We start from the raw sequence: 52,595 nt of genomic DNA, 5'->3' as shown, positions 1-52,595 counted from the left end.
AGCGCGAAGCCCAGCCGCGTCGGACCGCGCTTCCCCTCCACGGGCCACCATCGGGAAGTGGATCGACGAGGACGTCCTGCGCTTCGCACGGGCCGTGCGCCGGGCGGCCGAGTCCGCTCAGTCTCCCGGCCCGGATGCGTGGACTCCGACGGCGGAGCGCCCCGGCCGGCTCTGCCCGCGCACGGTGAATGCCGCCAGGAGCGCGGCGGACTCCGGCTCGGTGACGGCGGACGCGATCACCCGCGTCTCCTCCCGCCCGGCCTCCTCGCGCGAGGTCTCCGCGGACCGGCGCACCAGCCGCTTGGTCTGGCCCAGCGCGAAGACCGGTCCGGCAGCGAGGACTTCGGCCAGGTGGCGGGCCCTGTCCTCGAGACGGGCGTCGTCCGCCACCTCGCTGATCATCCCCCACGCCAGGGCCTCCGCAGCGGAGAGGGTCCGTCCGGTCAGGGCCAGTTCCAGCGCGCGGGGCTGCCCGACGGCCCGCGGCAGCAGGTGGGACAGGCCGCAGTCGGGCGTCAGGCCGACGCTGGCGTAGGCCGTCAGAAACTTCGCCGAGGTGGCCACGACGGCCACGTCGCAACTGAGCACCAGCGCCAGCCCGGCGCCCGCGGCGGCGCCCTGGACCGCGACGACGACCGGTTTGGGCATGTCCGCCAGGCGTCGCAGGGCACCGTCCAGAGTGCCGGCCAGCTCCCTCAGGTAGGCCGCCCGGTCCGGTGCGGCGGCCATCGCCTCCACGTCGCCGCCCGCGCAGAACCGCCTGCCCTCGCCGCGGACGAGTACCGCCCGCACCTCGGGGTCGGCCGTCGCCCGGTCGACCGCCGCGCCCAACGCCCGTGCGGTTGGGAGGTCCACGGCGTTCGCCCGGTCCGGCCGGGCCAGGACGAGGTGGGCGACCCCCGCACGACGGTGGTAGCGAACGAGACCGTCCACGGTTTCCCGGCCCTCGGTCACGGCAACCTCACTCTTCGGAGTCAGGGGTGGCATCGAGCTCACACCCGCCGGAACAGCGCGGCCAGGGCCTGGCCGCCGCCGATGCACATGGTCACGACGCCCAGTTCGAGATCGCGCCGGACCAAGTCCTTGGCCACCCGCAGCGTCAGCATCGCGCCGGTGGCCCCGACCGGATGCCCCAAGGCGATGGCACCGCCGTACGGGTTGGTCCGCTCCGGGTCCAGTCCGGCGTCCCGGATCACCGCGACCGCCTGGGCAGCGAACGCCTCATTCAGCTCGACGACATCGATGTCCGCCGGGCCGGTGCCGGTCTTGGCGAACAGCTTGCGCAGCGCCTCGACCGGGGCGTAGCCCATCAGCTCCGGCTCCATGGCCGCGGTCGCCACCGCCTCCAGCGACACGAGGGCGGTCAACCCGCGGGCGGCCGCGGTCGTCTCCCGGGCGAGCACCAGTGCCGCGGCGCCGTCGTTGATCCCGGAGGAGTTGCCGGCGGTCACGGTGCCGCCCTGCCGGAACGCGGGGCGCAGGTCGGCCAGTGTCTGCACGGTGGTGTCGGGCCGGGGGTGCTCGTCGGTGTCGACCGTGCGCGGGCTACGGCCGCCGGTCTCGGCGGGGGTGATCTCCTCGGCGAAGGCCGTCCGGGCCGGGGGCAGTGCCGCGCGACGCTGTGACTCGGCGGCGAACTCGTCCTGCTCCTGTCGGGAGACCGCGTACTTCGTAGCCACGTTCTCCGCCGTGACGCCCATGTGGATGCCTTGAAAGGGGTCGGTGAGCATCATGACGGTGCCGTCCGTGAGGGTGCGGTCCCCCAGCCGGTAGCCCGAGCGGGCCGCAAAGTCGTAGAACGGCATCCGGGTCATGTTCTCGTCGCCGCCGGCCAGCGCGATGTCCACCCCGCCCCACCGCATCTGCATGGCCGCCGACCAGACGGCCTGCAAGCCGCTGCCGCACAGCCGGTTGACGGTGTAGGCGGGCACGTTCCGGGGCAGCCCCGCCGCCAGGGCGACCCGGCGCCCGTTGTACGCGTCCGCGCCGACCTGTCCGATGCAGCCCATGACGACCTCGTCGACGTCCTCGGGCGCCACCCCAGCGCGCTGGAGCGCCGCGCAGGCGGCGGTGCCACCGAGTTCATGCGCCGGCACGTCCTTGAACGCACCGCCGAAGGCGCCGATCGCGGTGCGGGCCCCGTCGACGACGAGGATCTTTTCCTGTGACCCCATGGTGGTCCCTTCCGAGTGGTGGTGGGGTGCCGCTCCCGGGCGGCCCGGCGGCCGCCTGCTCCGCCCGGGCTGCCGGACGACGGGCGCTGGGCGCCGGGCGCTCGGCGCACCGTGCCGCGCCGGACGGGCCGCCGCCGCGGCGTCGCGGGGCCGTCCGTGCCGCGCGGTGTCCGGCGTGGTCAGGGCACCATGACGCTGACGGTCTCGGCGACGCACACCGGCTTGTCGCCCCCTTCGCGTTCCACGGTGACCCGGGCGACGGCCTGGACCCCCTTCGGGCCAGGGACGACGGAGAGCAGTTCGACGCCGGCCCTGACCCGGGAGCCGGCCGGCACCGGCGAGGGGAAGCGCACTTTGTTGCAGCCGTAGTTGACGCTCATGGCCAGGCCGTCCACCCGGTAGACCTCGCCCGCCAGTTCCGGCACCAGGGACAGGGTCAGATAGCCGTGGGCGATCGTCGTGCCGAACGGCCCGGCCGCTGCCCTCCCTGCGTCGACGTGGATCCACTGGTGGTCGCCGGTGGCGTCCGCGAACCGGTCGATCCGCTCCTGCATGACGGTGTGCCAGGCACTGTGCCCCAGGTGCCTGCCGACCGCCTGTTCCAGTTCCGCGATGCCGTTGAAGACCTGCATGGTGCTCCTGTTCTCGTCGGGTCCGTGCGGGGTCCGTGCCGTGGTCAGTCGCAGGGGCCGCCCGCGACGTAGAGGACCTGGCCGGAGACGAATCCGGCCCCCTCGCTCGTGAAGTACGAGACCGCGTGGGCGATGTCCTCCGGCCAGCCGATGCGCGCCGCGGGCACACCGGCGGCCACGGAGGCCTTGAATTCCTCGAACGGCACACCCATCCGTTCGGCGGTCGCGGCCGTCATGTCGGTCTCCACGAAGCCGGGGGCAACGGCGTTGGCGGTGATCCCGAACTTGCCCAGTTCGACGGCGAGGGTCTTGGTGAAGCCCTGGACGCCCGCCTTGGCCGCCGCGTAGTTCGCCTGCCCTCGGTTGCCGAGCGCCGAGGTGCTGGACAGGTTGACGATGCGTCCCCAGCGCTGCTCCGTCATGAACCGCTGCACGGCACGGCTCATCAGGAAGGCCCCGCGCAGGTGCACGTTCATGACCGTGTCCCAGTCGTCGCCGGTCATCCGGAACAGCAGGTTGTCCCGGATGACGCCGGCGTTGTTGACCAGCACGGTGGGCGGGCCGAGAGCGTCGGCGACCCGCGCGACCGCCGTCTCGACGGCTGCTTCGTCGGCCACGTCCGCACCGACCGCGAGTGCCTGAGCGCCCTCGGACCGAATGTCGTCGACGACCGTCCGGCAGGCGGCCTCGTCCAGGTCGAGGACGGCCACGGCAAACCCGTCCAGAGCCAGCCGCCGCGCGACCGCGGCGCCGATGCCGCGCGCGGCACCGGTCACCACGGCGGTACGCCGTTCGTGGGTGTTCATCTCTCCAACGTCCTTTCGTGACCTTCCAGGGATGCGGCCCGGGGGCCGCCTCAACCGGCGCTCGGCCGGGCGACACGGGCGCTACGCGGGGGCCGCGCCGGAGTGCCGCAGCCGCGGCAGCAGGTGGGCCAGTGCCGTACGGGTGGCGGCCGGATCGGTGTGCAGCAGGGCCCGCAGGCCCACGGCCCGGGCGCCGGCCACGTTCACCTCGGCGTCGTCGACGAACACCACCTGTTCAGGCGTCAGGCCCATTTCGCGCACGGTCAGTTCGAAGATCTCCCGCGACGGTTTGCGCAGACCGACCTCGCCGGAGAGCACCACCGGGGCGAAGAGCGCCTCCAACCGCTCCCGCGGATAGTCGTTGCCCCAACTGTTCGACAGCAGCGCCACCGCCACCCCGCAGTCGCGCAGCTCCTCGGCGAGCGCGTACATCCGCAGCTCCGGGCGCAGTCCGGCGAACAACCGGTCCAGGAGGCCCACGGGGTCGATGGCGGCTCCGTCCCACCGCACGAGCCACGCGGCGAAGAGCCGCTCGAACTCGGCCACCTCCAGCTCTCCGGTCTCCAGCCGGTGGAGCGGCGTGCCCTGCGGTGCTTGCCGGCCGAGCCACGCCTTCAGTGTGCGGGAGAACGAATCCGGCTCGATGCCGTCCTGCTCCAGCCAAGCGGCGATCGAGTGCCGCACCGGGGTGGTCAGCACACCGCCGTAGTCGAACACCACCGCCCGGGGCGGGCCCTGATCCGTCGTCGTGGTCACCACGCCACACCTCGGACCGCTCCCCCGCGACGCTCCGCGGGCGGGCGCCCTCCCACCGTACGACGCCGCGACCCCGCCACGGGTGCGGGCCGTGGTCCGTCGAGGTGGTCCCCGTCCGCGCCGCATCCTGTGCCTGACATGCCGCATCTCCTCGTCGTCGACAGCGGACCCCATGTCGCGGGCGGGAGGGGTGCCCTCCGGTGTGCCGGCACCGCCGACCCCACCGGAGGGCGCCGCCCGCTTCCGTGCCCACGCGGCTCCCGCGGGACGCGGGGAGCCCGCCCTCGGCGGGGAAGCCGTCGACGCCCCCACCGCCGTCGCGACCGTAACTCAACATAGACGTCAACTTCAACTCATACTTGAAGTCGTCGTCAGGTTCGCGTACTCCTACCGTGAGCCCCACTTCCGAACGGCGAAGAGGAGAGCACGATGGCGGGAGCCGCCAACAAGAGTGTGGAGCGGGTCGACCGGGTGGTGATCCGCATCGCAGGGGACTCGGGCGACGGCATGCAGCTGACCGGCGACCGGTTCACCCAGGAGACGGCGGCCTTCGGCAACGATCTGTCCACGCTGCCCGACTTCCCCGCGGAGATCCGTGCCCCGGCGGGGACCCTCGCCGGTGTCTCCTCGTTCCAGTTGCACTTCGCCGACCAGGACATCCTCACGCCGGGGGACCGCCCGGACGTCCTGGTCGCCATGAATCCAGCCGCCCTGAAGGCCCACCTGCACGAGGTGCCCAAAGGGGCGACGATCATCGTCGACACCCACGCCTTCACCACCCGGGCGCTGGGGCGGGTGGGCTGGGCGTCCAACCCGCTCGAGGACGGCACACTGTCGGACCGCACGGTCCACGCGGTGGACCTCACACGGCTGACGCTGGACGCCCTCAAGGATTCGTCGCTCTCCCGCAAGGACGCCGGCCGGTCGAAGAACATGTTCGCGCTGGGGCTGCTGTCGTGGATGTACTCCCGTACGACCGAGGGCACGGTGCGCTTCATCCGGCAGAAGTTCGCCGCTCGGCCCGAGATCGCCGAGGCGAACGTCGCCACCTTCCGGGCCGGCTGGAACTACGGCGAGACCACCGAGGCGTTCGCCGTCTCTTGCGAGGTCGAACCCGCTCCGTTGCCGTCCGGGACCTACCGCAACATCTCCGGAAACCTCGCCCTGGCCCACGGGCTGGTCACCGCGGCCCACCGGGCGGGGCTGCCCCTGTTCCTCGGCTCCTATCCGATCACCCCGGCCTGCGACATCCTGCACGAGCTGTCCCGGCACAAGCACCTGGGCGTGCGGGCCTTCCAGGCCGAGGACGAGATCGCCGCCGTCGGCGCGGCGCTCGGCGCGGCCTTCGGCGGCGCCCTGGCGGTGACCACCACCTCGGGACCGGGCGTGGCCCTCAAGAGCGAGACCATCGGTCTCGCGGTCTCCCTGGAACTACCGCTGCTGATCGTGGACGTGCAGCGCGGCGGGCCGTCCACCGGGCTTCCCACCAAGACCGAGCAGGCCGACCTCTTGCAGGCCATGTACGGACGCAATGGTGAGGCTCCCGTCCCCGTCGTCGCCGCCCAGTCCCCGGCCGACTGCTTCGACGCCACCTTGGAGGCAGCCCGCATCGCGCTGACCTACCGCACCCCGGTGTTCCTGCTGTCGGACGGCTACCTCGCCAACGGCGCCGAACCCTGGCGCATCCCGCGGCTGGACGACCTGCCCGACCTGCGGGTGCCGTTCGCCACCGGCCCCAACCACACCACCGAGGACGGCACCGAGGTGTTCCGGCCCTACCAGCGCGACCCGGAGACGCTGGCACGGCCGTGGGCACCTCCGGGCACCCCGGGGCTGGAGCACCGCATCGGCGGGATCGAGAAGCAGGACGGCACCGGCGACATCTCCTACGACCCGGACAACCACGACCTGATGGTCCGCACCCGACAGGCCAAGGTCGACGGCATCGCCCGGTCCCTGTCGCCCCTGTGGGTCGACGACCCCGACGGCGCGGCGGACGTCCTGGTGCTGGGGTGGGGCTCGACCTACGGCCCCATCGGCGCCGCCTGCCGGCAGGTACGCGCCGGCCACGGCCGGGTGGCCCAGGCCCACCTGCGCCACCTCCACCCCTTTCCCTCCGATCTCGGCGAGGTCCTCGGCCGCTACCGGCTTGTGGTCGTCCCCGAGATGAACCTCGGTCAGCTGGCCGGCCTGCTCCGGTCCGCGTACCGCGTCGACGTGACCAGCGTGACCCAGGTACGCGGCCTGCCGTTCCAGGCCGGGCAGCTCGCCGAGGAACTGCAAGGAGTGATCAACGGTGACTGACACCGCCGCCCCGCCCGTCCGCCGACAGCTCGGCCTGACGGCGAAGGACTTCAAGACGGACCAGGAGGTCCGCTGGTGCCCCGGCTGCGGCGACTACGCCGTACTCGCCGCCGTGCAGGGCTTCCTCCCGGAACTCGGCATCCCCCGGCACGACACCGTCTTCATCTCCGGCATCGGCTGCTCCAGCCGCTTCCCGTACTACATGAACACCTACGGGATGCACTCCATCCACGGCCGCGCCCCGGCCATCGCGACCGGACTGGCGCTCTCCCGCCCCGACCTGTCGGTGTGGGTGGTCACCGGCGACGGCGACGCCCTGTCGATCGGCGGCAACCACCTCATCCACGCCCTGCGCCGCAACGTGGACCTGAAGATCCTGCTCTTCAACAACCAGATCTACGGACTGACCAAGGGCCAGTACTCCCCCACGAGCGAGACGGGCAAGGTCACCAAGTCCACCCCGATGGGCTCGCTCGACCACCCCTTCAATCCCGTCTCCCTGGCGCTCGGCGCCGAAGCCACGTTCGTGGCCCGCACCCTCGACTCCGACCGTACCCATCTGCAGTCCGTGCTGCGTGCCGCCGCCGCCCACCCCGGTACCGCCCTGGTGGAGATCTACCAGAACTGCAACATCTTCAACGACGGCGCCTTCGACCAGCTGAAGGACGCGGCCACGCGCGAGGACCACATCATCCCCCTCGCCCACGGACGGCCCCTGCGCTTCGGCAAGGACGCGACGAAGGCGGTGGTGCGCGGTCCCCATGGAGCCCTGACGGTCGAGGAGGAGGTCGCCGAGGACGATACCCGCGTGGTGGTCCACGACGCCCACACCGAGGACCCGTCCTACGCCTTCGCCCTGTCCCGTCTGTCCTCACCCGGCTCGGGCCACACCCCTCTGGGAGTGTTCCGGTCCGTCCGGCGACCCACCTACGACGCGCTCATGGCCGAGCAGCTCACCACTGCGGCGGCAGCTCCGGGAGGTGAAGCGGGCCTCGCCAACCTCCTCCACGGCACGGCCACCTGGACCATCCCCTGACCGTGGCGACGACCCGCCCGGCTCACCGTCCGGACACCACGCCGGTCTCCCCACCACGACCGGGCCGTCCCGCCGGGCCCGCGGACGCCCCTCACGCGCGTCCGCTCCCCCGGCGGGACCAGGCTGGCACCGGCCCCGACGCCCGCACCCGTCCCGTCGATGCCCTCCCGGGCGGGTGCGGTCCTCGGCACCCCTCGGTGCCGCACACCGCGGCGGCGTCACGGGCGTTCCCCGGTGCCGGTGACGAGGCCGCGCGCGAAGACCGCCGGAAGCGGGTGTCACCGCACGACGCGGATGATCCCGCACCCCCCTGCTCCGCCCCTGAGCGGGACCGGACGCCCTGCGGCCCGCCCCTCACCCTGGGAAACGGGCCCACCCGGACGGGCGGAACAGCGTCCGGGCTCGCCCCGCCCCCGGGCCGCGTGCGTCTCAGCGCAGCGACTCGCCACCGTCGACGACGAGGTTGGCGCCCGTGATGAACTCCGCCCCCGGGCCGCACAGGAATGCGGCGGCCCGCGCGGTGTCCACCGGCTGCCCGGCACGGCCGAACGGGATGTTCTCCGCGGCGATCCGCTCCACGTCCGGCGTTCCGGCCAGCATCAACGGCGTCACCGTCATGCCCGGCGACACTCCGTTGACCCGGATGCGGTGCGGAGCAAGTTCCAGGGCGACTCCGCGGACGAATTGGTTGAGGCCGGCCTTCGTGCAGGAGTAGGGCAGCGTGCCGGGCCGGTACTGCTGTGCCCGGATGGACGAAACGACCAGGAGGGACTGGTTCGGACGGGGCCGGTCGATCATCAGCCGGGCCGCGGCACGTGTCACCAGGAAGGTGCCCCGCAGGTTGACCCGCATGATCCGGTCCCACTCGTCCACGTCGAGGTCGAGGAAGCCCGCGAGGCCTCCCGTCCCCGCGTTCGCCACGACCGCGGTGAGTTCTGGAACGCGCTCCCGCAGCTCGGTGAACAGCCGGTCGACATCGCCCTCGTCGCTGATGTCCGCGGTGAGCGCCTCGACCCGCTGTCCCTCCGAGGCCGTGGCGCTCAGCTGCTCGCGGGCTGTGTCGAGGGCTCCCCGGTCGCGTGCCACGACGACCACGTTCGCGCCCTGGGCGAGTACCTCGCTCGCGATCCCGAAGCCGATGCCCTTGCTCCCACCGGTGACCACGATCCACTGACCGTCCAGTGGCGCCGGATTCCGACTGGTCATACCCACCCCGCCTCTCAATATTGACGTCGGCTTCATATTAGGGGCAAGGGTGCGGGCAGGACCAGACAGAGGAAGGGTTCGACGGGACGACGGCCAGACATGAAGGAGCAAGAGGGGGCGGACCCCGGAGAACCACCGCAGACCGCCAGGCGGCCGCCGGTCCCACCGCGCTCGGCGACGACCTCGCCGCACGGGCGGAACCGCACTGGAGGCCGATCCGGTCAACGCGGTTGCGTCACGGCAGCACCGCAGGGGACGCCCCCGAGGAGGCCGCCGCCCCGCTCCGACCTATCCGGCGGCTGACGATGGGAGCACGCTGACGCGCGCGTTCTCGCCTCTCATGGTCTGCGGCCAGCGACCGTCGATGTCACTCGCCGCGGTTCGGCAGCCGCCGCAGGCGTTCTCCCGCTCTGACAGCCACCAGTAGTCGGAGGGCGCCCTGCCGACATACAGCCCCCCCGGGGTCAAGGGCCGGACGGGGCGACAGGACCCAACTCGTCCACCAGGCCCCATCGCAGAGCACGTTCGGCGGTGAGCCGGCAGCCGGTGAGTACGAGGTAGAGGGTGCGCCAACGGCCCACGCGGCGCGGAATGCTGACCGTCCCCCCGGCTCCGGGAATCAGGCCCATGCCCAGTTCGGGCAGGCGGAACAGCGCCGACGGGTCGGCGACGATCCGGGAAGCGAAGGCGGGCAGTTCGATCCCGGCACCGATGCAGTTGCCGTGCACCCTGACGGTGACCCGGTCGCGCAACCTGTGCAGCGGCAGGGCGGCGCCGCCCTGCGTGCGGATCAGGTGGGCGGTGTCCAGTGCCGTGGCGACGCCAAACTCCCCGAGGTCGCCGCCGGAGCAGAAGGAAGGCCCGTTGCCGCTCAGGACGACATGGCCGACGCTGTCGTCCAGCAGGGCGACATCGAGCGCCGCGACGAGCGCGTCGCGTAGTTCCCTGCCGTAGGCGTTGTGCCGTTCCGGCCGGTTGAGGGTCACGCGCAGCACCTCCCCGTCCCTGGCCAGAAGCACGGGTGCGGCCGGGGCCGGTGGCGGCGGTGGGCGGTGGCCGCGCGCTGCCAGCCAGCGGGCGAAGCCCCGACCGGCCAGCAGCGTGGAATAGGCGAGCGACTCGGCGTCCAGTGCCTGCCCGACCGTCAGCCGGGGGCCGGTGCGCAACAGACGGCCGAGGATGATGGCCGCCTCCGGGTTGTCCGCGGCGGCGTGCCCCAACACCTGGGCGACCTTCTCGGGATCGCCCACCGGGACCGTGCGGCGGTCGGCGGTGCCAGTGGGCGTGAGGGTCAGGTCCAGCGCGCCAAGCAGGGGGGAGGCCGCGTGTGCGGGGTGACCGGCCGGCGGGACCACCCTGCGGGTGAGGCCGACCAGCAGGCGATCGCACTGTGCGGCCTGTTGCTCGGCGCGACGCAGCACGGTGTCTCCCCCGGCCGGCTGGTCCAGGTCGACGACGAGCAGCGGGACGCGGACCGAGCCGTCCGCGTTCAGTAGATCCCCCTGGGCCGCCCCGGCGGCGAGGTCCTCGATACAGATCACGGTTGGAACCAGCACCGTGCCGTTCTACCATCCGGGGATGATCACGTGGCCGTCAGTGACTCCGTCCGAGCGGGCAGCCGCCTGGGCGCGCAGCGGGGCGATGTGGCTGACCGGCCATCGCACCGGACCACCCCTGGTCCCCGTGGGCGAGGCCGCGTCCCAGGCCGCGCGGTTGACCGCGCACGTCGAGCGGGCCGGCGCCGAGGGCGGCCTCTGCCTGCGGGTCGACGGCGGCCGAATCCTGGCCGAGCGGGCGGCGCTGACCGGTGGCACGCGCCAGGGACGGGTCTCGGTGGGCGGCAGTTGCCGGCTGCTGCCCACGGCGGACGGCTGGGCAGCGGTGTCCTGTGCGCGCCCCGATGATCCGGAGCTGTGGAGCGCGCTGATCGGGCACGCACTGGACGAACGGTTCCCGCAACGGCTGGCCGCCTGGCTGGCCGAACACACGATGGCCGAGATGGAGGAGCGGGCGACGCTGCTGGGGCTGGCCGCCGGCGCGGTGCGCGAGGGCGACGGCGCGGTGCCGTCGGTGCCGCGTCCGGGGCGGCCCCGTTCGGTGCGCGGCATGCTGGTCGTGGACTTCAGCGCGCTGTGGGCCGGGCCGCTGTGCGCGCACCTGCTGGGTCTGGCGGGCGCCGACGTGGTGAAGGTCGAGGTGCCCTCGCGTCCGGACGGAGCGCGGTTCGGCAATCGAACGTTCTATGACCTGCTGCACGCCGGTCACCGCGCGGTGGCGCTGGACCCGGCCGAACGTGCCGGGCGCGAGGCGCTGCACGCGCTGGTGCGCGCCGCGGACGTGGTCGTCGAGGCGTCCCGCCCGCGGGCGCTGGCCCGCTTCGGCCTGGACGCCCGTGCCGAGGTGGAGCGCGGGTGCACCTGGGTGTCGATCACCGCGCACGGCCGGTCCGCCGACCGGGTGGGTTTCGGTGACGACGTGGCCGCGTCCGCCGGTCTGCTGGCGCGGGACGAGCAGGGGGAGCCGGTCTTCTGCGGGGACGCCGTCGCCGATCCGCTGACCGGTCTGACAGCCGCCGCGCTGGCGATGTCCGAACCGGAGGGCGGCGGCGGGGTCCTGTGGGAGGTGGCGATGGCGGACGTGGTCGCGGCCACGGTGCACGGGCACCCGTCCTCGACGGCACACGCGGTGCGGTCCGGCGACGGCTGGACGGTGGACACCGGCGGCGAGTCGGTGCCAGTGAAGCGGCCGGCGCCTCGGATGCCCACCGACGCGGCGGCCGCCCCGGGTGAGGACACCGGTGCGGTGCTGCGACGGCTCGGGATCATTGTGCCGTGACCGGTCTGCTGATCCGCGGCGCCGAGGTCGGCGGAACGCTCCTGGATGTCCGGATCGGACGCGGCCAGGTACTGCAGACCGGCCGCGGCCTGCCCCGCGCGAGCCGTGATGAACGGCTGGTCGACGCGCGGGGCGGGGCGCTCGTCCCGGGGTTGACGGACCATCACCTGCACCTGTTCGCCACCGCGGCCGACCTCGCCTCCTCCTCGTGCGCGCCCTCCACCGTGCGCGACGAGGAGGGTCTGGCCCGGGCGCTGCGCGGTGCCCGCCCCGACCGGCACGGCTGGGTACGGGGCGTCCGCTATCACGAGTCCGTCGCGGGAGACCTGGACGCGGCGCGGCTGGACTCGCTGCGCGGCGAGGTGCCGGTCCGGGTACAGCACCGCAGCGGCGCGCTGTGGATGCTCAACTCCCGTGCCGTCGAAGCCGTCGGGCTGGCCACGGCGGACCACCCCGGGGTGGAGCGGGACACATCCGGTCGCCCGACCGGACGGCTGTGGCGGGCCGACGCCTGGCTGCGCGACCGGCTGCCGCCCGGTGAGCCGCCTTCCCTGGCCGGGCTCGGCCGGCGACTGGCCCGGTACGGCATCACCTCGGTCACCGATGCCACCCCCGATCTGGACGAGGCCACCGTGTCGGTCGTCACCGAGGCGATGGCCCGCGGCGAACTGCCGCAACGCGTCCACTTGCTCGGCGCCCCCCTCACCGGCGGCACCCCCGCACCCTCGCCCGGACGGCCGAGGCCACAACCCGGGCCGTGGAAGATCGTCCTCGCCGACTCGGCGCTGCCCGGCTACGAGGAGCTCGCCGAGGCCATCGTCGCCGCTCACCGGGCCGGCCGACGGGTCGCCGTGCACTGCGTGACCCGTGAGGCGCTGCTGCTGCTTCTGGTGGTGCTGGAGGAGGTCGGCACCCTGCCGGGCGACCGGCTGGAACACGCATCCCTCGTTCCGCCCGAAGTGCTCCCCACCATCCGGCGCCTGGGCCTGCGGACGGTGACCCAGCCGGGGTTCCTCGCCGATCGCGGGGACGACTACCGGCGTGACACACCCGCCGACGAGCACGACGACCTATACCGCTGCGCCTCCCTGCGCGAGGCCGGAGTACCCCTGGCCCTGTCCAGCGACGCGCCCTACGGTCCCCTCGACCCCTGGGCGGTCATGCGCGCCGCCGTGGAGCGGCGCACCGGCTCGGGCGCGGTCCTCGGACCGGGCGAACGCCTCACCCCCGCCCAGGCACTGGACGGCTACCTCTCCCCCGCACAACGACCCGGGGGCCCGGCGGCGCCGATCCGCCCGGGAGTACCGGCCGACCTCGTCCTGCTGCACGCTCACCTGGCCCAGGTGCTGCCCCGCCTCGACGCCTCCTGGGTGCGGCTGGTCCTGATCGGCGGAAGCCCGGCGGCGAGCGCCCCGCCGGCCTGAGGGAGGCGGAATCGGCGCCTCGGGACCGGCCGCCCGCGCAATGCCGTCGGACGATCGCCGGTCGACCGTGCTCCCTGCCCCCGGTGCGCGCGGCCGGCCCGCCCGGCAGTCTCCTTCCACCTGTCGCAAGTCCCCCAACACTCCCGGGCATGCCGGTCGCTGGAAAGACCCGTGGCGACGCCGCCAACCCAAAGGGGTAATCATGTCGGCTTTTCAGCTGAGTTATGAGCTTTCATTCACCCGCCTGACGGATCTTGATGATCATGCAGGATCCGTTCGATTACGCGTTGATGTTCCCGCCCCCGTTCGCCGTGCCCGCGCCGGGCACGGGCACCGGTGCGGCGCCCCCCGCACGGAAGGGGCCGGGACCGCACCGGCCCCGCGTGAAGCCCGGGTGGGTCAGGTCAGGTGGGCGGCCTGGGCAAGGATGGCCGCGGCTCCGGGATAGTGACGGTGGGGCCGGAGATGGCGGCGCATGAGGGTCAGGCGGAGGCTCACATGACTGGAACGCAGAGTCGGGCAGGCCGTGAGGAAGCTCTGCCAGACGGAGGGCCTGGTCGAGGTGGCCCTGCCGGAGAAAGGTTTCAGCGAGGCGCGCACGGCTGAGGCCGGCCTCCTGCGCACTGACGGGCCGTCCGAGCCGCCGGGAGAGCGCCTCCAGCAGGTATGCCCCGGCGGGGTGCCGGGACCGGGTGCAGGCCAGCCATCGGGACATCGACGTGTGATCGCACCGCAGCGGCTGCCCGTGCTCGGCGGCCACCTGTCGTACCGCCCGGGCGAGTTGGGCCTTGTTCCAGTCGGCGGCGCCCACCAGGTCGCGGAGTCGGTCGTTCGGCGTGCGGGTCACGGGTGATCGGCCTGAGGCCGCACATCGTGCGCCTGTTCGTCGGCGGCGACCACCGTCGCGTCCTGCCGACAGCCGCGCTCAGCGGGGCGGTCTTCCTGATCTGGGCGGACATCGCCGCGCGGACGATCTCCGCACCCACGGAGATACCGGTCGGCGTGCTCACGGCGCTGTGCGGCGGTCCCTTCTTCCTGTGGCTGATGCGACGCGGCGCCCGGCGCGGCACCGAAGGAGGCATGGCGTGAGCGCGGCTGAACTCGTCGTCGACGGTGTCACGCTCACCTCCGGAGCACGCCGTCTGGTGGAGGACGTCTCCTTGACCGCCCGGCCGGGCGAGCTGATCGGCCTGGTCGGCCCCAACGGCAGCGGCAAGTCCAGTCTGCTGCGCGCCGTCTACCGCGTGCTGCGCCCCAACGCGGGCCAGGTCCGCGTCGACGGCGCCGACGCCTGGTCCCTGCCCGCACGGCGGCTGGCACGCACCGTGGCGGCGGTGGTGCAGGAGGCGGGGGCGGACTTCGACCTCACGGTACGCGAGGTCGTCGCGATGGGACGCACCCCACACAAACGACTGCTCGCCGGGGACACCCCGAGAACGCCGAGCTGATCGAGGCGGCCCTCGACGCAGTGGACGGTGCCGAGCTGGCCGACCGCCCCTTCGACCGGCTCGCCGGCGGCGAACGCCAGCGCGTACTCGTCGCCCGCGCCCTCGCCCAGCAGCCCGCTCTGCTCGTCCTCGACGAACCCACCAACCACCTCGACATCCGTCACCAGTTGGACGTTCTCGACGCACTGCGGCGGCTGCCCGCCACGGTCCTGGTCGCCCTGCACGACCTCAACCTCACCGCCTACTACTGCGACCGCCTCTACGTCCTCCACCACGGGAAGGTCACCGCCTCCGGCACACCCGCCGAAGTCCTCACCCCGCGGCTGCTGGCCGAGGTGTACGGGGTCGCGGCGGAGGTCGCCGTCCATCCGGGCACGGGTGCCCCGCAGGTGACGTTCCTCCCCGAGAGGACGCAGCTCGTTCCGGGCACGGCGGGTCACACCACGTGAGAACAGCACGAGGAGGCCCTGTCCGGCCCGTTCAACCCGAGGTGGCCAGGGCCAGGACCTCGGCGCGGTCGGCCTCGCGGCCGACGAGCCCGCGGTAGCGGGCGATGAGCCGCGCCGCGCCGAAGCCGACGACGCCGACCAGGCGCGTGCCCCCGAAGTAGGCCGCCACCGTGCCCTTGACCGGGCCGCCGTCGAGACCGTCCCCGTTCAGGGGCATGACGGTGTCGGCGAGTTCGGGCCGCCCGACCAGTTGGATCTTCAGCCCGAACTGATCCGACCAGAAGTACGGCGTCGAGGGAGTTGGCGCCTCGGCGCCGACGATGTCGCGGGCCACTGCGGCGGCCTGATCGGCGGCGTTGGTCCAGTGCTCGCTGCGGTGCAGGCCGCCCCGGGCCGGATCCCGCCAGGCCGCGACGTCACCGACCGCCCACACGCCGGGCAGGCCTTCGACCCGCCCCCGGGCGTCGCAGGGCACCCCGGCGGAGGTGTCGACACCGGAGGTCTCGAGCCAGCCGAGCTCGGGAACGCCGCCGACTCCGACGAGCAGGACATCGGCGTCCAGACACGTGCCGTCGGTCAGTTCGACGCCGGAGCCCTCGGTGAAGCGTTCCAGACGGGCGCCCGTACGCAGATCGACCCCGGCGTCGGTGAGCAGCCGGGCGCAGACAGCGCCGATCTCGGGGCCGAGTGCCCTGGTGAACGGCACGGGCATGGCCTCGACCACGGTCACCTCGATGCCATGGGCCCGTGCGGCGCCGGCGACCTCGGCACCGACGAATCCGGCGCCGACCACCAGCAGGGAACGCGCGGTCGCCAGCGCCTCCCGCAGCGCCAGCGTGTCGTCCAGGGTGCGCAGTGTGTGCGCGGTGTCCGGCTGCCCCGGCAGCCGTCGGGCGGCCACACCGGTCGCGATGACGATCGCGTCGCCCGACACCTCGGTGCCGTCGGCGAGTCCGACGCGGCCCTCGTGCAGCGACACCGCCGCCGCACCGAACCGGGCGCTGATGCCCAGTTCGTCCAGCCGGGATGTGCCGCACAGCACGATCCGCTCGGGATCCCACTCCCCGGTGAGCACCTGCTTGGACAGCGGGGGGCGGTCGTAGGGCAGGTGCCGCTCGGCCCCGACCAGAGTGATCCCGCCCCGGAAGCCTGCCGCGCGCAGCTGTTCGGCGGTCCGGATCCCGGCCAGCCCGGCGCCGACCACCACCACGTGCTGTGGCTGGCCTGTCATGCGAACTCCTTGTCCGGTCCCGGGGCCCTCCCGAGACTCAACCCGCGCGTCGGGGAAGGGGGCAGGTGAGGGTGCCCCCTTCCCCTGGCATGCGTCAGCCGTAGTCGCACCACTCCACGAGGCGGCCACCCTCGAACGTCATCAGCGACAGGACGTCGAGCTTGCAGTGCTCGCCGGCCTCACCGAAACCGGGCACGTCCACCGCGGCGGTCCCCTGCCACACGGTCTCCCGGAACACGGTGTTCCCTCTGACCGCCCAACGGGTGGTGTCACCAATCGAACGGTCGGGGAATGCCTTGCTCATCGCTTCGATGGTCTCGAACATGAGGTCGCGGCCCCGGGCGGCGACCCCCCGGTTCTGGTGCACCACGGCGACGTCCTCGTGGACGAGTTCGCGCAGTGCGTCGAAGTCGAGGCGGTTCCAGGCGTCGACCACGGCGAGCGCGCGGTCGAGGAGTTCCTGCTGGGTTCCTTCGGACATTGCGGTGTTCCCGTCTGTCAGCCCTGAGCGGGGACGTCGATGGTGACTTCGTGCATGCCGCGCGTCGGCATGGAGAAGTGGGAGATCTTCTGGTCGGGCGCGAGGGTGAAGCGGGGTACGCGCTCGAGCAGGCGGGCGAGCACCGACCGGATCACGAGGCGGGCGTGGTTGGACCCGAGGCACCGGTGGGGCCCCACGCCGAACGCCACGTGCCGCACCTCGTCGCGGTGCAGGTTCCAGGTGTGCGGGTCGGGGAACTGCTGCGCGTCGCGGTTGGCGCCGTTGTAGCTCGTCCAGACCTTCGCGCCGGTCCCGAGGGCGACCCCGGCGAGCTCGGTGTCACGTGTCACCGTGCGCTGAAGCGCCGTCACGTTGGCGAACATCCGCAGTCCCTCTTCCACCGCGGCGGGGACGAGGCTCGGGTCGGCGACCAGTTCGGCGAGGTCGTCGGGGTGGGTGGCCAGCTGGTGGACGATGCCGCTGAGGATCGTCCCCACCGACTCGGTGCCGGCGATCGCGAGCGGTACGACCACGGCGGTGCGCTCGGCGAGGGTCGGCTCGCGGCCATCGATCTCCTCGACCGTGCACACGGCGCTGACGAGGTCGTCCGGGATGGGGTCGGCCATCCGTCGCCGGACCAGGTCCTCGGCCGCCTTGTTGATGCTCACGAACGCCTGCGCCGCGATCTCCGGGGTTTCACCGACGAACAGGTCGTGGCTCCAGTGCATCCAGTCACCCATCTCCTCCCCCGGCAGGTGCAGGAGTTCGACGAAGATGATCTTCAGCTGGAGTGGTCGCAGAAAGTCGGCGAGCAGGTCGACCCGTCCCTTGGGCAGCGCGGCGTCGAGCAGTTCGTCGATGGTGGCCTGGATCGTGTCCGTGTAGCCCTCGACCCGTTTCGCGGTGAGGAACGGGTCGATCACCCTCCGCCACTCGGTGTGCACCGGCGCGTCGAGATCCTCGGGCAGGAACCGGCCCTCGTTCTTGGGCGGTTCGGCGCGGTTGTCGCCGCCGAGGATGGCGACGCCACCCTCGGACGAGTAAGTGGTGCCGTCTCGCAGCACGTTGAAGACGTCCTGGTACCGAGTGGCGTAGTAACAGGGGGTGCTACCCTGTTGGTGCACTCCCAGCGAGGCATTCTGCTGCAGCGAGCCGATGGTCTCCCAGAAGTTCTCGTTGAACTCCTCGGACCAGAGGTTGACGGGGCACAGACCAGTTTTACCAACATCATTGACGGTCATCTAATCTCCTTGACGAGGATCGCGAACTCCGGACAGGTCGCGGCGATGGCACGAGCCCGCTCGGCATCGATGGGCTCGTCGCTCTTGAGCACGGCGATGCCGTCCTCATCGGCGTCCAGAACATCCGGCGCGACCTCGTAGCAGCGTCCATGGCCCTGGCACATGGGCACGTCGATTTCCACCCTGGCGAGCATGGGTACTCCCTTTTGTCTTCGCTGCTGTTGTGTCAGAACTTGGCCAGCAGGCCGCAGTCCACAGGGATCGCCGCACCGGAGACGAACCGCGCCTCGTCGGACGCGAGCCACAGCACGGCGTTGGCGACGTCCTCCGGCTCCACCCACGGCTCGGGCAGCAGTGTGAGCGGCTTGAACGCCTCGGCGGCGTCGTCCAGAGTGGGGTTCTCGATGTGCGGGAGGTAATTCTTCAGCAGGCGCTCGTTCAGCGCCATCGGCGTGTTCACGGTACCGGGGTTGACCGAGTTGACCCGGATCCCGTACTCGCCGAGTTCGTTGGCGAGGCCGCCCATCAGCCCCTGCACCCCGTGCTTGGACGCACCGTAGTGAACCTGGCCCGGCACCCCGCGCAGCCCGGTGGTGGAGCTGACGAAAATGATCGATCCCGACTGGCGCTCCCTCATGGACGGGATCACCGCCTTGGCGGCGTGCCAGGCGCCGACCAGGTTGGTCTCCAGGATGTCCGCCCACTGCTTGTCGGTGAGCTCGTGCGCCAGGCCCTGATTGGAGATGCCCGCGTTGGACACCAGAATGTCGATCTTGCCGAACCGTTCCAGCGCCTCGGCCACGACCGCGTCCAGCGCGCCCTGGTCACGCACATCACCGGCGCGGGCGATGATGCTGCGTCCTTCCTTCTCCACCAACGCCACGGTCTCGGCCAGGTCGTCGGGGGTGCCCTGACCGTAGAGCAGTTCCGGCTGGTCGCGACAGAGGTCGATGGCGACGATGTCGGCACCCTCCTGCGCCAGCCGCACGGCGTGAGCACGCCCCTGACCACGGGCCGCACCGGTGATCAGAGCAACTCGGCCTTCTACTCGCCCCATGCGTCCTCAACTCCACTCTTGTGTACGGCGCTTCAGCAAGTGTGTGATCTATCTCGCTCGAGTGGCCAGGACGCTACAGCCGCCATACACGGCAGGTCAATATTCATCATAAGGTTAATTAATATTCCTCATGAGGATCTTACGCCTACCGGACTCCTCGCCATCGAAACTCTTGCGCCATTTCCTCATGATGTTTTATGTTGCGTCCGTCACACCGTGGAGCCTGAGGGCCGCGGGGGTCGCGGCACCCGCAGAGGCGGCCCGCTCACCGACTCGCCCGCGGCATCCGGCCTCGATGGAGAAAGAACCCGCTGGTCATGGGCGGGAGGCGAGCACATGGACAGAGGAGTGACGTGGCGGAAGCAGAAATGAACGGCAGCGCGGCGACCGGGCTGCTCCGTGGCCAGTGGGCCGTGGTGACCGGCGGCAGCAAGGGCATCGGTTCGGCGATCGCGGAGCGCTTCGTCACCGAGGGAGCCAACGTCGTCATCGTCGCTCGCGACAAAAAAGCCCTCGATGAGACGGCCGAACGCCTGCGCGCGCAGGCCGGAGACGACCAGCGGATCGTGCCCCTGGCGGCCGACCTCAGCGAACGGGCCGGCGTGGACGAACTGTTCGACCGCCTCACCGGAGAGCTGCCGGCGCTGAACATCTTCGTGGCGAACGTCGGATACGGGATCTTCCATCCGTTCCTGGAGGTGACCGACGAGGAGTGGGACGGGATCATCTCCACGAACCTCACCGGGACCTTCCGCTGCACGCAGGCCGCCGCACGTCTCATGCGCGACCGTCCCGTCGACAACCACGCGATCGTGGTGGTGTCCTCGATCCGGGCCCAGGGCACACGACCGGGCACCCTGCCCTACGCGACGACGAAGGCCGGTCTGAACCAGCTGGTCCGGGTGGCGGCCTATGAGCTCGCCCCTCTCGGCATCCGGGTGAACGCGCTGTCTCCCGGGCTCGTGGTGACACCGATGTCCCTGTCGAACAACCCCGAGGCCGCCGAGCTCGGAGCCGAGCTCGCTCCGCTGAACCGGGCCGGCATGCCCTCCGACATCGCCGAGGGCGCGCTGTATCTGTGCAATCCCGCGGCCTCGTTCGTGACCGGGACCAATCTCGTGGTGGACGGAGGCGAATCCCTGTGGTGACGACGGAGCGACCCGGTGGGCCCCCACCACGGGCCGGCGCGCCCGGACCTCAGCCGGCACGGGACGGGGAGCCGCGGCCGGCGGGGTGACCTTCGGCAGCATCCGGTTCGGGGCCGCTCGCCCACGGCCTTCCGTGGGCCGCGGCCCCGAACCGCACGGAACCCCCCTCGCCGCCGGACGCGCCCCGGTACGGCCCCTCGGTGCGGGGGCTCCGGCTCCCGGCGGCCCCATCCCGCCTCGACATAGTCGACATCGGGCAGGCGCACGGCAGGCAAGCGTGGGGCGGAACGGCCGATTCCCGCGCCGCTTCTCCCGGCGGCGGCCCGGCAGGGAGCGGGCCCGTGGCACGGAGACTGCGAGGTCCTTCGGGCGGCCGCACCTCCGGCGCTCCGCCCGACAGGGACGAGAGGGCCGTGTCGCGGAGACCGCGAGCCCACCCCCTGCCGCCATCACCGCTCCCGAGTGCGGTGCCCTGCAGGGAATACCTCACGACGAACACCTGAAGGAGTGTCGGTGTCGACAGTCATGAACCGCCGTCCCAGGACGCGACAAGGACCGCTCGCCGGTCTCGTGGTCGCCGATTTCTGCTGGATGGGCGTGGGCGCGGTCGCGACCCGCCTGCTCGCCGACTTCGGCGCCGACGTCATAAAGATCGAGGACCGGACGCGCCTGGACATGCCCCGCCGTCTTCCCTTCTACAAGGGCAAGGTCCGCACCTACGGAGAGGAGGACACCAATCCGGACCCGGACAAGGGCGGACTGTTCAACAACTACAACCGCAACAAGCTCGGCGTGACGATCAACATGCGGACCGGGCGCGGCAGACAGATCGCCGAACAGCTGATCTCGAAGGCCTCGGTGGTGACCGAGAACTTCGCGCCCGGCGTGATGGAACGGTGGGGACTCGCCTACAAGCGGCTGCGCGAGCTGCGGCAGGACGTGATCTACGCCCGGATGAGCGGATACGGCCACGACGGGCCGCACAGCGAGTACCGCAGTTACGGGCCGGTCGTCCAGGCCGTCAGCGGGCTCACCCACATAAGCGGTCTGCCCGGGCGCGAGCCATCGGGGTGGGGCTTCTCCCACATGGACAACCAGGCCGCGTACTACAACTCCGCGGCCGTCCTGATGGCCGTGCTCCAGCGCGAGATCTCCGGGGAGGGCACCGAGGTCGACGTCTCCGCGGTCGAGGTCGGGATCAATCTGCTCGGCCCGGTCCTGCTGGACGTCGCCCACAACGGCCGGTCCACCCGGGACCCGGACTTCCCCCTGGGCAACCGGCTGGAGCACCCCCGGGCCGCGCCGCACGGCGTGTACCCGGCGGCCGGCGAGGACCGCTGGGTGGCGATCGCGGTCTTCGACGACGCCGACTGGAAGGCGCTGGCCGCCGAGATGGGCGCACCCGAATGGACCGCCGATCCGCGGTTCACCACACAGCCGGATCGTTTCGCCCACCAGGACGCGCTCGACGCGCGCCTGTCAGACTGGACGCGCGGGCGGGACCCGCACGAAATCATGCACCGTCTGCAGGCGGCGGGGGTCGCGGCCGCCGCGGTCCAGCACGCCGGCGACCTCAACGAGCAGGACCCCCAGCTCGCCCACCGCGGGACCTTCTTCACGCTCGACCACCCGGTCATCGGCGAAGCGCGGTTCGAGGGCAGCCCGGTGCTCTTCAGCGGGATGGAACCGGACAACTGGCGCTCGGCTCCCCTCCTCGGCGAGGACAACGCGCACGTGTTCACGACCCTGCTCGGCATGTCGCACGAGGAGATCACCGAGCTCACCCAGGAGGGGATCCTGTGACCACCACCCCCTACAGCGGCCTGCGGGTCGTGGAGATCGCGGAGGATCCCGGCGGGGAGTTCACCGGCAAGCTGCTGGCCGGCTCCGGCGCGGACGTCGTCAAGGTGGAGCCCCCTCACGGGTCGGCCGGGCGGCGGGTCGGGCCGTTCGCCGACGACCGCAGGGACCCCGAGGCGAGCCTCTCCTTCCACTGGTACAACGCGGGCAAGCGCAGCGTCATACTCGACGACACCTCCGACGACGGACGGTCCGCGCTCGAGGAGTTGCTCACCGGTGCCGACGTACTCATCGTCTCGTTGTCGCCCGCCCAAGCCGCGGCGCGCGACCTCGTCCCGTCCGAGCTGGTCACCCGGTATCCACGGCTGATCGTGGTGGCGTTGACCCCGTTCGGGCTGGACGGACCGTGGTCCTCCTACCGCGGCAGCGATCTGGTGGGGCTGGCGGCCGGCGGGATGCTCCACTCCTGCGGCTACGACGACCACTCCCTGCCACCGGTCCGTCCCGGCGGCGACCACGCCTACACGACGGCGGCGAGCTTCGCCCACACCGGTCTGCTGCTCGCCCTGCTGGAGCGCAGGCGGACCGGGCGGGGCCAGGTCGTGGACGTCTCCGTGCACGCAGCCTGCGCGGTGAGCGGCGAACTGAGCAACCCCTTCTGGTTCTACCCGAAGGCGATCGTCAAGCGGCAGACCAGCCGGCACGCCCAGCCCTCCCCTACACAGCCCGCTCTGTTCCGGTGCGGCGACGACCACTACGTGTACTTTGCCCTCATCCTCGCCGACCAGAAGCCGTGGCAGGCGCTGGTGAAGTGGATGGACGACATGGAACTGGCCGCCGACCTCACCGACCCCGCCTACGACGATCTGGCGTACCGCCAGCGGAACTTCGCGCACGTGCAGGAGCTGGTCGAGGTCTTCTTCCTGCTGCTCGACTCCGAGACCGCCTATCACGAGGGCCAGCGGCGGGGACTGCCGATCGGGGTCGCCAGGGCTCCGGAGGAACTCTTCGACGACGAACACCTGCGGGCCCGCGGCTTCTTCGTCGAGGTGGAGCAGGACGAGCAGACCGTCAGTCATCCCGGCACGCCCTACCGCTTCAGCGCGTACGACCTGCCCGGGCCACGCCGCGCTCCCCGGCTCGGGGAGCACACCAGGGAGGTGCTGGAACGTGTCTGATGCCGTTTCCCACCGTGACCGTTGCGCCATCGCGGGCATCGGCGCCACCGAGTTCTCCAAGGACAGCGGTCGCAGCGAGCTGACCCTGGCCGCACAGGCCTGCCGGTCCGCACTGGACGACGCCGGGCTCGGCGTCGCCGATGTGGACGGCGTCGTCTCCTGCGACTACGACCTCGTCTCCTACAGCGCGATCGCCGACGCGCTGGGCATCGACGACCTGACCTACTGGGGCCAGACCGGGCCGGGCGGGTCGGGGCCCTGTGCCATGGTCGGGCAGGCGGTCGCCGCGATCATGTCCGGACAGGCGACCACCGTCCTGGTCTACCGCGCCCTCAACGGGCGTTCCGGACGCCGGTACGGGCAGGGCACCGTGGATTTCGACGCCCGCGTCGGCGGCCGGGGCAACTACGAGGAGTTCTTCGGTCCCTATGGACTGGTGACGCCCGGCCAGTTCTTCGCGCTCCTCACCCAGCGCCACATGAGCTCCTACGGCACCCGCCCGGAGGCGCTCGCGGAGATCGCGCTGGCCTGCCGGGCGGCCGCGAACCGCAACCCCGCGGCGCAGATGCACGAGCGCGAGCTGACCCTGGAGGACTGCCTGACGGCTCGGCCGATCTCCCTGCCGCTGCGGCTGTTCGACTTCTGTCTGGAGACGGACGGCGCCTGTGCCGTCGTCGTCACCACCGCCGAGCGCGCGGCGGATTGCGCACAGCCGCCGGCGCTGATCCGCGCGGTCGCGCAGTCGACCGGCCCTCGGGTGCAGCCCGGGGTGATGTACCCGATGCTGATGCGTCCCGACATCACGACGACGCCCTCCCGGACCGCGGCGCAGACCTTGTTCTCCCGTGCCGGCCTGGGCCCCTCCGATGTGGACGTGGCACAGATCTACGACTGCTTCACCATCACCCTTCTGCTCCAGTTGGAGGACTACGGCTTCTGCGCCAAGGGCGAGGGCGGTGCCTTCGCCGAGAGCGGGGCGCTGCGCCCGGGCGGCGCCCTACCGGTCAACACCGCCGGAGGGAACCTGTCGGAGGGCTATGTGCACGGGATGAACCATGTGCTGGAGGGCGTCCGCCAGATCCGCGGCACGTCCACCTCGCAGATCGATGCGGCCGAGGTCAGTCTGGTCACCTCCGCCCCACCGCCCGGAACGAGCGCACTGCTGCTGGTGAAGGGGTGAGCGACATGTCCGACGAGATCTTCCACGACATCGTCACGCTTCCGCTCCTGCCGGTGGAGGACGACCACGACACGGGCGGGTTCTTCGACGCCGCCCGCCGGGGCGAGCTGGCGCTGCGCTTCTGCACCGCCTGCGGGCAGTTGCTGCACCTGCCCCGGCAGGTCTGCTTCTCCTGCGGCGGTGCGCGAAGCGAGTGGCGCGCCGTGCCTGGCCGTGGGCGCGTCCACGCCTGGACCGTCGTCACCCACCAGGTGCACCCGGCCTTCCCGACGCCGTACACGGTCGTGCTGGTCGACCTCGACGAGGTCGACGCCAGGCTCGTCGGGAGTGTTCCGGGCGCGGCCGAACTGGAGGTCGGGCAGCCGCTGCGGGTGCGCTTCGACCGGGCGCCCTGCGGCACCACCGTCCCCAACTGGGAGGTGGAGGCGTGAGATGTGCTCCGGGATCCCGGCTCGGGTGAGCCGGGATCCCGGAGCATGGCTCCGACCCGCGCCGGCGGGTCCCCCTGCGAACGGGTTCGGGGAACACGGCCCGTCCTCGCGCCGCCGCCGGAACTAACGAGGTCGGGGAACACGGCCCGTCCTTGCGCCGCGCGCGCCGACCCCGGGGAACGCGGGGCGGGGCACACTCCAGGCGCGGTGGTTCCGCGACGCGGGCTCGCCCGTGGGCCACGGCGAAGCGGCGGTCGGGCGGGCCTGAAGCGGGGAGGCGGCTCCCCCGCTCTGGGGCCATCGCGTTCAGCGCCACTCGATCGCTTGCTGCAGCCGCTCCGGCCACCGCTCGCGGTAGCTCGCCGTCACCACCCCGATGTGCTCCCGCATCAGCGTAGCCGCGCGCTTCTCACGGCCGGCGATGATCGCCTCGGCGATATCGGTGTGCGCGTGCAGCATGTGGGCGCTCTCGGCGATCGGGTCGATCCGCTCGAGCACGTGGTCGGTGACGATGTGGGTCACCGCCTGGGTCAGGAGGGTGAGAACCCGGTTCCCGCTCAGTGCCGCGATCACCGCGTGGAAGTTGTTGAGGTCCTCGAAGACCTCGTCGCGTTCGTGCTCCTCGGGCTGGTAGTCGAGGAACGGTGCGAACGCCCGTATCTTGAGCTTGCGGTCCGGCAGTTGCGCCACGCGCCCGGCGAGAGGCGGCTCGAGGATCTCCCAGGTGTCGAACAGCTCGCCGTAGGTCGCTCCGCTGAGGTGGAAGTACAACGTGGCGGTGCGCGCGAGGTAACTGGCGTTGAGCGGTTCGACGAGAGGTCCGCCGCCCGGCCCACGCTTGATCGAGACCAGCCCCTGCACTTCGAGCAGCCGCAGCGCCTCCCGCAGCGTCTCGCGGCTCACGTTGTAGTGCGCCAGCATCTCGGCCTCGGGACGCAGACGGTCGCCGATCCTGAGCTCGTCGGCGACGATGTCGTGCACGATCGCGGCCGCGGCGACCTCGGAGGCCTTCGGCGTACGGGATGCGGTCTGTCCGTTGCCCGGGTCGACGGTGCGGAAGGCGGTGCCCGGCCGGTAGACGATGGGGATGCCACGGGGCCGGCCGGGGGGCTCCTTGTCGGCGGTGGGGTCGGTCATCCACATCTCCTCCGTTGCCTCGGTGCCGCGTCCCGACCAGTCGCCGACGGTGGGGCGGAGGAGGTACAGCGCCTCCCGGCACCAGCTCACCGTCTCGCCGCTGACGGAATTTCTCATGAGATTATACCGTCGGGTAACGGCGCTCCGGCACCGCGCGGGTACCGACGGACAGGCCCGGGAACGCATTCTGACCACCACTCCCGCGCGGTGGCGGTCGAGCGGCGCGGGCCCGGCACATGGTGATGGGACGCGCACTTCGTCGTTCCCGGTTCCCGTGGACGGCTGCCTTCGGTATCTTCGCCTCTGCCGCCTCGGCGGTCCCTGACCCGAGGGTCCGGGGCGCCGGGGGCACCGACCCGGCGGTCCCCGTCCGCGGCGGGGTCCCAGTCGATCCGCTGCCACCTCTCGTGGGTGCCGGAGCGGGCGTCCTCAGCCGCGACGGCGCGGGGGCAGACCGGGGGCGGAGCGCGCGTTCTCGGCCGCGACCCACGCGGGGGGCGGCACCGGAGGCCCCCGTGACAGCCCGCGCGGGGCAGGGCGACGGGGGTGGGAAAACCAGTTCAGGAGAGAGGTGCCCGAAGCGTCCAGGTCGTCCGTGGTGCGCCCATTGGTCGCCCGGCCCCGGGCGGGCGGATCACCCCGACGGCCCCTCATGTACCCTCTGTCCGCGCGGGCGGGCCCGCCCCCTGCCTCCGCTGACCAGCACCGCGGCGGCGTCCAGCGTCGCGCAACTCCCGAAGGATTCCCGGCCGTCCCGCTCCCTCCTGCCTGGTCCGATACGTCGTGTCCGCCACGCGGTTCTCCCTCCTCAGGTGTTGTGCCCCACCCGATCCCGGCGAGGCCGTAACAGCCTGGGAGTCACCCGGCATCCACACCTCCGGACGCGCCCGGGGCGCGGGGCGACCCTTCTGGCGGACACCGTCGGGCAGGGCACGGCCCCCGGTGCCCAGCGGCTTCGGGCAGCGGTGGAGGATGGCCGAGCACGGGTGCGCTCGCCCCGGCGGCGGCCACCCGGCCCGTGAGCCGCCCCGCCGACGGGCGGGCCCCGTAAGCCCGTTGCGGCGTCCCGGGCAGCGAGCCTGCCTGTCGCGGGACCCGGTGCGGTCAGACGTTGCGGCGGTACTGGCCGCCGATCTCGAAGAATGCCTCGGTGATCTGCTGGAGGGAGCAGACCCGGGCCGCGTCCATGAGAGCGGCGAAGACGTTCTCCCCGCCGACCGCCGCCGTCTTGAGGGCGGTCAGCGCCGTGCCCGCTTGGCCGCGGTGACGGTCCTGGAACTCCCGGACCCGCTTCAGCTGGGACCTCTTCTCGGCTTCGGTGGCGCGGGCGAGTTCGACGGTCCCGGATCCGGTCGCGTCCTCGTGGGGGTTGCGGAAGGTGTTGACGCCGACGATGGGGAGCGAGCCGTCGTGCTTGCGCTGTTCGTAGAGCATGGACTCGTCCTGGATGCGGCCGCGCTGGTAGCCGGTCTCCATCGCGCCGAGCACGCCGCCGCGCTCGCTGATCCGCTCGAACTCGACGAGGACCGCCTCCTCGACCAGGTCGGTGAGTTCCTCGATGACGAACGAGCCCTGCAGGGGGTTCTCGTTCATCGCCAGGCCCCACTCCCGGTTGATGATCAGCTGGATCGCCAGGGCCCGGCGGACGGATTCCTCGGTGGGGGTGGTGACGGCCTCGTCGTAGGCGTTGGTGTGCAGGCTGTTGCAGTTGTCGTAGAGGGCGATCAGCGCCTGGAGAGTGGTGCGGATGTCGTTGAAGTCCATCTCCTGGGCGTGCAGCGACCGTCCGGAGGTCTGGACGTGGTACTTGAGCTTCTGGCTCCGCTCGTTCGCCCCGTACCTCTCGCGCATGGCGACCGCCCAGACGCGGCGGGCGACCCGGCCGAGTACCGAGTACTCGGGGTCCATTCCGTTGGAGAAGAAGAAGGACAGGTTCGGGGCGAAGTCGTCGATGTCCATGCCGCGGGCGAGGTAGGCCTCGACGTAGGTGAAGCCGTTGGCGAGGGTGAAGGCCAGCTGACTGATGGGGTTCGCCCCGGCCTCGGCGATGTGGTAGCCGGAGATGGACACCGAGTAGAAGTTACGCACCTGCTCCTGGATGAACCACTCCTGAATGTCGGCCATCATCCGCAGACTGAACTCGGTGGAAAACAGGCAGGTGTTCTGCCCCTGGTCCTCCTTGAGGATGTCCGCCTGCACCGTGCCGCGCACGGTGCGCAGGGTCCGGGCCCGGATCTCCTCCGCCTCGTCGGGAGCGGGCTCCCTGCCGTGCTCGGCGTGGAAGGCGTCCCGTTGCTGATCGACAGCGGTGTTGAGGAAGAAGGCCAGGATGGCCGGCGCCGGCCCGTTGATCGTCATCGAGACCGAGGTGGTCGGCGCGGTCAGGTCGAACCCGGCGTAGAGGGCCTTCATGTCCTCCAGCGTGGCCACCGACACCCCCGAGGTACCCACCTTGCCGTAGATGTCGGGGCGTTCGTCGGGATCGCGGCCGTAAAGGGTGGCCGAGTCGAAGGCCGTGGACAGGCGCGTGGCCTCGCTGTTGCGGGCCAGCAGCGTGAACCGCCGGTTGGTGCGGAACGGGTCGCCCTCGCCAGCGAACATCCGTGCCGGGTCCTCACCCTCCCGCTTGAACGGGAACACTCCGGCGGTGAAGGGGAAGTGTCCCGGCAGGTTCTCACCGCGCAGGAAGCGCAGCAGCTCGCCGTGGTCGGTGAACCGGGGCAGGGCGACGCGGGGAATCCGGTGACCGGACAGCGACTCGCGCACCAACGCGGTACGCGACTGGTGGCCTCGGACCGTGACCACCAACTCGTCGCCCGAGTAGTCCCGCACGGTCTTCGGCCAGCCTTCGAGCAGGAGGTGGGAGGAGGGGGTGAGCCGGTCCCGGGCATCGGTCAGGAGACGATCGACGTCCGCGGTGCCGGCGCGGGCGGCCGCCAGTTCCTCCCTCACCGAGGCCAGGGCCTGGACCCGCCGGGCCGTCACGCACTGGACGGCGGTCTCGGCGTGATAGCCGCGCACGGTCTCGGCAATGTCCGCCAGGTACCGCACCCGGGTCGGCGGAACGATCGGCGCGACGCCGCTGGAGTGCCGCACGGCGACCTCGGGCAGGGCGCCGGGCCGCACCCGCAGACCGCGCTCTGCGAGGAGTCCGCGCAGGTGCTGGTAGAGGGCGGTGACGCCGTCGTCGTTGAAGGACGCCGCACTGGTGCCGAAGACCGGCATGTCCTCCGGACGGGAACCGAACGCCTCACGATTGCGGACCAGTTGACGACCCACGTCGCGCAGGGCGTCCTTCGCACCGCGCCGCTCGAACTTGTTGATCGCCACCACGTCGGCGAAGTCGAGCATGTCGATCTTCTCCAACTGCGAAGCGGCACCGAACTCCGGTGTCATCACGTACAGCGACACGTCGACGTACGGCACGATGGTCGCATCCCCCTGCCCGATGCCTGGTGTCTCCACAACAACCAGGTCGTACCCGGCCGCCTTGCAGGCGGCGATGGACTCCTCCAGCCCCCCAGGCAGTTCATGGCCGCCACGGGTGGCCAGCGAACGGAAGAAGACCCGGTCCCCGTCCAGGGCGTTCATCCGGATCCGGTCGCCCAGCAGCGCCCCGCCGCCCCTGCGCCGGGTGGGGTCCACCGCCAGCACCGCGACCCTCAGTCCGTCCTGCTGGTCGACGCGCAGTCGGCGCACCAGTTCGTCGGTCAGCGACGACTTCCCCGACCCGCCGGTTCCGGTGATCCCCAGCACCGGCACCGGTCGCGCGGCGGCGGCCTCCCGGAGGACCTGGAGGTCGGCGTCGGGCACGGATCCGGCCGCCAGACCCGTCAGCAGGCGGCCCAGCGCGGGGCGCTCCTGGGAGAGCACGGCGCGCACATCGGCGGGCGACCGGTCCCACAGGTCGGTGTCGCACGCCTCGATCATGGAGTTGACCATCCCGGCCAGGCCGAGTCGCTGGCCGTCTTCCGGGGAGAAGATCCGCACCCCCGCCCGTGCCAGCCGGGTGATCTCCTCGGGCACAATGACACCGCCCCCGCCCCCGAACACCTGTGCGTGCCCGGCTCCCCGCTCCCGCAGCAGCCGCACCAGGTACTCGAAGTACTCCACGTGGCCGCCCTGGTAGGAGGAGACGGCCACGCCCTGCACGTCCTCCTCCAGGGCGGCGTCCACCACCTCACGTACCGAGCGGTTGTGACCGAGGTGGATCACCTCGGCACCCTGCGACTGCAGGATGCGCCGCATGACGTTGATGGACGCGTCATGTCCGTCGAACAGGCTCGACGCGGTGACGAACCGCAGCGGGTGCTTCGGCCGGTACAGCGACTCGGCGGGGGCGGCAGCGAACACGGTCTCCTCCAGACAGCCGTCTGCCGGGGGCAGACGACGGGAACGGGATCATCACGACGGCGGCGGACACGGCGACGGCCCGCGGCCTGGGGTGCTTCGCCAGCGGCCGGCCCGCGGGGAGCGGCGAAGTGGGGTGCCGACGGGTGGACCGGCCGGTCGGGCAGCGCGCACACGCACGCGTCCACGACCCACCGATCCGGGCACGACGTCACCGGGTCCTGTGGCACGGACCACCCGGCCCGTGGCGCGGCGGGTCGGCAGTCGTCGCGGGACGCGGTGAACGGCCCGCGGCACAGCCGGTCCCGGCGGCGGCAGGCGTTCTGGACGGGGAGGGAGCAGAGAGCAGCGGCCTGGTACGGGGCCGGGCAGTGGCGGTCCTCGCTCCCCGCCCGTCAGACGCCGAGTTCGGCGAGGAGCCGTTCCCGATGTTGCGCCTTGTCCCCGAAGAGCACGGCGCTGGTGGCCGCCCGCCGGAAGTGCAGGTGGGCCGGGTGCTCCCAGGTGAAGCCGATCCCTCCGTGCACCTGGATGTTCTCGGCGGCCACGTACCGGTAGGCCTCGCCGCAGCGCAGGCCCGCGGTGACCGCGGCCAGGGGGAGTTCATCGGGCGCCTCGGCCGCGGCGGCGGTCGCCCACGCGCTGGCCGAGCGGGCGGCCTCGACCTGTACGGCCATGTCGGCGCACCTGTGCTTGACCGCCTGGAAGGACCCGATGGGCCGGCCGAACTGCATCCGGTCACGGGCGTGGGCGACGGCGGCGTCGAGGGCGGCCGCGGCTCCGCCGAGCTGTTCGGCCGCGAGCGCGGCGACCGCCCGGTCGAGGACTTCGGCGAGGACGGTCCCGGCGCGCGCTGCCGAGACGACGGGGCGGGCGGGTGTGCCCGCGAGCTCGATCCTGGCGAGTTGGCGCCGGGGGTCCATCGCCCGGGTCGCGGTGCGCCGCAGGCCGGGGGCGTCGGCGGACACCGCGAAGATCCGCATGCCCTCGGGGGCGCGGGCGGTCACGAACAGCAGGTCGACCGTGGCACCTTCCACGGCAAGGATCTTGGTGCCGTCCAGGTGCCAGTCGGAGCCGTCGGCGGTGGCGGTGGTGGTGGTGGTGACGGGCTGGTCGACCGCCTCGCCGGACGGCTGTTCCCGGTAGGCCAGTGTGGCGGTCGTGCCGCCGGAGGCGATACCGGGCAGCAGTTCGGCCCGTGCCGCGTCGTCGTCGGTGTGCAGCAGCACCCCGGCCCCGAGCACGGCGGTGGAGAACCACGGCAGCCGCGTCAGGGACCTGCCCAGTTCCTCGGCGACGACGGCGATCTCCCGGAAGCCCGCCCCGGCACCGCCGAAATCTTCGGGCACATCCAGGCCCGCGGTCCCGAGTTCGCAGGCGAACCGGTGCCACACCGAAGGGTCCCAGCCCGGTGCGTCCGGCGACTCCTCGACGGCGTGGTCCGTGTGCTTGTCGAGGAAGGCGCGCACAATGGTGCGGAGTTCCTCCGCTTCCTCGCTCGGGGTCAACCGCATCAGCTGCTCCTCGGGATCGTGTCGACGAGTTCGGCACGCAGGACCCTGCGCAGGGGCTTGCCGGTGTCCGTGTGCGGGAGGGCGTCGCGGACCAGTACCCGGGCGGGGGTCTTCGCCGACCGCAGGCGTTCGCGGACGAATGCCTGGAGGTCCGCCTCCTCGACGGTCTCCCGCAGCACCACGGCGGCAACGGGCACCTCGCCCCATTCGGTGTCCGGCGCTCCGAAGACAATCGCCTCGGTGACGGCCGGGTGGGCGAGCAGGACGTCCTCGATCTCGCCCGGGGAGAGGTTCTCGCCGCCCCGCACGATGACGTCGTCAGCCCGGCCCTCGAGGTACAGGAAGCCCTCCGTGTCGAGCCGGCCCCGGTCCCGGGTCGGGAACCAGCCGTCGCCGTCGAGGGCGCTGTGGCTGAGGTACTCCCCCGACACCTGCTCGCCGCGCACATGGATCTCCCCGGAGCCGCCCGGGGGCAGCACCGTGCCGTCCTCGTCGCGGATCTCCAGTTCCACCCCGGGCAGCGGCCGGCCGACGGAGCCGAGCCGGGCGCGGACCTCGGGGTCCGTGGAGGCAAGCGCGTCCCGGTGGTCCTGCGGCCCCAGGACGGCGATCGTGGAGCTGGTCTCGGTGAGCCCGTAGGCGTTGACGAGGTCGACGTGCGGCAGCAGCCGGGCGGCCCGTTCCACGATCGGCAGCGGCATCCGGCCCCCGCCGTACGACAGGTGCCGCAGGGCGGGCAGGGTGGTGCCCTCCGCGTCGAGCACGTCCAGGATCCGGCCGAGCATCGTGGGCACGACCATCGCGTGTGTCGCCGCCTCGCGGCGGGCCAGGTTCACCCAGGCCGTCGGGTCGAACGAGGGCAGTTGCAGGACCCGGCGTCCGGCGAACACCGGGGTGAGCAGGGACGAGATGCCGGCGATGTGGTAAGGCGGCACGCTGACCAGCAGCGCCTCGTCCGGCGTCGCGGACAGGAAGTCCACGGTGGACAGTACGTAGGAGGTGAGGTGGGCGGGGCGCAGCACGGCCGCCTTGGGCTCACCGCTGGTGCCGGAGGTGAACAGCAGCGCGCTCACCTCCTGCGGGTGGTCCGCGGGGGGTGTGCCGGTCGGCAGTTCGGCGGCGGTCAGCACCGTCACGCCGTCGATGCCGGTGCACCGGGCCCGCTGCTCCTCCCCCACCACGGCCACGACCGGGGCGATCCTGGCGAGGGCCTGGGCGAGGGCCTCGTCGTCGAGGCGGTAGTTGAGCGGTACGAAGGGCAGGCCCGCGAGTGCGGCGCCGTAGAACAGCTGCGGAACCGTCTCGGAGTTCACGTCCACCAGGGCGACGTGGTCGACGCCGAGCGCGGTCAGCCCGCCGGCCAGCGCCCGGGCGCGGGAGAGCAGGCCGGCGTAGGTCAGTCCGCCGTCCGCCGGCCCGACCGCGATGCGGTCGGGCGCGGCGTCGGCCACCATCTCGAGCAGAACCGGTACGTCCATGGCTCAGTCCGAGGCGGGGAGTTGACGGGCACCGAGCAGTTCGAGCGGGCGGCCGTCGGCCGACAACGCCCCGGACCCGCCGTGGGTGCACATGACCTGGAGGCCGCTCTCCTCGTCGGCGTACCGCTTGCCGATCACCGGGCCCTCGTCCGTCGCGGTGTCCGGCGCGCCCTCCGGGGCGCTCTCGGCCATCGGGGCCCCTCCGCAGGTCAGGGTCACCTCCCCGCGAGGCGGTCGAACCACGACGACGGAGGCCGAACTGACGGTGCTCCACAACCGGGTACCCGGCTTGATGGTCATGACGTTCCTCCCAGGGGACGTGTGGTGGGCAGGCCGAGGCGGCTCATGCCCCGCTCGGCCAGCACGGTGATGTGATCCTTGCGGCCGGCCATCCGCGGGTCAGTGGTTTCGCCGCGCGCGTAGCGGGCGTAGAGCTGCTGCAGGATGACCAGCGTCTTGAAGCAGCCGTAGGCCTCGTACCAGTCGACGTGGGACACCGGGCGGCCCGAACGGTCCGCGTAGCGTGCGACGACCTCCTGGCGGGTGGGCAGGCCGAGCCGCGACAGGCCGAGCTCGGCGAGCGCGCCGGCGTCCCCGAACTGCGGGTCGGGCCAGTAGTTGAGCAGGGTGCCGAGGTCGACCAGGGGGTCACCCAGAGTCGCCATGTCCCAGTCGAACACCGAGACGACGCCATCGGGTTCGGCCGGCCGGAACTGACAGTTGTCGATCTTGAAGTCGTTGTGCAGAACCGCGGGCGGGCCGGAGTCGGGCCGGTGCGCCTCGAGTTGCGTGCCGAGTTCGGCGACCAGCGGGTCGCTGTCGTCGGTGGCGGCCAGGTGCCACCGCTTGCGCCAGCCGGCGACCTGGCGGGCGAGGAACCCGTCCGGGCGGCCGAGGTCCCCGAGCCCGCACGCCTCGGGGTCCACGCGGTGCAGGTCGGCGAGCGCGTCGATCACGGCGAGGCCGATCCGCCGGCCGGCCTCGGGGAGCGCTGTCATCGACTCCGGCACGGCGTCCCAGACGACGAGGCCCGGCCGGTACTCCATGACCAGGAAATCGGCTCCCGCGACCGCGTGGTCGTCGCAGAACAGCAGCGCCCGTGGAGCCCGGGGGTAGGCCCGCCACAGCCGGGAGAGCGCCTTGTACTCCCGCCGCATGTCGTGCGCGCCGGGCGCCAGTCGGCCGAAGGGCGGTCGGCGCAGCACCAGAGGCGTGTCGCCGAACCGGATCTGGTAGGTGAGGTTGGCGGACCCGTGGGGGAACTGGAGGACTGAGAAGTCGCCGGCGAGCTCGGGCAGCCGCTCGCGCAGGTGCGACTCGACGCGCGGCCAGTCCAGTTCCTCCCCGGGGCGTACGGGCGCGGTCTCGGCGTCGCGGGCCGGCGCGGTGTCAGTCATCGTGGGCCACTCCGTCCAGGACACCGGCGTACCGTTCCCGCGCCTGCGCGGCCAGGGTGGGCCGGATGTAGGGCGGGAACAGGCCGTCGTCGGGCTGGGTGCTGCGCAGCAGAGCCTGGGCCAGGTTGACCTTGTGCACCTCGGTGGCGCCGTCGGCCAGTCCCATGTGGAAGGCCTCCATCGCCCACTTACCGAAGGGCAGTTCGGTGGAGATGCCGAGGGAGCCGTGGATCTGGATGGCGCGCGAGGAAACGTCGAGCAGCACCTTGGGCATCGCCACCTTCACCGCTGCGATGTCGCCCCGGACCTGCCGGTAGTCGTTGTACTTGTCGATCTTCCACGCGGTGCGCAGCACCAGGAGCCGGAACTGCTCGATCTGGATCCAGGAGTCGGCGATCATCTCCTGCACCAGCTGCCGGTCGGCGAGCCGTTCGCCCCTGGCGACGCGCGAGACGGCACGGCGCTTCATCAGCTCGAACGCCTGACTGACCAGTCCGACGGTGCGCATCGCGTGATGGATCCGGCCGCCGCCGAGCCGGGTCTGCGCGACGGCGAACCCGGCGCCGCGCTCTCCGAGCAGATTCTCCCGGGAGACCCGCACGTCGGTGTACCGCAGGTATTGGTGGGTGCCCACCTCCTCCTCGTGCCCCCACACGCTCACGTCCCGGACCCGTTCGATGCCGGGGGCGTCGGCCGGCACGACGAACATCGACATGCTCTTGTGCTGGGGCGCGTCCGGGTCGGTGACCGCCATGACGATCAGGAAGTCGGCGAACAGGGCGTGCGAGGAGAACCACTTCTCCCCGTTGAGCACCCAGGAGTCGCCGTCCCGTACGGCGGTGGTGCGGAACCCGGTGGGGTCTGACCCGCCGTGCGGTTCGGTCATCGAGAAGCACGACACGATGTCGTTCTCGATGAGCGGCGCGAGGTACTTCTCCTTCAGGTGCTCGCTGCCGTAGTGGGCGAGGATCTCGGCGTTGCCGGAGTCCGGTGCCTGGCAGCCGAACACCACCGGCCCGGAGTGTGTCCGGCCGAGCTGTTCGTTGAGCAGGGCGAGCCGCATCTGCCCGTACCCCGGCCCGCCCAGTTCGGGGCCCAGGTGGCAGGCCCACAGGCGGCGCTCGCGCACCTGCTCCTGCAGCGGGCGGATCAGCGCGTTGCGTACCGGGTCGCGTACGTTCCAGGCGTGCTCGACCAGTTGGTCGACTGGTTCGATCTCGCGGGCGACGAAGTCGGCGACCCAGTCCAGTTCACGCTGCACCTCGGGATCGGTCTCGAAGTCCCAGGCCATGTCGTGTCTTCCTTTCCGCGGGAGGTCCGTTCCGCGTGGTCGTGCTATCGGGTGAGGACGGTGCAGGCGGAGATGCCCGGAGCCCCGTAGACGTGGGTGAAGCCGACGCGTGGATCGCCCGGCACCTGCCGGTTGCCGGCGTCGCCGCGCAGTTGCAGCACGGTCTCGTACACCTGCCGCAGTCCCGACGCACCGATCGGCTCGCCGTTGGCGATGCATCCGCCGTCGGTGTTGACGGGCAGCCGTCCATCGATCTCGGTGGTCCGTGTGGCGATCAGCCGCTCCTGCTCGCCGTGCGCGCACAGCCCGGTCTCGGCCATGTGCATCAGCTCGGCGCCGGCTTCGGTGTCCTGGACCTGCGCCACTCGCACCTCGTCGGGCGCGACTCCCGCCTGCTCGAAGGCCGCGCGGGCGGCGTCCACGGTGGGCGAGTCGGCGCGCTCGGTCGCCAGCCACGGGCTGAACACCTCGAACGAGCCGTAGCGCCGCGACCGCAGGGCCGCTCCGCGCAGGTGCACGGGGCGCCGGGTGTAGCGGTGGGCGTGATCGGAGCGGGTGACCACCAGGGCCACCGCGCCCTCGCCGGGCGAGCAGTACATGTACTGCGTCAGGGGGTGGCTGATCATCGGCGCGGCGGCGATCTCCGCCTCGGACAGGACCTTGCGACGCCAGGCCAGCGGGTTGCGGGCGCCGTTGGCGAACGCCTTGGCGGCGATCTTCGCGAGCAGGTCCCGGCTCATGCCCGTCTCGTGCAGGTACCGCTGGATCTTCATGCCGAAGAACTGGGTGGTCAGCATGAGCCCGGTCTCCCCGTACCAGGAGCCGATGCCGTGGTCGGCGGGGTCGGTGTTGAATGCGCCCCGGTCGTGCTTGTCGAAGCCGATCACGATGCCGATGTCGTGCTGCCCCGACCTGATCGCCGCGTCGGCGGCGATCAGCGCGCTGCCGCCGGTGGCGCAGCCGTTCGCGACGTTGGTGAACGGCAGGCTGGTCAGGCCCAGTTCGGACACCAGGGTGTCGGCGTCGCCGGCCGAGTGGGAGCCGCCGAAGCCGAATCCCATGTCCGCGAACGTCACTCCCGCGTCGGCGAGGGCGGCACGCACCGCGTGCACGGCCTGGTCCCGGCCGGAGACCCCTTCGGTGCGGCCGAACCGGTGGATGCCGATTCCGACGATCGATGTCCCCGTGCTCATCGCTCCTCCTGCGTCTCGGGTGCGAACGCGTAGGTCAGCACGGGGGTCCCGTCCTCCTCCTGGCGGAAGGGCACCCAGGTCAGGACCATGGGCATGCCGATCCGCAGGCCTTCGGGGTCTGCTTCGGTCAGTCGGGCCTCGACGATCACCTGGCCGGGCAGTTCGACGTACCCGACGCCGTAGGGCTCGAACTCCTTGGACCCGGTATAGGGCGGCTTCGGCCTGAACCCCTGCACCGTGAAGGCCCACAGGACGCCCCGGCGGGCGAGGGGGACGTCCTCCATCCTGCCGCCGGTGCAGCGGGGGCAGCCGTCCTGCCGGGGAAACACGTGCGCCGCGCAGTCGGCGCAGCGGCTGCCGAGCAGTGCCCGGCGGTCGGGCGTGCCGGTGAACAGGTCCTGGTCCACGAGAGTGCTCATGGCGCGGCCAGCCTTCCTCCGTCGACGGCGAGCAGGGCGCCGGTGGTGTACGAGGCGGCCGGACCGCACAGGTACAGCGCCGCCCCGGTGATCTCGGACGGGTCGCCGCCGCGCTGAGCGGGCCATTCCTCGGCCATGGCGCCGAAGGCGTCCATGTCCCACGCCTTGCTGATGTCGGTGAAGAAGGGCCCGGCCAGGATGGTGTTCACCCGGACCGTGGGGCCGTACTCCTGGGCGAAGCCGGCCGTCAGGGTGTTGAGGGCGGCCTTGGCCGCCGCGTACGGGAGGTCCGCCGCGGTGGGCCGGCTGGAGGCGATCGAGGAGATGTTGAGGATCACCCCGCCGTCCCGCGCCGCCATCCGCCGCCCCGCGGCGGCCATCAGCCGGAACGGCCCCTTGAGGTTGACCGCGATCACCTTGTCGAAGAGGTCCTCCGTGACCTCGTCCAGACTCGGGTAGAGCGGCGCGATACCGGCGTTGTTGACCAGCACGTCGACCTCGCCCAGCTCCTCGGCGACCTCGTCGAGCAGCGTGCCGAGCCGATCCCAGTCGCCCACGTGCGCGGCGTGCGCGGTGACGCGCCGGCCGGTCGCGGCGGCGATTTCGCCGGCCAGGGCCTCGCAGGCCTCCCGTTTGCGCGACACCAGCGCGACGTCGGCGCCGGCCGCGGCGAACGCGATCGCGATCTCCCGGCCCAGTCCGCGCGAACCGCCGGTGATCAGCGCCGTCCGGCCCGCAAGGGGCTCGTACGGCGGGCGTGCCGCCGCGACCGCCTCGGCGACCGTTCGTTGTTCGTCCACACCTGCTCCTGTCGTCATCGGGGAATGTCCTTCCAGGGCACATCGCGGTCGCCCCGCGGTTCGGGCGGCAGCCCGAGCAGGCGCTCGCCGATGATGGTGCGCTGGATCTCGTCGGAACCGCCCGCGATGCGGTAGCCGGGGGCGCCCAGTACGTGCTCGGTCCACTGGTAGACGCCCTCGTCGCTGTCCGCGACGAGACGGTCGCCGAGGATCAGGGCCGCCGCGTCGGACACCGACTTCATCCCCTCGGACCAGGCCAGTTTGCGGACCGAGGAGACCGGTCCGGGCTCGGTTCCGGCGAACCGGTCCTCCCGGTCCCGCAGCACCGCGAGGGCGGCGACCCTCTCCTCGACCCACACCTCGGCCAGCGCCCGCCGCACGTCGGGATCGGCGGTACGGCCCAGCCGGCGTGCGGTCGCGAGGAGTTGCCGGTATCCGCCGCCGAGGTCGGCGTTGGCGCCGGAGTGGCCGCGCTCGAATCCGAGCGTGGTCAGCGCCACCCGCCAGCCCTCCCCCACCTCGCCCAGCCGCAGCGAGTCGGGGATGCGCACGTCCTCGAGGAACACCTCGCAGAACGACGACCCGCCCGACATCTGCCGCAGCGGACGCACCTCGACGCCGGGGGTGTCCATCGGCAGCAGGAACGCGGTGAGTCCCCGGTGTTTGGGAACGTCCGGGTCGGTGCGGGCGATCAGCTCGCCCCATCCGGCGAACTGCGCGCCCGAGCTCCACACCTTCTGTCCGTTGATCACCCACGCGTCGCCGTCGCGGGTGGCCCTGGTCGCCACGCCCGCCAAGTCGGAACCGGCGGCGGGCTCGGAGAAGAGCTGGCAGGCCAGGTCGTCCCCCCTCAGCAGGGGCCGGACCAGGCGCTCGCGCTGTGCCTCGGTGCCGAACCGCTGCACAGTGGGGGCGATCAGCGCGACACTCACCGAGGTCAGTTCATGCTGGCCGGGGGTGTCGAACTGTCGCTCGAGTTCGGCGAACGCCTCCTCGTGCAGCGGGGTCAGTCCCGCGCCGCCGTGATCGGCGGGCCACGAGAGCGCGCCGTACCCGGCGTCGAACTTGGTGCGCTGCCAGTCGCAGATCCGTTGCAGCAGCGTCCGTTCCTCGTCGGCGCCGAGGTCGTGGAAGACCGCGACCTCGACGTCCCGGGCGTCGGACCCGGTCCGCGGTTGCGCGTGTCCGGCGAGCCACGCCCCCGCGGCGTCCCTGAACGCGGCGAGTTCGGTCGGGGTCGGGATGCCGCCCTGCGGGGATTCCACCTTCGTTCCTCCTGGAGGTCCGCGAGTTGGGGCAGCGTCCGTAGACGCTGCCGATGACGGTGACCCGGACTCAGCCGAAGTCGCTCCACTCGTGGATTCGGCCGCCCCGGATCACGAAGACGGTCATGGTGTCGAGGTGGGCCGCCTCCCCCGCCTTCGCGAAGCCGGGGACGTCCACTGCGGCGGTGCCGCCCCACGTCGCCTCGCGGAAGACGACGTCGCCCTGGATGGCGTACCGCTGGGTCGCGCTGATGGTGCGGCCGGGGAAGGCGTCGTACATCATCCGGATGTTGGACAGGAGTTGCTCCTTGCCGGTGCCCTCCATCCCCTTGTTCTTGTGGCTGAAGACGATGTCGTCGGCGAGGATGCGGGACAGTTCGTCGTAGTCGGGGCCGTTGAAGGCGGCGACGAGTCGGTCGACGACGGCGAGCTTGTCCTCGGTGGTCTCGGCCATGGTGGTTCCCTTCGAGTGATCGGTGAGAGGTGATCGGTGTGCGAGGGGGGAGTTCAGAGGAGGGTCCACTGGGGGACGGCGACGCCGTCGCGGTCCTCGAAGCGCACGCGCATCGGGGCGCCGGGGCGCAGTTCGAGGGTGCCGGGCAGGTGCCCGGCGAACCTGACCTGAGGGTGGTCGGTCAGTGCCACGAGAACGACCGTGTACGGGGCCGGGAAGGCGGGGTCGACGGTGTGCCGTACCACCGTCCAGGTGTGCAGGACGGCGGTGCCCGCTGCCTCGACCCACCGGACTGGGGTGTTCGCTCCACTGGCGCGCGGCGGGTGGACCGGGGTGCCGTCGATGCCGAGGGCGACCATCAGACGGCCCTGCGCGGCGCCGGCCCAGAACTCGGCGGAGTCCGGGTCGTCGGTTCGCGGTACGGGCAGCACGGTGGCGTCCGGGCCGGGGCTCATGCGTCCCTCCTGAGGATCAGTGCGCTCGAGGCCGGGGGCGATCCCCCGGTGACGAGGCAGACATCGCTGTCCTTGATCTGGGTGGTGGACTCCCCGCGCATCTGCCGTACGCCCTCGACCACGTGGTTAAGTCCGTGGATGTAGCCCTCCGACAGATGGCCGCCGCCGGTGTTGATCGGCAGCGCGCCCTGCGGTCCGAGGGCCCCGCTCGCGGCGAAGGGGCCCCCTTCGCCCTTCGCGCAGAATCCGTAGTCCTCGAGCTGGATCAGCGCGGTGATGGTGAAGCAGTCGTACAACTGCGCGACCTGGATGTCCTCCGGTCCCAGGCCCGCCCTGCGGTACAGGGTGTGAGCCACCGCGGCAGACGGGAAGGTCGTGAAGGTGTCGCGGAACAGTACGGGGAAGATGACTCCGCCCTTGGGCGCGGGGCCAGTTCCCATGGCCACGGCCCGGATCAGCACGGTCGGGCTGCGGCCGTCCCGGGCCCGTTCGGTGCGAGTGACGACGAGGGCGCACGCGCCGTCGGTCTCCAGGCAGTAGTCGAACAGCCGCAGCGGATCGGAGATCATCCGGGCGGCCTCGTAGTCGGCCATGGTCATCGGCCGCCCGTGCATCTGTGCCCGCGGGTTGGCGTTCGCCCGCTCGCGGCAGGTCAGGGCGATGTGCGCGAGCTGTTCCGGGGTCGTCCCGTACTCGATCATGTGTCGGCGGGCGACCATCGCGTAGGCCTGTCCCGCCGCGGCCAGGCCGTGGGGCAGGAAGTATTCGTCATAGCTGCTGGACCCGCCGACCCGCGGCGGGCCGTCGGTGTCCCGTCGCGACTGGCCGTAGCGGTCGGCGCCGGAGCGGCCGTTGAGGGCGCGGAAGACCAGCACGGTGGAGGCCTGGCCGCTCTCGATCGCCGCGACGGCCTGGGCGACCTGGGCCGGTGCCGCCGCCCCGCCAGCACCGTTGATGCCCCAGTAGGTGAGGTTCGGGATGCCCAGCGCGTCGGCCAGTTCGTTGTGGCTGACCAGGTCGAAGTCGTTGCGGATGATCCCGTCGACCTCGTACACGGGGATGCCCGCGTCCGCGAGCGCGGCGGTGCAGGCCTCCACGGCGAGGGAGAGTTCACTGACGCCCGACCGTTTGGTGTAGGCGGTCTGCCCGATTCCGGCGATGGCGCAGCGGTCGCGGTAGGGGGCGTAGTCGGAGGTGGTGTGCGTGCCGCTCATACCCGTGCCCCCGCTCCGTCGACGACGACTCCCCGCTCGACGAGTCCGGTGATGTCCGCCTCGGACATGCCGAGTTCGGCGAGGATCTCGTGCGTGTGCTGGCCCAGCACCGGGGCCGGCCCCGAGGCCCGTCCGCCCTCCACGTCGAACAGCCGCCCGGCCATCTCCATCTCCCCGAGCACGGGATGCCTGTACGCCACCATCAGCCCGCGTTCCTTCAGGTCCGGGTCGTCGAACAGCACGGTGCCGGGCGCGGCGGCGCACACCTCCGCGGGGACGCCGTGGCGGTCCAGGGCCGCGCACCAGGTGTCCGGGTCGGCTCCGACGAATTGTTCCGTCAGTACCGCCGCGAGCTGTTCGTCGTGCTTCCGGCGGTCGGCCGCCGTGGCGAACCGGAGGTCGTCCAGGCCCGGTACCGCCGCGCGCAGCCCCTGCCAGTGTTGTTCGGTCAGCACCGTGAGGCAGAGCCAGCCCTCGCGCGCCGGGTAGATGCGGTGCAGGGCGTCGACGCCCCAGCTCTGTGCGTCGACCACGGGACGCTCCCCCCGGGTTTCCCCGTCGGCGGTGACCCAGGCGCTGGAGGCGTTGAGCAGGTGGGCGTACGCGATGGAGGTCTCCACGAACTGGCCGCGGCCCGTGCGGTCCCGGTGGTAGAGGGCCTCCAGCACGGCGATGGCGGAGAGCAGACCGTTGCCCGTGTCGCCCAGCGAGATGGACGGCCAGATCGGGGTACCGTCGCTGTCCACGGCTCCGTCGACCCACTCGGTACCGCACAGGGCGGCGGCCGTCTGGTCGTTGGCGGGTTTGGTGTCGCGTGCGCCGTGCTCGTAGCCGCGGGTGTGGCAGTAGACGAGCCGGGGGTTGATCTCGCGCAGCGACGCGTAGTCGATCCCCAGCCGGCGGGCGGCGGCGTCGCGCATGTTGTGGTGCACGACGTCAGCGCTGCGCACCAGATCGTGAAAGACGGCGAGTCCCTCGTCGCTCTTCAGGTCGATGGCCAGGCCGCGCTTGCCCCGGTTGGACATGTGGGAGTACTGGGTGCGCATCCAGAAGTCGTCGTGCTTCGCGTTCACCTTGATGACGTCGGCACCGAGGTCGGCCAGCAGTTGCGCGCCGTAGGGCCCGGCGATCGCCAGTCCGAGGTCCAGGACGCGGATCCCCGCCAGGGGGGCCGCCGCCGGGGCCCCGTCGGTGGCGGCTGGCGCCGGCACATCGGCGGTGCGGCCGCGGGCGGCCTCGTCCCTGGCCCAGTCGGAGTCCGTGCCCGGCTCCGCGAGGCCGCGGCTGATCTCGGAGGGGCAGTCCGCGAGCCTGACCACGCCGCCGACCATGCGGACCCGGCCGTGCTCGGGGTCCGGAAGTTCCACGACACAGCCGTCGATGAGCAGGGCGTCGTCGAGCAGCGCCTCCTCGGGGGAACGCACGATCTCGAGCGGGACGCCCGCCCGCTCGGCGACGCGTTCCCAGGCGGCGGCCGGATAGCGCGTGGCGGCCTCGGCCATGAGCGGATGGAAGTGGTGCAGCAGCACCATGTCCGAGTAGTCGGTCGAGATCCGCAGCTCCGCGTCCTTGGGCGAGGTGCCGTGGGCGGGCAGTGCGGGTTCGTCCTCACCGGTGACCCCGAGCATGAATCCCGGCAACTGCACCCATTGCTGGAACCACCGACCGTCCGCGGCGCGGTAGAAGCCCTTGGGTGCGCGGGGGTCCGTGGTCCACCCGAGGTAGCTCTCGCATTCCGGGTGCTGCGCCCGCTGCCAGGCGATGCTGCTCGCGCAGATGGCGCCCTGCAGCAGCGAGGTGGCCACGTGGCGCCCCCGCCCCGACTGCTCGCGGGCACGCAGTGCGGCGGTGACCGCGATCGTCGCGAGGTATCCGGCGGCGTTGCTGGCCCAGGGGATACCCGTGAACATCGGCCCCGGGCGGTCGGGGCCCACCGCGGTGGCCGGGTCCACCGGGAGGTCCGCCAGCGGGTCCTCCCAGCCGGACAGCGCACCGATCGTGGTGCCGGGCACCCCGCGGACTTCCCAGTGCAGGCCCGTACGAGCAGCCACGAGGGCGTCCACGGCGGGGCGGCCCCGGTGCGCGGCGGCCTGGCCGTATCCCGTGATCGAACAGTGCACCAGGCGGGGGTTCGCCGCCCGGAGCGAGGCGGGATCCAGGCTGTCCGGCGCCTGCTCAAACGATTCGACGAGCACGTCCGCCCCGGCAACGAGGGCCCGCACGTCCGCGAGGTCGGCGGGGTCGTCCAGGTCGAAGGCGGCGCGCCGCTTGCCCCGGTGCCAGACGCGGTAGCCCGACAGGCCCGCGAACGGGTCGTCCGGGGTGTCGATCCGGATCACCTCCGCCCCCGCGTCCCCCAGCAGCATGGTGGTGAGGGCGCCCGCGATGCCCTGTGTCAGGTCGATCACCCGCAGCCCTGTGTACACCGCGGTGGCCGTGCCCGCGTTCCCCGGCGCCATGCCGGCCTCCCTTGCGTCCGATCATCGTCGTGCGCCGAACCCTAGACACACTCGACGTCAACTTCAACTGCTACATGAACTTGTCGTCGAGTTCGTGTTGTCTTACGGTGTGGCCCATCCCACACCTCTCGAAGAGGAGAGCACCATGGCACGCGTTCCGAACAAAGTCGCTCTGGTCACCGGAGCCGCGAAGGGGATGGGCCGGTCGCACTGCCTGCGCCTGGCCGAGGAGGGCGCGGACATCATCGCCCTGGACTTCTGCAAGCAGAAGGACGACGTCAAGTACCCCATGGGGACTGCCGACGACCTCGCCGAGACGGCGGAACTGGTGAAGAAACAGGGCCGCCGCGTCCTCACCTCCCACGCCGACATCCGTGACCTCGAGGCCCTGCAGGGACTCGTCGCGGAGGCGGTCGACACGCTCGGCGGCCTGGACATCGTGGTCGCGAACGCCGGGATCTCCACCGTCGGGCACGCCTGGGAACTCTCCGCGGAGCAGTGGCAGGCGGTTGTGGACACGAACCTCACCGGCACCTGGAACACCATCAAGGCCACCGTTCCCCAGCTGATCGAGCAGGGCCGGGGCGGTTCGGTCGTGCTGGTCAGCTCGGTCGCGGGCCTCCGCGGCTTCCCGGGCATGGGCCACTACTCGGCCACCAAGCACGGGATCATCGGCCTGATGCAGACCCTGTCCCAGGAGCTGGGCCCGCACAACATCCGGGTCAACACCGTGAACCCGGGCCTCATCAACACCGACATGTCGATGAACCCCACACTGTTCAAGCAGTTCATGCCGGACAACCCGAACCCCAGCGAGGAGGACATCGCGGCGATCTACAAGCACCTCACCGTGCTGGACATCGCCTGGCTGGAGCCCGTCGACGTCAGCAACGCCGTGCTGTGGCTGGCCTCCGAGGAAGCCCGCTACATCACCGGCATCTCCGTCCCGGTCGACGGCGGACAGCTCGTCCGGGCCTGAAGCCCCGCTCGGCCGGGACCGGTCCCGTCCGGGCTCCGGCCGGCCATCCCGCACCGCATTCCCCGTCCGAAGGAGAGGGTTTTCCGTGACCACTTCGACGCCCCCGCAGCCGAGCAAGCCCCCGTACGCACCGGTCTTCGAGTTCGACAAGGAGGCCCTGCGGTGTCCGTTCGAACACTTCAGCACCGCCCGTGAAGAAGCGCCGATCTCCTGGTACGCCGACGGCAACTTCTGGGTCGTGTCGAGCCATGAACTGGCCACTCGAGTCCTCGACAACAACAAGGAGTTCTCCGCCGAGCAGTGCATAGGCGAGAAGGCCGACACGATCTGGACCCGGATGATCGAGCTGGCCCGGGAGAAGCCGGAGACCAAGCACCGGATCGAAGGCTACGGAGAGGGCGCCCGACGCGTCCTGCTGTTCTCCGACCCGCCCGTGCACACCCGGCACCGGCGCATCATCAACCGCGCCCTGACCCCGACAGCGGTCCGTCGCAACGCCGACAACATGCGGCGCATCGCGCGCGGCCTGATCGACGACCTGGCCGCGCGCAAGGAGGAGGTCGAGTTCGTCGAGGTCTTCGCTGAGCCCTACCCGATGGCGGTGATCTCCGCGGTCCTCGGCCTGCCGGAGACGGACCACAAGAAGCTCCGCGGCTGGGTCACCGACCTGAACTCGATGATCGCCACCGAGGGGCTCACCGACGACGACGTCCGCAAGCTCTCGCAGACCCGTTTCGACTTCGACGACTACTTCCACGCCGCCGCCGAGGACCGGATGGCCAACCCCACCGACGACCTGACGTCGATGGTGGTGCACGAGAACGAGAAGAGCCGGGAGAGGATGAGCCGGGACGACCTGATGATGGTCTACCAGCTCCTCGTCGTCGGCGGCGCGGACACCAGTGACGCGGCAATGTCGCGCATGCTGGAGGATCTCGCCACCCACCCGGAGACCTACGACAGGCTCCGCCGCGAGCCGGAGAAGATCCCGAACTACATCGAGGGGGTGCTGCGCACCGCCGGCCCGGCACTGGGTATCTTCCGGCGTGCGACGGCCGACATCGAGGTCGGTGACGAGGTCGTCAAGGAGGGCGACTTCGTCTGGATCAGCTTCGCCGGCGCCAACCACGACCCCTCGGGGTACGGGCCGAAGGCCGGGCTGGTGGACCTCGACGAGGAGCAGACGACCCGGCACATGACCTTCGGCTGGGGAGCCCACCTGTGCATCGGGGCTCCGCTCGCCCGCCAGGAGATGAAGATCGCCCTGGAGGAGATGACCCGGCGGTTCTCCCGGATCGAGCTCGCCCCCGGCCACGAGTACCCGCCGCCGTACCGGCCGAGCTTCCTCTTCCACGGCCCGGCCTCGCTGTGGTTGCGCTTCACCGAGGACCCCGAAGCCCCGCGGGACTGACCGGTGCCCGGCCGGCCCCGCGGATCAGTCCCGTTCCGGGGCTGGTCCGGGCACCCTCACACCCAGCGAGTTGGCCCACAGCAGGGAGAGCTGCCGCGCGGCCTTCTCCAGCTCGTAATCGGCGTTCTGCGCAGACCAGCGGTACGCGAAGTTGCTCACCATCCCGCTGAGGGCCATCGCAGCGTACGACGGGTCGATCTCCGGGTCGGTGGTGCCCCGCTCCTGCCAGTAGCGGATGCCGCGCTCGATCCGCTGGACGAACCGGTCGCCGGCCTCCCGTCGCAGCGCCTCGACACTCGCGTTGAGTGTCGCGACCTGCTCCCACACGACCATGATCGCGTGGTTCTTCCGGTACGCCTCGAGATAGGCGTGATTGGCCCGCAGGATCTGCTCGTAGGGCTCCAGCCGGTCGGGCCCCTCGTCCTCCTCCTGCTGCACGTGACGGGGCCCGGGGCTGCGCAGTTCGTCCTCCAGCTCACGCAGGAGCGTGACGAAGATTTCCTCCTTGGAGTCGAAGTACGTGTAGAAGGACCCGTGCGCCGCCTTCGCGGTGTCGGCGATGTCGGTGATCCGCGCGTCCGCGAAGCCGTCGCGCGCGAAGACTTGCCGAGCCGCGTCCAGAAGGGCCTGCCGACGTCGCCGCCCACGGGCCGTGGCGGGCAGACGTACGGCGGGCTCGGGCTCGCCCGGGTCACTGCTGTCGGTCATGCTGCTTCCCTGCTCTCCGGTGATGACGGGTGGACCATGCACCCACGAGCATAGTCGATTTCGACGTCGAGTTCATATGCACGCACGGCCCTGCGGGCGTACGACCGGGTGATCGGCCTGGAGCTCGACGAGCTGTCCGTGGACGGCCGCATCGCCAAGGCCCCGTGCGGCGGCGAGGCTGCCGGACGTTCCCCGGTGGACCGGGGCAAGCAGGGCCTGAAACGCTCAGTCGTCACCGAGGCCACCGGCGTCCCGCTCGGCATCGTCGCGGCCGGGGCCAACCGCCACGACTCGCCCCTGCTCGTGCCCACCCTGAAGGCCGCCGACGAGCAGGTCGGCGGGCTCCCCGAGCGGACCAACGTCCACCTGGACCGCGGCTACGACAGCGACAAGACCCGTGCCGCACTCGGGGAGTCGGAGCTGACCGGCGAGATCGCCCGCAAGGGCGTCCCCGCCCCGATCCAGGCCGGAAAGAGGTGGGGGTGGAGCGCATTCACGCTGGATGAACGGCTTCGGCAAACTCCGGCGCTGCACCGAGAAACAGGCCCGAGTCGTGGACTTCCACCTCTACTGGCCCCGCGTGGAGACCGGCATCCCACGTGGCGAGCCACAACGCGAGGACGACCAGCTCATAGGGGGCAGCGCGCCGCGCGCCCAGGTCCGCCCCCGATCCCTGTGTGCGCACGATTCAGGACGCGGATCGCCGCCACGAGAGGCGGGCTGCCGGATCAGGCTACGACGCACCCACCAGAAGGAGGGCGAAGTCACTGTACTGGTACACGATCTGGTCCTCCGTCAGCTCACCGTCCTCGCGATACCAGACGGCCACGCCCATGCCCAGATCCAGGATCGCGTACGAGGCCAGTCGGGCCGATGCGACATGGAAGCGTCCTGCGGCGACCCCGGCCTCGACCAACTCACGAAAGCCCTTCTCGTACGCGTCGCGCCGGTCCAGGACCGCGGTGCTGTGCGGTTCCTCGAGACTGCGGATCTCCCGGTTCCCGACGAACGCCTCGAGTCGGTGCCGTGCGTGGTAGCGGACATGCGCCTCGGTGGCACGCCTGAGTCGTTCGGCGACGCCTGCGGCCCCGGCGACGGCCGTCCGGTGGGCGGCGAGCAGCGCGTCCATCGTGCCGATCATGATCTGCGCGAGCAGCTCCTGCTTGGAACTGACGTGCTTGTACAGGCTCGGTCCACGAATACCGACGGCGGCACCGATGTCGGCCATGGTGGTGGCCTGGTAACCGCGCTGCGTGAACAACTCCAGGGCGGCGGCCCGGATCGCCTGGGCGCGCGGGGGGACGCCCGCCACGCTGTCACCGGCCCCGCCCGCAACGGCATCTCGACGCGCACTGGGCTGCGACACGGACGGCTCCTCGATGTGAGCTGGAGGCACGGGCTAGAGCATGTTAGCCGATTCTCGCGCCCGACCCCTGAGGGATGCGCCCTGACCTTGACAACCAGAGCCACCGCCCGCTGTCATGTGGCTAATGTCTATTAGCTAGGCCGAGGGTGCACGGCGCACGCACCCGCCCGACTTCAGGAGGCACCGTTGCCTGTGAACCCAGACCAAAGCCCCGAGGTCGTGGAACTCGCCCGCCGTACGGCGGAATTCGTCCGCGAGGCGGTGATCCCGGCCGAGGAAGAACACCGAGGCGTCTCCGCCACCGGAGGGGAGGCGCTGCGGACGCACCTGCAGGAGGCCGCCCGCAGGGCCGGAGTCTTCGCCCCGCACGTCTCCCCCGAATACGGCGGCCATGGTCTGGACATGCGTGGCCGTGCCCTGGTGTTCGAGGAGGCCGGCTACTCGCTGTTCGGTCCGCTCGCCCTGAACATCGCGGCCCCCGACGAAGGCAACATGCACATGCTGGAGACGATCGCTACCCCGGAACAGAAGGAGCGCTACCTGCGCCCACTCGCCGAGGGGCGTGTCCGGTCGTGCTTCGCGATGACCGAGCCGGCGCCCGGCGCCGGATCGGACCCCTCGGCGCTGACGACCCGCGCCGAGAAAGTGCCCGGGGGCTGGCGGATCGACGGCCGCAAGTGGTTCATCACCGGCGCGGACGGCTCGGCATACGCGATCTGCATGGCCCGTACCTCCGGTGAACCGGGGACCCGGGGCGGGGCGACGATGTTCCTGGTCGACGCCGACAACCCCGGGATGAAGATCGTGCGGCACATCGACACCCTGGACGAGGCCTTCTTCGGCGGACACTGCGAGGTGCTCTTCGACGGCTGCGTCGTGCCGGACGAGGCGGTGCTCGGCGAGGTCGACAAGGGCTTCGAGTACGCGCAGGTCCGGCTCGGCCCCGCCCGGATGACGCACTGCATGCGCTGGCTGGGCATCGCCCGCCGCGCCCAGGACATCGCGGTGGCCCGCGCCGCCGACCGGCAGCTGTTCGGCTCCCGACTCGCGGAACTCGGCATGATCCAGCAGATGATCGCCGACAACGAGATCGACGTCGCCGCCTCGCGCGGACTGATCCTGCAGGCCTGCCGGGAGCTGGACCGGGGCCGCTCCGGGGCGCAGTCCACCGCGATCGCCAAGACATTCACCGCCGAGGCGGTATGGCGCGTCGTCGACCGGTCGCTGCAGATCTGCGGCGCACTGGGCATCTCCGGGGACATCCTGCTCTCCCGCTTCCTGCGCGAGGTGCGCCCGTTCCGCATCTACGACGGCCCCTCCGAGACCCACCGCTGGGCGATCGCCCGCCGGGTGGTCCGACGTCACCTGGACGGCCGGACCGCGGGAGCGCAGCCGTGACCGCCGAGGCAACGAGTCCCCAGGGCCTGGACCTGGCGGCCCTGCAGCAGTACTTCGAGGCCCATGTGCCGGAAACCGCCGGCCCACTGCGGGCCGAGCTCCTGCACGGAGGCCGTTCCAACCTGACCTACCTGGTCACCGACGGCCGGTCCCGCTGGGTCGTGCGCCGCCCCCCACTCGGGGTCCTGACACCGTCCGCGCACGACGTGGGGCGCGAGTACCGGATCGTCGCCGCGCTGCAGGGCACCGGCATGCCAGTCGCCCGGACGGCGGCGCTGTGCGAGGACCCCAGTGTGCTCGGCGCGCCGTTCTGCGTCGTCTCCCACGTGGCGGGCACGGTGCTGCGCACCCACGACGACCTCCACGCCCTGTCCCAGACGGACATCGACCACTGCGCCGACGCCCTGGTCGACGTGCTCGCACGGCTGCACGCCGTACCGTACGAGGAGGTCGGGCTCACCGGCTTCGGCCGGCCCGAGGGCTACCTGAACCGACAGGTCCACCGGTGGCGCGACCAGTGGGAACGCGTGGCCACCCGCGACCTGCCCGACATCGACACCCTCCACCAGCGCCTCGCCGCCCGGGTGCCCGCCGAAAGCGGCGCAGCCATCGTCCACGGCGACTACCGCATCGACAACGCCATCCTCGCCCCGGACAATCCGGGAACGCTCCGTGCACTCGTCGACTGGGAGATGGCCACCATCGGCGACCCGCTCGCCGACCTCGGTTTGACGTTGGTCTACCGCGACCCCGCGTTCGACCCGGTACTGGGCGGCTCCGCCGCCTCCACCAGCAACCGGCTGCCCTCCCCCCGCGACCTCGCCGAACGCTACGCCCGCTTCTCCGGGCGGGATCTGGGACGGCTTGCCTTCTACCTCGGCCTCGGCTACTTCAAAATCGCCGTGATCGCCGAAGGCATCCACGCCCGCCACCAGGCCGGGATGACCGTCGGCCGCGGATTCGAAACGGTCGGCGACGCCGTGCCCCCGCTCGCGGCGGCGGGGCTGCGCGCCCTGGCCCAGGAGCTGACCGCCTGACAGTGAGGATTGACCATGGCATCGCCCGGAGGTCTGACTCTCCGCCTGACTGACGCTTCGGTTGTCCTTCTGGGGAATCGTCGGCCTGCCGGGCGATGCCGTCCGGCACGTGGCCGGTCGGGCGTCTGTGACCTAATGGGAGCCTGGCCAGAGGTCCCATCACTGTCTTGTCCGTCTGCCCGACCGGCCCGTGCCCTCCCACCGGTGCACGTTGGAAGGGCAGCGCACAACAGCATGGCAGACGAGATAGCGGTGGTCGGCGGGATCGACACCCACACCGACCTCCACCAGGCCGCGGTCATCGACAGCATCGGCCGGCACTTGGCCACCGAGCAGTTCGAGACGACGCCGGAGGTATACCAGCGGCTGCTGGACTGGCTCCGGTCCCACGGTGAGGTCCTTGCCGTCGGGGTCGAGGGGACCGGCGCCTATGGAGCCGAGATCGCCCGCTTCCTCACGGCGAACGAGGTCACGGTGGTCGAGGTGGACCGGCCGGACCGCAAGGCGAGGCGGGAAAACGGAAAGTCCGACCCGATCGACGCCTACGGAGCCGCGACCGCAGTCCTGTCCGGCCGGGCCGGAGGAACACCCAAGGCCCGCAACGGGATCGTGGAGGCGATCCGGGCCCTGCGGGTGGTCCGCAAGAGCGCCGTCAAGGCCCGCACCCAGACCATCAACCAGATCCGCACCCTCATCGTCACCGCTCCGTCCACCGTGCGGGACAAGCTGCGGGGGCTCTCCGCGCGGGAATTGGTCGACACCTTGGCCTGCTCCCGCCTCACCGGCGAACTCGACGACCCCACCTGCGCGGTGAAGACCGCGCTGCGGCGGCTCGCCCGTCGCTACCAGCAACTTGACGAGGAGATCAAGGACGCGGACAAGGAGATCGGGCCGCTGGTCACCCAGGCCGCCCCGAGGCTGGTCGCCCTGCCGGGCGTCGGCCCCGAGACCGGCGGCCAGCTGCTGACCAGCGCGGGTGACAACTCAGACCGGCTTCGCTCCGAAGCGTCCTTCGCGCACCTCTGCGGGGCCGCCCCGGTCCCGGCCTCCTCCGGCCGCACCAACCGCCACCGCCTCAACCGCGGCGGCGACCGAGCGGCCAACAACGCCCTGCACACCATCGTCCTGGTCCGCATGAAGTACGACCAGCGCACCCAGGAGTACGTCGCTCGACGCACCGCCGAAGGCATGGTCAAGAAGGACATCGTCCGGTGCCTGAAACGGTTCGTCGCCCGCGAGATCTACCGGCATCTACCCCATGTGACCCACGCCACCAAACCGCTCCAACAGACCGCTTGACGATCTATAGGAGCTTCCCCCACACCACAGCGGAGGAACCCATAGACGGTCAATTCCCAGTTGATGCTCCTATTGGCTGTCAAGCGGCGGTTAGCCAGTCGCGGTAGGCGTTGGCGAGAGTGTCGTCACGGCGGGTGCCGCGTTCGATGCAGGA

The 52,595-nt window shown here is 71.5% G+C and carries 43 protein-coding genes and 3 pseudogenes; 17 read left to right on the top strand and 29 right to left on the bottom strand.

Translation table 11 applies throughout. The annotated features are described in order from the left end of the window. Positions 1-117: 117 nt before the first annotated feature. From AB0I23_RS34385 to AB0I23_RS34365, 5 genes are all read right to left on the bottom strand, one after another. Complete coding sequence (locus AB0I23_RS34385) at positions 118-954, bottom strand: enoyl-CoA hydratase/isomerase family protein (RefSeq protein WP_359115480.1); 837 nt, start codon at positions 952-954, stop codon at positions 118-120. Positions 955-992: 38 nt separating this feature from the next. Then, complete coding sequence (locus tag AB0I23_RS34380) at positions 993-2,174, bottom strand: thiolase family protein (protein WP_359115477.1); 1,182 nt, start codon at positions 2,172-2,174, stop codon at positions 993-995. 179 nt (positions 2,175-2,353) lie between these two features. Beyond that, positions 2,354-2,806, bottom strand: coding sequence for a MaoC family dehydratase (locus AB0I23_RS34375; RefSeq protein WP_359115475.1), 453 nt, complete (start codon positions 2,804-2,806; stop codon positions 2,354-2,356). A gap of 44 nt (positions 2,807-2,850) precedes the next feature. After that, positions 2,851-3,612: a 3-oxoacyl-ACP reductase FabG gene (gene fabG / locus AB0I23_RS34370; RefSeq protein WP_359115472.1), complete on the bottom strand. Its 762-nt coding sequence runs from the start codon at positions 3,610-3,612 to the stop codon at positions 2,851-2,853. A gap of 81 nt (positions 3,613-3,693) precedes the next feature. Further along, the gene (locus AB0I23_RS34365) at positions 3,694-4,368 is read right to left on the bottom strand and encodes an HAD family hydrolase (RefSeq protein WP_359115470.1); all 675 of its coding nucleotides are present in this window, start codon (positions 4,366-4,368) and stop codon (positions 3,694-3,696) included. Between the two features lie 429 nt (positions 4,369-4,797). On the opposite strand from AB0I23_RS34365, the gene AB0I23_RS34360 reads away from it, so the two are divergent. Both AB0I23_RS34360 and AB0I23_RS34355 read left to right on the top strand, forming a co-directional pair. Further along, entirely contained in the window at positions 4,798-6,672 is a 1,875-nt protein-coding gene (locus AB0I23_RS34360) for a 2-oxoacid:acceptor oxidoreductase subunit alpha (RefSeq protein ID WP_359115467.1), read from the top strand. Further along, the gene (locus AB0I23_RS34355) at positions 6,665-7,708 is read left to right on the top strand and encodes a 2-oxoacid:ferredoxin oxidoreductase subunit beta (protein WP_359115464.1); all 1,044 of its coding nucleotides are present in this window, start codon (positions 6,665-6,667) and stop codon (positions 7,706-7,708) included. Before AB0I23_RS34360 ends, AB0I23_RS34355 begins: the two co-directional genes overlap by 8 nt. Positions 7,709-8,137: 429 nt before the next feature. Here AB0I23_RS34355 and AB0I23_RS34350 read toward each other — a convergent pair whose 3' ends face one another. Continuing rightward, the gene (locus AB0I23_RS34350) at positions 8,138-8,914 is read right to left on the bottom strand and encodes an SDR family NAD(P)-dependent oxidoreductase (protein WP_359115461.1); all 777 of its coding nucleotides are present in this window, start codon (positions 8,912-8,914) and stop codon (positions 8,138-8,140) included. 464 nt (positions 8,915-9,378) lie between these two features. After that, positions 9,379-10,470, bottom strand: a complete 1,092-nt coding sequence (locus AB0I23_RS34345) for an enoyl-CoA hydratase/isomerase family protein (RefSeq protein WP_359115458.1) — start codon at positions 10,468-10,470, stop codon at positions 9,379-9,381. Positions 10,471-10,492: 22 nt separating this feature from the next. Between AB0I23_RS34345 and AB0I23_RS34340 the strand changes: the two genes are divergently transcribed. The 4 genes and pseudogenes from AB0I23_RS34340 to AB0I23_RS34325 all read left to right on the top strand — a co-directional run bounded on the left by AB0I23_RS34340 (position 10,493) and on the right by AB0I23_RS34325 (position 15,070). Then, entirely contained in the window at positions 10,493-11,749 is a 1,257-nt protein-coding gene (locus AB0I23_RS34340) for a CoA transferase (RefSeq protein ID WP_359115455.1), read from the top strand. After that, the gene (locus AB0I23_RS34335; protein ID WP_359115453.1) at positions 11,746-13,173 is read left to right on the top strand and encodes an amidohydrolase family protein; all 1,428 of its coding nucleotides are present in this window, start codon (positions 11,746-11,748) and stop codon (positions 13,171-13,173) included. The genes AB0I23_RS34340 and AB0I23_RS34335 overlap by 4 nt, the downstream gene beginning before the upstream one ends. An 864-nt stretch (positions 13,174-14,037) precedes the next feature. Further along, positions 14,038-14,262 (top strand): annotated as a pseudogene (locus AB0I23_RS34330) (iron chelate uptake ABC transporter family permease subunit); the annotation flags it as partial. Continuing rightward, positions 14,259-15,070: pseudogene (locus AB0I23_RS34325) on the top strand (ABC transporter ATP-binding protein). The pseudogenes AB0I23_RS34330 and AB0I23_RS34325, both read left to right, overlap by 4 nt. A 31-nt stretch (positions 15,071-15,101) precedes the next feature. Here the strand turns inward: AB0I23_RS34325 and AB0I23_RS34320 are convergent. From AB0I23_RS34320 to AB0I23_RS34300, 5 genes are all read right to left on the bottom strand, one after another. Then, the gene (locus AB0I23_RS34320) at positions 15,102-16,301 is read right to left on the bottom strand and encodes an NAD(P)/FAD-dependent oxidoreductase (protein ID WP_359115450.1); all 1,200 of its coding nucleotides are present in this window, start codon (positions 16,299-16,301) and stop codon (positions 15,102-15,104) included. A gap of 94 nt (positions 16,302-16,395) precedes the next feature. Further along, complete coding sequence (locus AB0I23_RS34315) at positions 16,396-16,782, bottom strand: ester cyclase (RefSeq protein ID WP_359115447.1); 387 nt, start codon at positions 16,780-16,782, stop codon at positions 16,396-16,398. A 17-nt stretch (positions 16,783-16,799) separates the two neighbouring features. After that, complete coding sequence (locus AB0I23_RS34310) at positions 16,800-18,023, bottom strand: cytochrome P450 (protein WP_359115445.1); 1,224 nt, start codon at positions 18,021-18,023, stop codon at positions 16,800-16,802. Next, entirely contained in the window at positions 18,020-18,217 is a 198-nt protein-coding gene (locus AB0I23_RS34305) for a ferredoxin (protein ID WP_359115443.1), read from the bottom strand. The genes AB0I23_RS34310 and AB0I23_RS34305 overlap by 4 nt, the downstream gene beginning before the upstream one ends. 32 nt (positions 18,218-18,249) lie before the next feature. After that, positions 18,250-19,080: a mycofactocin-coupled SDR family oxidoreductase gene (locus AB0I23_RS34300; protein ID WP_359115440.1), complete on the bottom strand. Its 831-nt coding sequence runs from the start codon at positions 19,078-19,080 to the stop codon at positions 18,250-18,252. A gap of 353 nt (positions 19,081-19,433) precedes the next feature. On the opposite strand from AB0I23_RS34300, the gene AB0I23_RS34295 reads away from it, so the two are divergent. From AB0I23_RS34295 to AB0I23_RS34275, 5 genes are all read left to right on the top strand, one after another. After that, the gene (locus tag AB0I23_RS34295; RefSeq protein WP_359115438.1) at positions 19,434-20,228 is read left to right on the top strand and encodes an SDR family NAD(P)-dependent oxidoreductase; all 795 of its coding nucleotides are present in this window, start codon (positions 19,434-19,436) and stop codon (positions 20,226-20,228) included. Between the two features lie 513 nt (positions 20,229-20,741). Beyond that, positions 20,742-22,031 carry a CaiB/BaiF CoA transferase family protein gene (locus AB0I23_RS34290; RefSeq protein ID WP_359115435.1) on the top strand — a complete coding sequence of 430 codons (1,290 nt, stop codon included), beginning with the start codon at positions 20,742-20,744 and terminating at the stop codon, positions 22,029-22,031. Further along, positions 22,028-23,206, top strand: coding sequence for a CaiB/BaiF CoA transferase family protein (locus AB0I23_RS34285; RefSeq protein WP_359115432.1), 1,179 nt, complete (start codon positions 22,028-22,030; stop codon positions 23,204-23,206). The genes AB0I23_RS34290 and AB0I23_RS34285 overlap by 4 nt, the downstream gene beginning before the upstream one ends. Continuing rightward, positions 23,199-24,386, top strand: coding sequence for a thiolase C-terminal domain-containing protein (locus tag AB0I23_RS34280; protein WP_359115429.1), 1,188 nt, complete (start codon positions 23,199-23,201; stop codon positions 24,384-24,386). The genes AB0I23_RS34285 and AB0I23_RS34280 overlap by 8 nt, the downstream gene beginning before the upstream one ends. A 5-nt stretch (positions 24,387-24,391) precedes the next feature. Beyond that, positions 24,392-24,817, top strand: coding sequence for a Zn-ribbon domain-containing OB-fold protein (locus AB0I23_RS34275; RefSeq protein ID WP_359115426.1), 426 nt, complete (start codon positions 24,392-24,394; stop codon positions 24,815-24,817). A 306-nt stretch (positions 24,818-25,123) separates the two neighbouring features. Here the strand turns inward: AB0I23_RS34275 and AB0I23_RS34270 are convergent, their stop codons facing one another. From AB0I23_RS34270 to AB0I23_RS34200, 15 genes are all read right to left on the bottom strand, one after another. Continuing rightward, positions 25,124-26,071 carry a FadR/GntR family transcriptional regulator gene (locus AB0I23_RS34270; RefSeq protein WP_359115424.1) on the bottom strand — a complete coding sequence of 316 codons (948 nt, stop codon included), beginning with the start codon at positions 26,069-26,071 and terminating at the stop codon, positions 25,124-25,126. Between the two features lie 987 nt (positions 26,072-27,058). Next, positions 27,059-30,307, bottom strand: a complete 3,249-nt coding sequence (gene icmF / locus AB0I23_RS34265; protein WP_359115421.1) for a fused isobutyryl-CoA mutase/GTPase IcmF — start codon at positions 30,305-30,307, stop codon at positions 27,059-27,061. Between the two features lie 392 nt (positions 30,308-30,699). Further along, positions 30,700-31,818, bottom strand: a complete 1,119-nt coding sequence (locus AB0I23_RS34260; protein ID WP_359115419.1) for an acyl-CoA dehydrogenase family protein — start codon at positions 31,816-31,818, stop codon at positions 30,700-30,702. Then, positions 31,818-33,296 (bottom strand): class I adenylate-forming enzyme family protein, encoded by a 1,479-nt coding sequence (locus AB0I23_RS34255; protein ID WP_359115416.1) that lies wholly within the window; start codon positions 33,294-33,296, stop codon positions 31,818-31,820. The genes AB0I23_RS34260 and AB0I23_RS34255 overlap by 1 nt, the downstream gene beginning before the upstream one ends. Positions 33,297-33,299: 3 nt before the next feature. After that, complete coding sequence (locus AB0I23_RS34250) at positions 33,300-33,488, bottom strand: hypothetical protein (protein WP_359115414.1); 189 nt, start codon at positions 33,486-33,488, stop codon at positions 33,300-33,302. Between the two features lie 104 nt (positions 33,489-33,592). Further along, positions 33,593-34,693: a phosphotransferase family protein gene (locus tag AB0I23_RS34245; RefSeq protein ID WP_359115411.1), complete on the bottom strand. Its 1,101-nt coding sequence runs from the start codon at positions 34,691-34,693 to the stop codon at positions 33,593-33,595. Beyond that, complete coding sequence (locus AB0I23_RS34240; protein ID WP_359115408.1) at positions 34,686-35,984, bottom strand: acyl-CoA dehydrogenase family protein; 1,299 nt, start codon at positions 35,982-35,984, stop codon at positions 34,686-34,688. The genes AB0I23_RS34245 and AB0I23_RS34240 overlap by 8 nt, the downstream gene beginning before the upstream one ends. A 44-nt stretch (positions 35,985-36,028) precedes the next feature. Beyond that, positions 36,029-37,177 carry a thiolase family protein gene (locus tag AB0I23_RS34235; protein WP_359115405.1) on the bottom strand — a complete coding sequence of 383 codons (1,149 nt, stop codon included), beginning with the start codon at positions 37,175-37,177 and terminating at the stop codon, positions 36,029-36,031. Next, the gene (locus tag AB0I23_RS34230; protein WP_359115402.1) at positions 37,174-37,596 is read right to left on the bottom strand and encodes a Zn-ribbon domain-containing OB-fold protein; all 423 of its coding nucleotides are present in this window, start codon (positions 37,594-37,596) and stop codon (positions 37,174-37,176) included. Before AB0I23_RS34230 ends, AB0I23_RS34235 begins: the two co-directional genes overlap by 4 nt. After that, positions 37,593-38,414, bottom strand: a complete 822-nt coding sequence (locus AB0I23_RS34225) for an SDR family NAD(P)-dependent oxidoreductase (protein ID WP_359115400.1) — start codon at positions 38,412-38,414, stop codon at positions 37,593-37,595. The genes AB0I23_RS34230 and AB0I23_RS34225 overlap by 4 nt, the downstream gene beginning before the upstream one ends. Further along, on the bottom strand, positions 38,411-39,661 hold the full coding sequence (locus AB0I23_RS34220; RefSeq protein ID WP_359115398.1) for an acyl-CoA dehydrogenase family protein: 1,251 nt from the start codon (positions 39,659-39,661) through the stop codon (positions 38,411-38,413). Before AB0I23_RS34220 ends, AB0I23_RS34225 begins: the two co-directional genes overlap by 4 nt. Before the next feature lie 70 nt (positions 39,662-39,731). Continuing rightward, positions 39,732-40,115, bottom strand: coding sequence for a nuclear transport factor 2 family protein (locus AB0I23_RS34215; RefSeq protein WP_359115395.1), 384 nt, complete (start codon positions 40,113-40,115; stop codon positions 39,732-39,734). A 53-nt stretch (positions 40,116-40,168) separates the two neighbouring features. After that, on the bottom strand, positions 40,169-40,570 hold the full coding sequence (locus AB0I23_RS34210; protein ID WP_359115393.1) for a Zn-ribbon domain-containing OB-fold protein: 402 nt from the start codon (positions 40,568-40,570) through the stop codon (positions 40,169-40,171). Beyond that, entirely contained in the window at positions 40,567-41,784 is a 1,218-nt protein-coding gene (locus tag AB0I23_RS34205) for a thiolase C-terminal domain-containing protein (protein WP_359115391.1), read from the bottom strand. Before AB0I23_RS34205 ends, AB0I23_RS34210 begins: the two co-directional genes overlap by 4 nt. Then, complete coding sequence (locus tag AB0I23_RS34200; RefSeq protein ID WP_359115389.1) at positions 41,781-44,243, bottom strand: CaiB/BaiF CoA-transferase family protein; 2,463 nt, start codon at positions 44,241-44,243, stop codon at positions 41,781-41,783. The genes AB0I23_RS34205 and AB0I23_RS34200 overlap by 4 nt, the downstream gene beginning before the upstream one ends. A 145-nt stretch (positions 44,244-44,388) precedes the next feature. On the opposite strand from AB0I23_RS34200, the gene AB0I23_RS34195 reads away from it, so the two are divergent. Both AB0I23_RS34195 and AB0I23_RS34190 read left to right on the top strand, forming a co-directional pair. Further along, positions 44,389-45,222, top strand: a complete 834-nt coding sequence (locus tag AB0I23_RS34195; protein WP_359115386.1) for a mycofactocin-coupled SDR family oxidoreductase — start codon at positions 44,389-44,391, stop codon at positions 45,220-45,222. Positions 45,223-45,307: 85 nt separating this feature from the next. Then, positions 45,308-46,633, top strand: coding sequence for a cytochrome P450 (locus AB0I23_RS34190; RefSeq protein WP_359115383.1), 1,326 nt, complete (start codon positions 45,308-45,310; stop codon positions 46,631-46,633). 24 nt (positions 46,634-46,657) lie between these two features. Here AB0I23_RS34190 and AB0I23_RS34185 read toward each other — a convergent pair whose 3' ends face one another. After that, a complete protein-coding gene (locus tag AB0I23_RS34185) occupies positions 46,658-47,341 on the bottom strand; it encodes a TetR/AcrR family transcriptional regulator (protein WP_359115380.1) in 684 nt (227 codons plus the stop codon). An 87-nt stretch (positions 47,342-47,428) separates the two neighbouring features. Between AB0I23_RS34185 and AB0I23_RS34180 the strand changes: the two are divergent. Beyond that, a pseudogene (locus AB0I23_RS34180) lies at positions 47,429-47,912 on the top strand (transposase); the annotation flags it as partial. A gap of 162 nt (positions 47,913-48,074) precedes the next feature. On the opposite strand, the gene AB0I23_RS34175 reads toward AB0I23_RS34180, so the two are convergent. Then, positions 48,075-48,707: a TetR/AcrR family transcriptional regulator gene (locus AB0I23_RS34175; protein ID WP_359115377.1), complete on the bottom strand. Its 633-nt coding sequence runs from the start codon at positions 48,705-48,707 to the stop codon at positions 48,075-48,077. Between the two features lie 186 nt (positions 48,708-48,893). Between AB0I23_RS34175 and AB0I23_RS34170 the strand changes: the two genes are divergently transcribed. From AB0I23_RS34170 to AB0I23_RS34160, 3 genes are all read left to right on the top strand, one after another. Next, complete coding sequence (locus tag AB0I23_RS34170) at positions 48,894-50,105, top strand: acyl-CoA dehydrogenase family protein (RefSeq protein WP_359115374.1); 1,212 nt, start codon at positions 48,894-48,896, stop codon at positions 50,103-50,105. Further along, positions 50,102-51,142: a phosphotransferase family protein gene (locus AB0I23_RS34165; RefSeq protein WP_359115371.1), complete on the top strand. Its 1,041-nt coding sequence runs from the start codon at positions 50,102-50,104 to the stop codon at positions 51,140-51,142. The genes AB0I23_RS34170 and AB0I23_RS34165 overlap by 4 nt, the downstream gene beginning before the upstream one ends. Before the next feature lie 234 nt (positions 51,143-51,376). Further along, positions 51,377-52,441: an IS110 family transposase gene (locus AB0I23_RS34160; protein ID WP_359115368.1), complete on the top strand. Its 1,065-nt coding sequence runs from the start codon at positions 51,377-51,379 to the stop codon at positions 52,439-52,441. The last annotated feature ends 154 nt before the right edge of the window (positions 52,442-52,595 follow it).

This window comes from Streptomyces atratus, from assembly GCF_040655115.1.
GTDB lineage: Bacteria > Actinomycetota > Actinomycetes > Streptomycetales > Streptomycetaceae > Streptomyces > Streptomyces atratus_D.
The sequence above is the reverse complement of the archived record's forward strand: the minus strand, read 5'-3'. Positions and strand labels throughout refer to the sequence as shown.

Coding starts and splice junctions, on each gene's coding strand:
- AB0I23_RS34380 (WP_359115477.1), bottom strand. CDS start 2,174: ATGGGGTCACAGGAAAAGATCCTCGTCGTCGACGGGGCCCGCACCGCG.
- AB0I23_RS34375 (WP_359115475.1), bottom strand. CDS start 2,806: ATGCAGGTCTTCAACGGCATCGCGGAACTGGAACAGGCGGTCGGCAGG.
- fabG (WP_359115472.1), bottom strand. CDS start 3,612: ATGAACACCCACGAACGGCGTACCGCCGTGGTGACCGGTGCCGCGCGC.
- AB0I23_RS34360 (WP_359115467.1), top strand. CDS start 4,798: ATGGCGGGAGCCGCCAACAAGAGTGTGGAGCGGGTCGACCGGGTGGTG.
- AB0I23_RS34350 (WP_359115461.1), bottom strand. CDS start 8,914: ATGACCAGTCGGAATCCGGCGCCACTGGACGGTCAGTGGATCGTGGTC.
- AB0I23_RS34340 (WP_359115455.1), top strand. CDS start 10,493: ATGATCACGTGGCCGTCAGTGACTCCGTCCGAGCGGGCAGCCGCCTGG.
- AB0I23_RS34320 (WP_359115450.1), bottom strand. CDS start 16,301: ATGACAGGCCAGCCACAGCACGTGGTGGTGGTCGGCGCCGGGCTGGCC.
- AB0I23_RS34315 (WP_359115447.1), bottom strand. CDS start 16,782: ATGTCCGAAGGAACCCAGCAGGAACTCCTCGACCGCGCGCTCGCCGTG.
- AB0I23_RS34310 (WP_359115445.1), bottom strand. CDS start 18,023: ATGACCGTCAATGATGTTGGTAAAACTGGTCTGTGCCCCGTCAACCTC.
- AB0I23_RS34305 (WP_359115443.1), bottom strand. CDS start 18,217: ATGCTCGCCAGGGTGGAAATCGACGTGCCCATGTGCCAGGGCCATGGA.
- AB0I23_RS34300 (WP_359115440.1), bottom strand. CDS start 19,080: ATGGGGCGAGTAGAAGGCCGAGTTGCTCTGATCACCGGTGCGGCCCGT.
- AB0I23_RS34275 (WP_359115426.1), top strand. CDS start 24,392: ATGTCCGACGAGATCTTCCACGACATCGTCACGCTTCCGCTCCTGCCG.
- AB0I23_RS34270 (WP_359115424.1), bottom strand. CDS start 26,071: ATGAGAAATTCCGTCAGCGGCGAGACGGTGAGCTGGTGCCGGGAGGCG.
- AB0I23_RS34260 (WP_359115419.1), bottom strand. CDS start 31,818: ATGCGGTTGACCCCGAGCGAGGAAGCGGAGGAACTCCGCACCATTGTG.
- AB0I23_RS34255 (WP_359115416.1), bottom strand. CDS start 33,296: ATGGACGTACCGGTTCTGCTCGAGATGGTGGCCGACGCCGCGCCCGAC.
- AB0I23_RS34250 (WP_359115414.1), bottom strand. CDS start 33,488: ATGGCCGAGAGCGCCCCGGAGGGCGCGCCGGACACCGCGACGGACGAG.
- AB0I23_RS34245 (WP_359115411.1), bottom strand. CDS start 34,693: ATGACTGACACCGCGCCGGCCCGCGACGCCGAGACCGCGCCCGTACGC.
- AB0I23_RS34240 (WP_359115408.1), bottom strand. CDS start 35,984: ATGGCCTGGGACTTCGAGACCGATCCCGAGGTGCAGCGTGAACTGGAC.
- AB0I23_RS34235 (WP_359115405.1), bottom strand. CDS start 37,177: ATGAGCACGGGGACATCGATCGTCGGAATCGGCATCCACCGGTTCGGC.
- AB0I23_RS34230 (WP_359115402.1), bottom strand. CDS start 37,596: ATGAGCACTCTCGTGGACCAGGACCTGTTCACCGGCACGCCCGACCGC.
- AB0I23_RS34225 (WP_359115400.1), bottom strand. CDS start 38,414: ATGACGACAGGAGCAGGTGTGGACGAACAACGAACGGTCGCCGAGGCG.
- AB0I23_RS34215 (WP_359115395.1), bottom strand. CDS start 40,115: ATGGCCGAGACCACCGAGGACAAGCTCGCCGTCGTCGACCGACTCGTC.
- AB0I23_RS34210 (WP_359115393.1), bottom strand. CDS start 40,570: ATGAGCCCCGGCCCGGACGCCACCGTGCTGCCCGTACCGCGAACCGAC.
- AB0I23_RS34205 (WP_359115391.1), bottom strand. CDS start 41,784: ATGAGCGGCACGCACACCACCTCCGACTACGCCCCCTACCGCGACCGC.
- AB0I23_RS34200 (WP_359115389.1), bottom strand. CDS start 44,243: ATGGCGCCGGGGAACGCGGGCACGGCCACCGCGGTGTACACAGGGCTG.
- AB0I23_RS34195 (WP_359115386.1), top strand. CDS start 44,389: ATGGCACGCGTTCCGAACAAAGTCGCTCTGGTCACCGGAGCCGCGAAG.
- AB0I23_RS34185 (WP_359115380.1), bottom strand. CDS start 47,341: ATGACCGACAGCAGTGACCCGGGCGAGCCCGAGCCCGCCGTACGTCTG.
- AB0I23_RS34160 (WP_359115368.1), top strand. CDS start 51,377: ATGGCAGACGAGATAGCGGTGGTCGGCGGGATCGACACCCACACCGAC.